At 66.7% G+C, this 57,671-nt stretch carries 53 protein-coding genes, 1 tRNA gene and 1 pseudogene (1 of these 55 running past the window's edge); 41 read left to right on the top strand and 14 right to left on the bottom strand.

Features of this window, described 5'->3' with window-relative positions; all coding sequences use genetic code 11:
- From ACWEVR_RS31415 to ACWEVR_RS31390, 6 genes are all read left to right on the top strand, one after another.
- On the top strand, window positions 1–3,308 hold the 3' portion of the coding sequence (locus tag ACWEVR_RS31415; protein ID WP_452469861.1) for a murein biosynthesis integral membrane protein MurJ. Its footprint begins 421 nt before the window's first position; the window shows 3,308 of its 3,729 coding nt (coding positions 422–3,729); its start codon lies off the left edge, out of view; the stop codon is at window positions 3,306–3,308.
- 330 nt (window positions 3,309–3,638) lie between these two features.
- The gene (sigM, locus tag ACWEVR_RS31410) at window positions 3,639–4,196 is read left to right on the top strand and encodes an RNA polymerase sigma factor SigM (RefSeq protein WP_452469860.1); all 558 of its coding nucleotides are present in this window, start codon (window positions 3,639–3,641) and stop codon (window positions 4,194–4,196) included.
- Between the two features lie 96 nt (window positions 4,197–4,292).
- Window positions 4,293–5,096 (top strand): hypothetical protein, encoded by an 804-nt coding sequence (locus tag ACWEVR_RS31405; protein WP_452469857.1) that lies wholly within the window; start codon window positions 4,293–4,295, stop codon window positions 5,094–5,096.
- 212 nt (window positions 5,097–5,308) lie between these two features.
- Complete coding sequence (trxB, locus tag ACWEVR_RS31400) at window positions 5,309–6,295, top strand: thioredoxin-disulfide reductase (protein WP_452469856.1); 987 nt, start codon at window positions 5,309–5,311, stop codon at window positions 6,293–6,295.
- A 31-nt stretch (window positions 6,296–6,326) separates the two neighbouring features.
- Window positions 6,327–6,659: a thioredoxin gene (gene trxA, locus ACWEVR_RS31395; RefSeq protein ID WP_067495091.1), complete on the top strand. Its 333-nt coding sequence runs from the start codon at window positions 6,327–6,329 to the stop codon at window positions 6,657–6,659.
- A gap of 134 nt (window positions 6,660–6,793) precedes the next feature.
- A complete protein-coding gene (locus tag ACWEVR_RS31390) occupies window positions 6,794–7,981 on the top strand; it encodes an N-acetylmuramoyl-L-alanine amidase (protein WP_357393260.1) in 1,188 nt (395 codons plus the stop codon).
- Window positions 7,982–8,038: 57 nt separating this feature from the next.
- On the opposite strand, the gene ACWEVR_RS31385 is transcribed toward ACWEVR_RS31390, so the two are convergent.
- The 9 genes from ACWEVR_RS31385 to rpmH form a co-directional block, all read right to left on the bottom strand.
- Window positions 8,039–8,764 carry a hypothetical protein gene (locus ACWEVR_RS31385; RefSeq protein WP_067495097.1) on the bottom strand — a complete coding sequence of 242 codons (726 nt, stop codon included), beginning with the start codon at window positions 8,762–8,764 and terminating at the stop codon, window positions 8,039–8,041.
- A 106-nt stretch (window positions 8,765–8,870) separates the two neighbouring features.
- On the bottom strand, window positions 8,871–9,899 hold the full coding sequence (locus tag ACWEVR_RS31380) for a ParB/RepB/Spo0J family partition protein (RefSeq protein ID WP_452469855.1): 1,029 nt from the start codon (window positions 9,897–9,899) through the stop codon (window positions 8,871–8,873).
- 37 nt (window positions 9,900–9,936) lie between these two features.
- On the bottom strand, window positions 9,937–10,932 hold the full coding sequence (locus ACWEVR_RS31375) for a ParA family protein (protein ID WP_067644030.1): 996 nt from the start codon (window positions 10,930–10,932) through the stop codon (window positions 9,937–9,939).
- 529 nt (window positions 10,933–11,461) lie between these two features.
- On the bottom strand, window positions 11,462–12,208 hold the full coding sequence (gene rsmG, locus ACWEVR_RS31370; protein ID WP_452469854.1) for a 16S rRNA (guanine(527)-N(7))-methyltransferase RsmG: 747 nt from the start codon (window positions 12,206–12,208) through the stop codon (window positions 11,462–11,464).
- A gap of 93 nt (window positions 12,209–12,301) precedes the next feature.
- Entirely contained in the window at window positions 12,302–12,835 is a 534-nt protein-coding gene (locus tag ACWEVR_RS31365) for a Jag family protein (protein ID WP_067495109.1), read from the bottom strand.
- Window positions 12,836–12,861: 26 nt separating this feature from the next.
- The gene (gene yidC / locus ACWEVR_RS31360; RefSeq protein WP_452469853.1) at window positions 12,862–13,938 is read right to left on the bottom strand and encodes a membrane protein insertase YidC; all 1,077 of its coding nucleotides are present in this window, start codon (window positions 13,936–13,938) and stop codon (window positions 12,862–12,864) included.
- Between the two features lie 4 nt (window positions 13,939–13,942).
- Window positions 13,943–14,242 carry a membrane protein insertion efficiency factor YidD gene (gene yidD / locus ACWEVR_RS31355; RefSeq protein WP_067495118.1) on the bottom strand — a complete coding sequence of 100 codons (300 nt, stop codon included), beginning with the start codon at window positions 14,240–14,242 and terminating at the stop codon, window positions 13,943–13,945.
- Window positions 14,242–14,658, bottom strand: coding sequence for a ribonuclease P protein component (gene rnpA, locus ACWEVR_RS31350; RefSeq protein ID WP_452469852.1), 417 nt, complete (start codon window positions 14,656–14,658; stop codon window positions 14,242–14,244). Before rnpA ends, yidD begins: the two co-directional genes overlap by 1 nt.
- A gap of 22 nt (window positions 14,659–14,680) precedes the next feature.
- Window positions 14,681–14,824 carry a 50S ribosomal protein L34 gene (gene rpmH, locus ACWEVR_RS31345; RefSeq protein WP_071932098.1) on the bottom strand — a complete coding sequence of 48 codons (144 nt, stop codon included), beginning with the start codon at window positions 14,822–14,824 and terminating at the stop codon, window positions 14,681–14,683.
- Between the two features lie 684 nt (window positions 14,825–15,508).
- On the opposite strand from rpmH, the gene dnaA reads away from it, so the two are divergent.
- The 10 genes from dnaA to ACWEVR_RS31295 all read left to right on the top strand — a co-directional run bounded on the left by dnaA (window position 15,509) and on the right by ACWEVR_RS31295 (window position 30,239).
- A complete protein-coding gene (dnaA, locus tag ACWEVR_RS31340) occupies window positions 15,509–17,689 on the top strand; it encodes a chromosomal replication initiator protein DnaA (protein WP_452469851.1) in 2,181 nt (726 codons plus the stop codon).
- A gap of 773 nt (window positions 17,690–18,462) precedes the next feature.
- The gene (gene dnaN / locus ACWEVR_RS31335; RefSeq protein ID WP_067978057.1) at window positions 18,463–19,638 is read left to right on the top strand and encodes a DNA polymerase III subunit beta; all 1,176 of its coding nucleotides are present in this window, start codon (window positions 18,463–18,465) and stop codon (window positions 19,636–19,638) included.
- A 17-nt stretch (window positions 19,639–19,655) separates the two neighbouring features.
- Window positions 19,656–20,840 carry a DNA replication/repair protein RecF gene (gene recF / locus ACWEVR_RS31330; protein ID WP_452469850.1) on the top strand — a complete coding sequence of 395 codons (1,185 nt, stop codon included), beginning with the start codon at window positions 19,656–19,658 and terminating at the stop codon, window positions 20,838–20,840.
- A gap of 102 nt (window positions 20,841–20,942) precedes the next feature.
- The gene (locus ACWEVR_RS31325) at window positions 20,943–21,509 is read left to right on the top strand and encodes a DUF721 family protein (RefSeq protein WP_452469849.1); all 567 of its coding nucleotides are present in this window, start codon (window positions 20,943–20,945) and stop codon (window positions 21,507–21,509) included.
- A gap of 375 nt (window positions 21,510–21,884) precedes the next feature.
- Window positions 21,885–23,918: a DNA topoisomerase (ATP-hydrolyzing) subunit B gene (gene gyrB, locus ACWEVR_RS31320; RefSeq protein ID WP_067644051.1), complete on the top strand. Its 2,034-nt coding sequence runs from the start codon at window positions 21,885–21,887 to the stop codon at window positions 23,916–23,918.
- Between the two features lie 54 nt (window positions 23,919–23,972).
- Complete coding sequence (gene gyrA, locus ACWEVR_RS31315; protein WP_439266996.1) at window positions 23,973–26,483, top strand: DNA gyrase subunit A; 2,511 nt, start codon at window positions 23,973–23,975, stop codon at window positions 26,481–26,483.
- Window positions 26,484–26,522: 39 nt separating this feature from the next.
- Window positions 26,523–27,545, top strand: a complete 1,023-nt coding sequence (locus ACWEVR_RS31310; RefSeq protein WP_067495142.1) for a DUF3566 domain-containing protein — start codon at window positions 26,523–26,525, stop codon at window positions 27,543–27,545.
- Window positions 27,546–27,682: 137 nt separating this feature from the next.
- A tRNA-Ile gene (locus ACWEVR_RS31305) sits at window positions 27,683–27,756 on the top strand.
- A 120-nt stretch (window positions 27,757–27,876) separates the two neighbouring features.
- On the top strand, window positions 27,877–29,181 hold the full coding sequence (locus ACWEVR_RS31300; RefSeq protein WP_452469848.1) for a tyrosine-type recombinase/integrase: 1,305 nt from the start codon (window positions 27,877–27,879) through the stop codon (window positions 29,179–29,181).
- A gap of 74 nt (window positions 29,182–29,255) precedes the next feature.
- On the top strand, window positions 29,256–30,239 hold the full coding sequence (locus ACWEVR_RS31295; RefSeq protein ID WP_452469847.1) for a hypothetical protein: 984 nt from the start codon (window positions 29,256–29,258) through the stop codon (window positions 30,237–30,239).
- 327 nt (window positions 30,240–30,566) lie between these two features.
- On the opposite strand, the pseudogene ACWEVR_RS31290 reads toward ACWEVR_RS31295, so the two are convergent.
- Window positions 30,567–30,826 (bottom strand): annotated as a pseudogene (locus ACWEVR_RS31290) (helix-turn-helix domain-containing protein); the annotation flags it as partial.
- The gene (locus ACWEVR_RS31285; protein ID WP_452469846.1) at window positions 30,823–31,275 is read right to left on the bottom strand and encodes a hypothetical protein; all 453 of its coding nucleotides are present in this window, start codon (window positions 31,273–31,275) and stop codon (window positions 30,823–30,825) included. The gene ACWEVR_RS31285 and the pseudogene ACWEVR_RS31290, both read right to left, overlap by 4 nt.
- A 513-nt stretch (window positions 31,276–31,788) precedes the next feature.
- On the opposite strand from ACWEVR_RS31285, the gene ACWEVR_RS31280 reads away from it, so the two are divergent.
- Entirely contained in the window at window positions 31,789–32,148 is a 360-nt protein-coding gene (locus tag ACWEVR_RS31280) for a hypothetical protein (RefSeq protein WP_452469845.1), read from the top strand.
- A 385-nt stretch (window positions 32,149–32,533) separates the two neighbouring features.
- Here the strand turns inward: ACWEVR_RS31280 and ACWEVR_RS31275 are convergent, their stop codons facing one another.
- A complete protein-coding gene (locus ACWEVR_RS31275; protein ID WP_452469844.1) occupies window positions 32,534–32,971 on the bottom strand; it encodes a GNAT family N-acetyltransferase in 438 nt (145 codons plus the stop codon).
- Between the two features lie 131 nt (window positions 32,972–33,102).
- Entirely contained in the window at window positions 33,103–34,011 is a 909-nt protein-coding gene (locus ACWEVR_RS31270; protein WP_452469843.1) for a hypothetical protein, read from the bottom strand.
- 579 nt (window positions 34,012–34,590) lie between these two features.
- Here ACWEVR_RS31270 and ACWEVR_RS31265 point away from each other — a divergent pair.
- The 8 genes from ACWEVR_RS31265 to ACWEVR_RS31230 all read left to right on the top strand — a co-directional run bounded on the left by ACWEVR_RS31265 (window position 34,591) and on the right by ACWEVR_RS31230 (window position 39,620).
- Complete coding sequence (locus ACWEVR_RS31265; protein WP_452469842.1) at window positions 34,591–34,776, top strand: hypothetical protein; 186 nt, start codon at window positions 34,591–34,593, stop codon at window positions 34,774–34,776.
- 317 nt (window positions 34,777–35,093) lie between these two features.
- A complete protein-coding gene (locus ACWEVR_RS31260) occupies window positions 35,094–35,573 on the top strand; it encodes a DNA-directed RNA polymerase subunit beta (RefSeq protein ID WP_452469841.1) in 480 nt (159 codons plus the stop codon).
- A gap of 393 nt (window positions 35,574–35,966) precedes the next feature.
- Window positions 35,967–36,275, top strand: a complete 309-nt coding sequence (locus ACWEVR_RS31255; protein ID WP_410877451.1) for a hypothetical protein — start codon at window positions 35,967–35,969, stop codon at window positions 36,273–36,275.
- Window positions 36,276–36,450: 175 nt separating this feature from the next.
- Complete coding sequence (locus ACWEVR_RS31250; RefSeq protein WP_452469840.1) at window positions 36,451–37,422, top strand: SAM-dependent methyltransferase; 972 nt, start codon at window positions 36,451–36,453, stop codon at window positions 37,420–37,422.
- 97 nt (window positions 37,423–37,519) lie between these two features.
- Window positions 37,520–38,134, top strand: coding sequence for a DUF6907 domain-containing protein (locus ACWEVR_RS31245; RefSeq protein WP_452469859.1), 615 nt, complete (start codon window positions 37,520–37,522; stop codon window positions 38,132–38,134).
- A gap of 241 nt (window positions 38,135–38,375) precedes the next feature.
- Complete coding sequence (locus ACWEVR_RS31240) at window positions 38,376–39,017, top strand: hypothetical protein (RefSeq protein ID WP_452469839.1); 642 nt, start codon at window positions 38,376–38,378, stop codon at window positions 39,015–39,017.
- 104 nt (window positions 39,018–39,121) lie between these two features.
- Complete coding sequence (locus ACWEVR_RS31235; RefSeq protein WP_452469838.1) at window positions 39,122–39,313, top strand: hypothetical protein; 192 nt, start codon at window positions 39,122–39,124, stop codon at window positions 39,311–39,313.
- 154 nt (window positions 39,314–39,467) lie between these two features.
- Window positions 39,468–39,620 (top strand): SDR family oxidoreductase, encoded by a 153-nt coding sequence (locus ACWEVR_RS31230; protein ID WP_452469837.1) that lies wholly within the window; start codon window positions 39,468–39,470, stop codon window positions 39,618–39,620.
- A gap of 862 nt (window positions 39,621–40,482) precedes the next feature.
- On the opposite strand, the gene ACWEVR_RS31225 is transcribed toward ACWEVR_RS31230, so the two are convergent.
- Window positions 40,483–41,286 carry an MmyB family transcriptional regulator gene (locus ACWEVR_RS31225; RefSeq protein ID WP_452469836.1) on the bottom strand — a complete coding sequence of 268 codons (804 nt, stop codon included), beginning with the start codon at window positions 41,284–41,286 and terminating at the stop codon, window positions 40,483–40,485.
- Between the two features lie 760 nt (window positions 41,287–42,046).
- On the opposite strand from ACWEVR_RS31225, the gene ACWEVR_RS31220 reads away from it, so the two are divergent.
- The 16 genes from ACWEVR_RS31220 (at window position 42,047) to ACWEVR_RS31145 (ending at window position 57,596) form a co-directional block, all read left to right on the top strand.
- Window positions 42,047–42,862 (top strand): hypothetical protein, encoded by an 816-nt coding sequence (locus ACWEVR_RS31220; protein ID WP_452469835.1) that lies wholly within the window; start codon window positions 42,047–42,049, stop codon window positions 42,860–42,862.
- Window positions 42,859–44,100, top strand: a complete 1,242-nt coding sequence (locus ACWEVR_RS31215) for a cutinase family protein (protein ID WP_452469834.1) — start codon at window positions 42,859–42,861, stop codon at window positions 44,098–44,100. Before ACWEVR_RS31220 ends, ACWEVR_RS31215 begins: the two co-directional genes overlap by 4 nt.
- A 3-nt stretch (window positions 44,101–44,103) precedes the next feature.
- The gene (locus tag ACWEVR_RS31210; RefSeq protein WP_452469833.1) at window positions 44,104–45,243 is read left to right on the top strand and encodes a lipase family protein; all 1,140 of its coding nucleotides are present in this window, start codon (window positions 44,104–44,106) and stop codon (window positions 45,241–45,243) included.
- 73 nt (window positions 45,244–45,316) lie between these two features.
- Window positions 45,317–46,822, top strand: coding sequence for a cutinase family protein (locus tag ACWEVR_RS31205; protein ID WP_452469832.1), 1,506 nt, complete (start codon window positions 45,317–45,319; stop codon window positions 46,820–46,822).
- A 135-nt stretch (window positions 46,823–46,957) separates the two neighbouring features.
- Entirely contained in the window at window positions 46,958–47,671 is a 714-nt protein-coding gene (locus tag ACWEVR_RS31200; protein ID WP_452469831.1) for a hypothetical protein, read from the top strand.
- Between the two features lies 1 nt (window position 47,672).
- A complete protein-coding gene (locus ACWEVR_RS31195) occupies window positions 47,673–48,326 on the top strand; it encodes a DUF6668 family protein (protein WP_452469830.1) in 654 nt (217 codons plus the stop codon).
- On the top strand, window positions 48,323–48,622 hold the full coding sequence (locus ACWEVR_RS31190) for a hypothetical protein (protein ID WP_452469829.1): 300 nt from the start codon (window positions 48,323–48,325) through the stop codon (window positions 48,620–48,622). The genes ACWEVR_RS31195 and ACWEVR_RS31190 overlap by 4 nt, the downstream gene beginning before the upstream one ends.
- 1 nt (window position 48,623) lies before the next feature.
- The gene (locus ACWEVR_RS31185; RefSeq protein WP_378870327.1) at window positions 48,624–48,917 is read left to right on the top strand and encodes a hypothetical protein; all 294 of its coding nucleotides are present in this window, start codon (window positions 48,624–48,626) and stop codon (window positions 48,915–48,917) included.
- Window positions 48,918–48,945: 28 nt separating this feature from the next.
- On the top strand, window positions 48,946–49,584 hold the full coding sequence (locus ACWEVR_RS31180; protein WP_452469828.1) for a hypothetical protein: 639 nt from the start codon (window positions 48,946–48,948) through the stop codon (window positions 49,582–49,584).
- A gap of 15 nt (window positions 49,585–49,599) precedes the next feature.
- A complete protein-coding gene (locus ACWEVR_RS31175; RefSeq protein ID WP_410874683.1) occupies window positions 49,600–50,391 on the top strand; it encodes a hypothetical protein in 792 nt (263 codons plus the stop codon).
- Window positions 50,388–51,863 carry a hypothetical protein gene (locus ACWEVR_RS31170; protein WP_452469827.1) on the top strand — a complete coding sequence of 492 codons (1,476 nt, stop codon included), beginning with the start codon at window positions 50,388–50,390 and terminating at the stop codon, window positions 51,861–51,863. The genes ACWEVR_RS31175 and ACWEVR_RS31170 overlap by 4 nt, the downstream gene beginning before the upstream one ends.
- A complete protein-coding gene (locus ACWEVR_RS31165) occupies window positions 51,860–53,332 on the top strand; it encodes an SCO6880 family protein (protein ID WP_452469826.1) in 1,473 nt (490 codons plus the stop codon). Before ACWEVR_RS31170 ends, ACWEVR_RS31165 begins: the two co-directional genes overlap by 4 nt.
- Window positions 53,329–55,044, top strand: coding sequence for a hypothetical protein (locus tag ACWEVR_RS31160; protein WP_452469825.1), 1,716 nt, complete (start codon window positions 53,329–53,331; stop codon window positions 55,042–55,044). The genes ACWEVR_RS31165 and ACWEVR_RS31160 overlap by 4 nt, the downstream gene beginning before the upstream one ends.
- Window positions 55,045–55,126: 82 nt before the next feature.
- Window positions 55,127–56,773 carry a peptidoglycan DD-metalloendopeptidase family protein gene (locus ACWEVR_RS31155; protein WP_452469824.1) on the top strand — a complete coding sequence of 549 codons (1,647 nt, stop codon included), beginning with the start codon at window positions 55,127–55,129 and terminating at the stop codon, window positions 56,771–56,773.
- A gap of 12 nt (window positions 56,774–56,785) precedes the next feature.
- A complete protein-coding gene (locus ACWEVR_RS31150) occupies window positions 56,786–57,340 on the top strand; it encodes a hypothetical protein (RefSeq protein WP_452469823.1) in 555 nt (184 codons plus the stop codon).
- The gene (locus ACWEVR_RS31145) at window positions 57,333–57,596 is read left to right on the top strand and encodes a hypothetical protein (protein ID WP_452469822.1); all 264 of its coding nucleotides are present in this window, start codon (window positions 57,333–57,335) and stop codon (window positions 57,594–57,596) included. The genes ACWEVR_RS31150 and ACWEVR_RS31145 overlap by 8 nt, the downstream gene beginning before the upstream one ends.
- Window positions 57,597–57,671 lie beyond the last annotated feature (75 nt).

The following is a 57,671-nucleotide window of genomic DNA, read 5'->3' as shown; positions in this document are numbered from 1 at the left end:
GCCACGTGCTCGTCGACTCCGACGGCAAGGTCGACACGTCGCTGACCACCGCGCTCACCTACCTGCTCGCACCGGCGATCCTGTTCTACGGCATGTCGGCGCTGTTCACGGCCATTCTCAACACCAGGCAGGCGTTCAAACCGGGCGCGTGGGCACCGGTGATGAACAACATCGTCGCGCTCGTGGTGCTGGCGGTGTACGCGCTCACGCCCGGTGAGATCACCCTCGACCCGGTGCGGATGAGCGACCCGAAACTGCTGGTCCTCGGCCTCGGCATCACCGCCGGTGTGGCCACCCAGGCGCTGAGCCTGCTGCCCGCCATCCGCAGGCACGGGATCAATCTGCGCCCGCTGTGGGGCATCGACGCTCGCCTCAAGCAGTTCGGCAGGATGGCCGCCGCGATCATCCTGTACGTGCTGATCAGCCAGGTCGGCCTGGTGGTGGCGAACAACATCGCCTCCGCGGCCGACGAGGCGGGCCCCGCGATCTTCGCCAACGCCTGGGCGCTGCTGCAGCTGCCCTACGGCGTCATCGGCGTCACGCTGCTCACCGCGATCATGCCGAGGCTCAGCCGCAACGCCGCCGCCGACGACACGCCCGCCGTGGTCGACGATCTGTCCGCGGCCACCCGGCTCACCATGATCGCGCTGATCCCGATCGTGGCCTTCATGACTCTGGCCGGCCCGGCGATCGGCGAGGCCCTCTACGGCTACGCCCGGTTCTCCGGTGACGCCGCCCGCCTCGGCAGCGCGGTGAGCTGGTCGGCCTTCACGCTGATCCCGTATTCGCTGGTGCTGATCCATCTGCGCGTCTTCTACGCCCGTGAACAGGCGTGGACGCCGACCTGGATCATCCTCGGCATCACCACCGTGAAGATCGCCTGCTCGGCGCTCGCCCCGGTGATCGCTCGCGACAGCGACGACGTGGTCATCATCCTCGGCGTCGCCACCGGCCTCAGCTTCACCGCGGGCGCGGTGATCGGCGGGATCCTGCTGCACCGCAGCCTCGGTGATCTGCGCATGTCCAATGTCGGCCGCACCATCACCCGGGTGGTGCTCGCCTCGATCGCGGGCGGCGCGGTGATGCTCATCGTCGACACCGTGACCGGCCTCGCGAACGTCACCGGCGGCCCGGCCTCGCTGCTGCGGGTCACCGTCGACGCGCTCGTCCTGTTCTCGGTGGCGTTCGGGCTGATGCGTCTGGTCGGCATCCCCGAGGTGGTGGCGATCACCGTCGCCGTCTCGCGCAAGCTCGGCATCACCCCGCCCGCGCCGGAACTCGCGCTCGACGAGGACGCCTCGGCCGAGGACATCTACGCGACCACCGTGTTGCGCAGGCCCGACACCTACGCCTTCCCGGCGTACGGGCAGTCGATGGATACCCAGACCATGGTGTTGCCGGTGATCCGGCCCGGTGCTGTTGACATCACCGGTCAAGCACAGTTCCCGTACGCTGTTCGGCAGACCGATACGGGAGATCAGGCCGAAGGAGGACCGAGGGTGAGCGATGACGCGGTGGGCGGCGTCCCAGCCGCTGATTCTGCGGCGCGCGCCGCAGGAGGAAGGTCCACCGATGTCCGGCCCGACGGGGCAGACACCGCGGGATCCGAACACGCCGACGCGCCCGACGACAGCAAGAATCCGCAGGCAGACGGGTCGCCGGAGAAGAACGAACCGACCGAGGACCGTCGCGGTGCCGCGCCGCCGCACGATCCGACCCACGACACCGGCATGCTGCCGATCCCCGTACCGCCGCAGGATGTGCAACGCCCGCAGCGTGGACCGAAGCTGATCCCCGGCGCGTCCGTCGCGGGCGGCCGGTATCGCCTGCTCGCCAGCCACGGTGGCGCGCGCGGGCTCAAGTTCTGGCAGGCCCTCGACATCAAACTCGACCGCGAGGTCGCGCTGACCTTCGTCGATGCCGATCAGAAGTCGGGTGAGAACGCGGGCCACGACGGCCCGCAGGCGATCCTGTCGCGCACGCTGCGCCTCGGCCGCATCAACTCGCCCGGTCTGGCAAGGGTCCTGGACGTGGTGCGCGGTAGTTCCGGCGGCATCGTGGTCGCGGAGTGGACACCCGGCCGGTCGCTGCGGGAGATGGCCGAGACGGTGCCGTCGCCGATCGGTGCGGCCCGGGCCATCCGGGTGCTCGCCTCGGCGGCCGAATTGGCCCATCGCGGCGGTGGCTCGCTCTCGATCGACCATCCCGACCGCATCCGGATCAGCGCCTCGGGCGACGCCGTGCTCGCCTTCCCCGGCACGCTCGGCGATTCCGACGCCCAGTCCGATGTGCGTGGCCTCGGTGCCATGCTCTACGCGCTCATCACCGCGCGCTGGCCGATTCGTGTCGGCGGTGTGACCGGTACGGCCGCGACGATCGGTGGGCTGCGCCTGGCCGACTTCGGGCCCGACGGGACCCCGGTCGAGCCGCGGCAGATCCGGCCCGAGGTGCCGTTCGAGATCTCGGCCGTCGCCGTGCGGTCGCTGGAGTCGAACAAGGGTGTGCGCACCGCCGCCACCGTGCAGCACGTGCTCGAGCAGGCCTCGGTCGTCGATCAGAAGACCGATTTCATCCCCGTGCTTCGGCTGGGTCAGCGGGCGGTCGCGGCCGGTCCCGATTCGCTCGCCGACCCGGAACTGCTCGCGGCCGAACGTGAACGCTCCAAGCGGATGATGTGGATCATGGTCGGGCTCGGCGTGCTCGCCGCGCTGGTGGTCGGCATCTTGATCTGGTGGATGGTGAGTATCTTCGCGCCCGGCGCGTCGGACAAGCCGCTGGATCAGCAGGTCAACATCGGGCTCACGTCGAGTGTGGCGCCGCCGAGCGCGGCCGCCGCGCCGACGGCCGACCAGCCCGCGCAGCCGTCGAGTGTGCCGGTGGCCGTCACCGGTGCCAGGGTGTTCTCCCCGGAGGGCACCCCCGACGGCGCCGCGACGTCGAGTGCGGTGCTCGACCAGAACCCGGAAACGGTGTGGCGCACCGACCAGTACTTCCAGCAGTTCCCCGCCCTCAAGAAGGGCGTGGGGCTGCTGGCCACGCTGCCCGCGCCCGCCAAGCTCACCAATGTCTCGATCACCTCGCCCAGCGCGGGCAGCACCGTCGAGATCCGGACCTCGCCCACCGAGACGCCCACGCTCGACCAGACCCAGCTGATCGGCTCGGCCCGCCTCGGCGACGGCGTCACCGAGGTCCCTGTGCAGACTGATCAGGCTGCTCGCTTTGTGCTCGTATGGATCACCGGACTGGCGAATTCGGGCGGACAGTTCCAGACCGCCGTCGCCGACGTCCGCTTCGACGCCGCGCCGTAAAACCCGCGCCGCAGTCCTTCCCACCTGCTATCTGCGCAGGTGGATGCCTATTTCGCGCTAGAACATCAGTGTTCATCGAACCGCGGTCCGGTTGGTGCGCAATTGTTATCGGCGATATGATCACCCCGCGCTCTCGGCAGGGAGCTACCCAGGATCTGTCGACGTCGGTCCTGGACGCCGCGTTGTAGTCAGGTGATGGATCGGCCTCGTTCGCCGACGTGAAGTCGCCGTAATGAGCGCTGTCCAAGGGGTCAGGTGTTGTCGCCGGAAGTCAACGAGCAAGTACGCGGGGGGACAACGCGCCAGGCGGCGTTCCGCGATCGCTCGTTCCTGGAGAACGGCAGCGACAAGGAACTCCTCGCCGCGCATGTCCGCGGCGAACCGCACGCCTTCTCCGAACTGCTGCGCAGGCACAAGGATCACCTCTGGCAGACCGCGCTGCGCACGTCCTACAGCCGTGAGGACGCCGCCGACTGCCTGCAGGACGCCTTGTTCTCCGCCCATCGCACCGCCGAGTCGTTCCGCGCCGAGTCCGAGGTGCGCAGCTGGTTGCACGCCATCGTCGTGAACGCCTGCCTCGACCGGATCCGGCGCAACAAGACCCGCCGCGCCATCTCCGTCACCCCCGACACCATGCCCGAGGCGGTCGAGCCACGCGATGCCTACGCCGACTACGAGCTGAACCTCGTGGTGAGCGAGGCGCTGTTCACCCTCCCTGACGAACAGCGGCTCGCCCTGGTGATGACCGAGATGGAGGGCCGAAGTGTGGCCGAAACCGCCTTGGCACTCGGCGTGGCGGAAGGCACGATCAAGAGCAGATGCGCCCGAGCGCGCGTACGTTTGCAAGAACGTTTGGAATTTTTCCGGGATCCAGGGAACCGGAGCTAGCCCGGATGCGTCATTAACAGTGACGAACAAGTCAGCGATGTACATGCTGCGATCCGAAAATCGACAGAACAGGGGAGGTGCGAGGTGGCTCGATCCGTGCCGCAGCCTCCGTTCCCGTCGGAACTGCTGGCCGATCTGCACGCCGACAATCTCGCACCGGAACTCCGCGAGCAACTGTGGCCCAAGGTCCGCACCGACCCGGACGCGCTGCGCTACCTGAACGATCTCGACGAGGTGAACACCCGCCTCCGCACGCTGGCCGACGAAGACCTGGTCGTGCACCGCATGCCCGACGACGTGGCCGACCGCATGTTCCGATTCGTCGCCGAACTCGACGCGGGCGAGGGTCCGACCGAACGAATCACCTCCGTACCTGCCGTCGCCGAACCCGACGCGGTCGACGGCCCGACCGAACGAATCACGTCTGTCCCCGGCATCGCCACCCCCGCCGCGGAAGCGTCCACGCCGATCTCGTTGGCGCAGTACAAGTCCCGGCGCCGAATGGGCTTCTTGGCAGCGGCAGCGGCCACGATCGCCGTCCTCGCGGGTGCGGGCGCCGTCGTCGGCACCCTCGACAACACCGACGGCACACCGACGGCCGCCCCACCCACCGAACCGGCCTCCCCGGGCGACGACCTCACCGTGGCCGCCGCCCTCACCGCCCTCGGCAAACGCGACGTGCACGGCCCACTCGCCGACGAGGCCGCCCTCACCCGCTGCGTGCAGGCCAACGGCATCGACCGTGCCGTCCTCGGTGCGTCGAGCATCACCTTCCGCGGCGACGACGCCGTCCTCGTCCTCGTCAAAGGCCCCCAAACCCCGACCATCACCGCCTTGGTCGTCGGCACCGGATGCACCACGGGCGCCCCGAGCCGATTAGCCGTCCGCGACATCGGCTGACCTGCCCTTCTAGGCGACACTGAACTGTTCTCGGCGCGTCCCCCGCCTCTGGACTGACCGGAGGGTGCGACGAAGGAGTGCCCGCAGGGAGGGAAGAGGCGGGGGTTCAGCGCCGAGAACCGCGGCGCCAGCCGCCGAATAAACACAGGGAACAACACCGTTTAGGCTGTTGTTGACTCACACGTCCCAGCATTGCTTTTCGGAAGGGCCCCATGAGCACGCCAGTTCGCGACCTGATCATCGTCGGCTCAGGACCCGCCGGCTACACGGCGGCCGTCTATGCCGCCCGCGCCGAGTTGGCGCCCCTGGTCTTCGAGGGCACCCAGTTCGGTGGTGCCCTGATGACCACCACCGAGGTGGAGAACTTCCCCGGTTTCCGCGAGGGCATCATGGGCCCCGACCTGATGGAGCAGATGCGCGAGCAGGCCAAGCGTTTCGGCGCCGACCTGCGCACCGAGGACGTCGACGCGATCGACCTGTCCGGCCCGGTGAAGAAGGTCACTGTCGGTGACGAGACCTTCGAGGCCTACGCCGTCATCCTCGCCATGGGTTCGGCCGCCCGCTACCTGCACGTCCCCGGAGAGCAGGAACTGCTCGGCCGCGGCGTGAGCGCGTGCGCCACCTGCGACGGCTTCTTCTTCAAGGGCCAGGACATCGTGGTCGTCGGCGGCGGCGACTCGGCGATGGAGGAAGCGACGTTCCTCACCAAGTTCGCCGCGAGCGTCACCATCGTGCACCGCCGCGAGGAGTTCCGTGCCTCACGCATCATGCTCGAGCGCGCCAAGGCCAACGAGAAGATCAACTTCCGGCTCAACGCGGAGGTCGTGAAGGTCAACGGCGACAAGAGCGTCACCAGCCTCACCCTGCGCGACACCAGGACCGGTGAGGAATCCGAGCTGGCCGCGACCGGCCTGTTCGTCGCCATCGGCCACGATCCGCGCAGCGAGCTGGTGAAGGGCCAGGTCGCGCTCGACGGCGAAGGCTATGTGCAGGTGACCGATCCGGGCACCGCCACCGATGTGGCAGGCGTCTTCGCCGCGGGCGATCTCGTCGACCACACCTACCGCCAGGCGATCACCGCCGCGGGCACCGGTTGCCGCGCCGCCATCGATGCCGAGCGCTGGCTCGCCGAGCAGGGCGACATCACCGCCAACACACTCGACAACGCCGACGGCCCGGCCGCGGTGTCCGCCAACTGATTTCGCGTTCCACCCAGGCAGGAGAACACCCATGGCCGACAGTGCCAACACCATCACCGTGACCGACCAGTCCTTCGCCGACGACGTGCTGCTCAGCGAGAAGCCCGTGCTCGTCGACTTCTGGGCCGACTGGTGCGGCCCGTGCAAGATGGTCGCCCCCGTGCTGGAGGAGATCGCGGGCACCCATGCCGACAAGCTCACCATCGCCAAGCTCGACACCGAGGCCAACCCCGGCGCAGCCCGCGACTACCAGATCCTGTCGCTGCCGACCATGATTCTGTTCCAGGGCGGCAAGCCGGTGAAGCAGATCGTCGGCGCCAAGGGCAAGGCGGCGCTGCTGCGCGAGCTCGAAGGGCTCATCTGAGCCGCGATCGATCCGACAAAGACACCTCCCACCGGCCGACGCGCCGTAGGATGCCTGGACCCGGGATTCCCGCAATACCGCCCGGGTCTGAGACAATCGACGGACGCTCCGGCCGAAGGAAAGGGCTCTTACGCATGCACCGACTTCGTCACGGCGATTCAGGACCGGCCGTCGCAGAGGTTCGGAGCACCCTCGCAAGCCTCGGTTTCCTGCATCGCCAGCACGATTGGCAAGACACCGATGTGGTCTTCGACCGCTCGCTCGACTCGGCGGTTCGCGCGTTCCAGCAGCAGCGTGGTCTGCTCGTCGACGGCATCGTCGGCCCGGCCACGTATCGCGCGCTGAAGGAAGCCTCCTATCGCCTGGGTGCCCGCACACTGATCTACCAGCTGTCCGCCCCGCTGTACGGCGACGACGTGGCCACCTTGCAGCGCAAGCTGCAAGACCTCGGCTTCTACGTGCACCGGGTCGACGGCTACTTCGGTCCACACACCCACGAGGGACTCAGCGCCTTCCAGCGCGAGATCGGTCTCTCGGCCGACGGCATCTGTGGCCCCGACACACTGCGCTCGCTGGATCTGCTCGGCGCGCGCGTCACCGGCGGCAACCCGCATCGCATCGCCGAGGAAGAGGTGGTGCACCGGGCCGGGCCGCAGCTCACCGGCAAGCGCATCGTCATCGACCCCGGATTCGGCGGTCCCGACAAGGGATTCGCCGTGCCGACGGAGTTCGGTGACGTGTACGAGTCGGAGATCCTGTGGGATCTGGCCTCGCGGCTCGAGGGCCGGATGGCCGCCACCGGCATGGAGACGTTCCTGTCGCGGCCGTGGGGCGCCAACCCGACCGATGCCGAACGCGCCGAAACCTCCAACGCTTTCGACGCCGACCTGATGATCTCGTTGCGCTGTGCGATGAGTGACAATCCGTCGGCGCAGGGCGTCGCCGGGTTCTACTTCGGTAATTCGCACGGTTCGGTGTCGATGATCGGGCAGGTGCTCGCCGGATTCATCCAGCGCGAAGTGGTTGCCCGCACGTCCCTGCAGGACTGCCGCACCCATCAGCGCACCTGGGACCTGCTGCGCCTCACCAAGATGCCGACGGTCCAGGTGGACCTGGGCTACCTCACCAACGAATACGACGCCTCCGTTCTCACGAACCCGCGCATGCGGGACGTGATCGCCGAGGCCATCCTCATCTCGGTGAAGCGGCTGTACCTGCTCGGCCAGGACGACCAGCCCACTGGCACCTACACCTTCGCCGAACTGCTCGCCGAGGAACTCGCGGCGCAAGACCGGCTGCCGGAGAATTCCGGTCTGGTGTAACCATCGCAACGAAAGCGGCCCCGCAGATAATCTGCGGGGCCGCTTTCGTCTCTGTCGTCAGCGCACGCCGATGCGGGCGGGGGGCGCCATTTCCGCGGCGGCCAGAAGCTGGTCGAGGGCGCGCTCGACGTCTTCCTTCCAGCCGTGATCGGAGTCGAGCTCGAGACGCAGGCGTGGGAAGCGGTGATGCTGCGCCACCACTTCGAAGCCGACGTCCTCGAGGAAATCCGCGTCGATCATGCAGGTTTCCGGGGTGCACTGGGTAGCCGAGGCCGGGTCGCGCAGGGGAGCGGCGATCCGCTCCATCAGCCGCATCGACGAGCCGAGTCCGCGATCGGCCACCGAACTGGACGGCGGCCCGTTGCGGATACCGAATGCCTCGAGCGCCCGCACACCGCGACGCACCAGATCGGCCACCACGGCCTGCACCAGCCGGTGGGCTACATCGGATTCGTCATAGGGGAATTCGGCCTGCAGCGTGGTCAGCAGGATGGCATCCGGGCTCACCGGGGAGGTGGGGAACAGGGTCGAGCGCGGCACCGAACTCGGTGGCGAATACAGCGCGCACCCGGCGATGTTGTTGTCGACCTGTGCCACCTGCCCGCACGATCCCCATTCGAGCATGACCGTCGAGAGCCATGCCTCCTTCTCGAAAACCGGATCGCTGAAGGACTGGGAGTCGGCGGCCACGGCCGGATCGAGCTCCCAGAAAACACACCGCCGGGTATGCGCCGGAAGCCGATCGAGTCCGTCGAGGGTCAATGCTGTGACGCTGGTCGACACTGCTCTGTTCAGCCTCCAGCTATCCGATTCGTCCACGCTCACGCCACATCACTATCCACAGTAATGCCGCCTCTTTCCGAGATGTAGAAAGGCTGGGAAGTCCCTGTCACAGTGACGTTTCAGGGCCGGCTTGCTCCATCAGCGCCACAATGCGCTCTAGATCTTCGACGGAACCGAACTCGACAACGATCTTGCCCTTGCGCTTGCCGAGGCTCACCGTCACCCGGGTGTCGTAGGAACCCGATAGGCGTTCGGCGACTTCCTGTAGACCCGGCATGTGGATCGGCTTGCGCTTCGGCGCCGGGGGAGCGACCTCCGACGGATTGCGGTTGGCCAACGTCACCGCTTCCTCGGTGGAGCGCACCGACAAACCTTCGGCGACAATCCGTTCCGCCAGCGCCTCCTGCGCCTCGGCGCCCGCGTCCAAACCGAGCAGCGCGCGGGCATGGCCTGCCGACAGCACACCGGCGGCCACCCGACGCTGCACCGGAATCGGGAGCTTCAGCAACCGGATCATGTTCGTCACCACCGGACGCGAACGGCCGATACGCGAGGCCAGTTCCTCGTGGGTGACATCGAACTCTTCGAGCAGTTGCTGATACGCCGCCGCCTCTTCGAGGGGGTTCAGCTGCACGCGATGGATGTTCTCCAGCAGCGCGTCGCGCAGCATCGAGCTGTCGGCGGTATCGCGGATGATGGCCGGGATGGTGGCCAGGCCCGCTTCTTGGCACGCGCGCCACCGGCGCTCGCCCATGACCAACTGGAACTTGTCGACACCCGGCTCGAGCCGCCGCACCACGATCGGCTGCATCAACCCGAATTCGCGGATCGAGTGCACCAGCTCGGCCAGTGCCTCTTCCTCGAACACCGAGCGCGGCTGCTTCGGGTTCGGTTCGATCTGATCCGCGGGGATCTCGCGGTACACCGCGTCGCCGGGGGAGACCAGATCTTCCTCAGGTGCCGCGGGTTCGGCATCGGGAACGCGGTGCAGGAACGCCTCGGCCGGTTGCGGGCCGATCGGGTTGATACCGATCACGCTCGCCGCGGAACTACTGAGCCCCGGCGCCACGGCGGGCCCCGTCGGGATCAACGCCGCCAACCCGCGACCGAGACCGCCCTTTTTCGCCTGACTCATCGGCTACCGATCCCTTCCTCGTTCCAACACACCAGCACTACGACGCGCCCTGGACAACCTGGGCGCGCCCGGCGAGCTCACGCCCGGCGTCCATGTAGCTCATCGCGCCACGGGAGCCTGGATCATAATCGAGCACGGTCATCCCGTAGCCCGGCGCCTCCGAGACCTTCACGCTGCGCGGAATCATCGACTTGAGCACCACGTCGCCGAAGTGATTGCGCACTTCCTCCGCGACCTGGTCGGCCAGCTTCGTGCGGCCGTCGTACATGGTGAGCAGAACCGTCGACACGTGCAGCTCCGGGTTGAGATGCGACTGCACCAGGCCGATATTGCGCAGCAACTGGCCGACACCCTCCAGTGCGTAGTACTCGCACTGAATCGGGATCAGCACCTCTTTGGCCGCGACGAGCGCGTTGACGGTGAGCAGACCGAGTGAGGGCGGGCAGTCGATCAGCACATAGTCGATGTCGTATCCGGCGACGGCGGCATCGCGAATCGCGGTCTTCAGCCGCCCCTCGCGCGCAACCATCGAGACCAACTCGATCTCCGCGCCGGCCAGGTCGATCGTGGCGGGAACGCACAACAGACGTTCGCTGTGCGGGCTCTGCTGGATAGCGTCGGTCACCGACACCTCACCGATCAGCAGCTCGTAACTGGACGGCACACCGGAGTGGTGGGCGACGCCCAGCGCCGTACTCGCGTTGCCCTGCGGGTCTAGATCGACGACGAGGACGGTCATCCCCTGATGCGCCAGTGCGGCGGCAAGATTCACCGTCGTTGTCGTTTTGCCTACGCCACCCTTCTGGTTGGCGATGGTGATGATCCGTTGCTCGCGGGGTTTCGGCACAGTGACCTTTCCTGGATGCAGAATCTGGCTGGCGCGTTGCGCTTCCGCCGCGATCGGGGTCTCGGCGGGGGAGATGTGCCCGAAAGGAGTATTCCCGAACGTCTCCGCGTCGAAGCTGCTGGAGTCCAGCATCCCCGGGACCCGCGACGTTGTTTCCCGTGAAACATTCGCCGGACCGCTCGACATAGATTGCTCCTAACCCGAGAACTTCAGATCACGTATCCCCGACGAACGTCGGCGCCGTGTCATCACAAACAAACTGCGTCGGTGGAGAACTCGAAATTCGAGGAGATGGACTCACTCGCGCCGACTCTCAATAGCTTGCCAGCACCGGGACCGTTAGGAAAGCTGAATCGCGGCACGCCGCACGGGACACGCACAACGCGGCACAGAATTCACTTCATCGACGCTTGTTTCACGGGAAACAACGTGCGATCACGTTCCACGTGAAACACCGGACAAGCCAGTCGCCGTCGCCCCCACCGGATTCCGCATTCAGAAGTCCTCGACAGATCGTCGTTCGCGAACCGGCTCAGTCGACGATCATCCACCGCGGTCGTTAAGGCACGATGCGGTCGCACTCCTGCGCCCACCTCTTGCCATCCCAGTCGATACGGCGAAATTCAAGCCGAATCAGGTGCACCCAACCACCCTCGGCCCATTTCGTCACGGTACGAAACTCGCTGAGCCGCATCCGAAAGCGAGCGAGGGCAATTCAGGAGTTGTTGCGCTTTTTCGTCTTCTTTTCCGCGCCAGCCGCTTTACGTCCGCCGCGACGGTTCGGGCGTTCGGCACGGGGGAGGAGTTCGGCGCTGATGACAAGGGTCGGGATCTCGACGATGCCCGCGCCGCAGCCGACGACGCGAAGATCGGTCGCGCCGTCGCGGATCAGCTCGGCACCATCGCGTTCGAGTTCCTCGGCGGCGCTGGTTCCTTTGAGCGCGAGCATGCGTCCGTGGTCGCGGAGGAGGGGGAGCGACCAGTGCGCGAGTTTGGCGAGCGGGGCGACCGCGCGAGAGGTGACGACATCCGCGCCGCCCGCTTCCTTGATGACGCCCGACTGTTCGGCGCGCCCGCGCACGACGGTGACATCGAGTCCGGCGTCCTCGATGAACTCGCTCAGGAACACCGTCCGACGCAGCAGCGGTTCCACGAGCGTGATGCGAAGGTCCGGCCGCGCGATGGCCAACGGGATGCCCGGTAGTCCGGCGCCGCTGCCGACATCGACCACGGACGCGCCTTCATCGATCAGTTCACCGACCACCGCGCAGTTGAGGATGTGCCGCTCCCAGAGCCGGGGGACTTCGCGCGGACCGATGAGCCCGCGCTCCACGCCTGCGGTGGCGAGCGCCGCGCAGTAGCGGCGGGCGAGGTCCAGGCGGTCACCGAACAGCCGGGCTGCGGCAGCGGGCGGTTCCAATTCGGCGGACAGCGCACCCAGTTCTCGTTCCACGTGAAACATCCTTCTCCAGTGGTGGTGATCGGGGCATGAATAAGGCCCCCGGTCCGGGACCGGAGGCCTTATTACTTCCTGCGTGGTCGCGGCGGTGTGAGCCTACTCCGGCACAACCACCACATGACGATTCGGCTCGACACCTTCGCTCTCGCTCGCCACGCCGTCGATCTCGGCAACGGCGTCGTGCACGATCTTGCGTTCGAACGGCGTCATCGCCGACAGCGCCTCGGGCTTGCCCGACTCGAGCACCCGCTTGGCGGCGGCCACACCCAGCTCGCTCAGATCGGCACGGCGCTGGGCGCGCCAGCCGGCCACGTCGAGCATCAGGCGGCTACGAACGCCGGTTGCCTGCTGCACGGCCAGGCGGGTGAGTTCCTGGAGCGCGTCGAGCACTTCACCGTTGCGGCCGACGAGCTTGGTCAGGTCGCGGCCGCCGTCGATGCTCACGACCGCGCGGTCGCCCTCCACGTCGAGGTCGATATCGCCGTCGAAGTCGAGCACGTCCAGCAGCTGCTCGAGGTAGTCGCCCGCGATCTCGCCCTCTTCGATCAACGCCTCCTCGGCGTCGTTCACGACGTCCACAGTCGTCGACACGGTGGCGTCCCCTCCGTCGGTCTGGGTCTCAACAGTCATTGGATTTCCCTCTATCCGATCGCGTCTCAGCGCTTACGCTTCTGGTTCGCGCGGCCACGGTTACCCGGCCGCTGCTGCCCGCCGGGCTTGCGCTTTCCGCCGCCCTGCTTGGCCGACTGTTTCGGGGTGCCGTTGCTCGCCGCGGTCCCGTTCGTCGAGGACGACTCGTCGGCGGGTGCGTCCTGCTTCTTGCGGACGTCCACCGGCTTGGCACCGGGCTTGGGCGCGTTCTGCGCCCGCAGCTCGAGCTTCTTCTGCTTCTTGGCCTCTTCTTCCTTCTCCATCCGGCCGAACACCAGGTGCTGCTGTCCGTAGGTCCAGATGTTGTTGGCCACCCAGTAGAGCAGGATGCCGATCATCAGGAAGGGGCCACCGACCATCACGCCGAGCGGGAAGACCCACAGCGACAGCTTGTTCATGATGGCGGCCTGCGGGTTGGCCGCGGCCTCGGGGGTCTGGCGGGCGACGGAAGCGCGAGCGTTGAAGTGGGTCGCCACACCGGCGATCACCATCAGTGGGATCGCGACGAGGGCGATGCTTGTCCGGCTCGGCGTGCCACCCCAGTCGGCGAACGCCTGCAGCTCGCTCACCGGCGCGGTGATGAACGCCGCGATCGGGGCGCCGAAGATCCGCGCGCTCAGGAACGACTGGACGTCGGTGGCGCTGAAGATGTAGTTGCCGATGTTGGCGTTTTCCTCGGCGGACAAACCGAGCTGACCCCACCCGTGACCGGTCCGGTTGAACGAGCGGAGCACATGGAACAGACCGAGGAACACCGGCACCTGCACCAGCACCGGCAGACAGCCCATGAGCGGGTTGAAGCCGTGCTCCTTCTGCAGCTTCTGCATCTCCCGCGCCATGGTCTCGCGGTCGTTCTTGTACTTCTTCTGCAGCTCCTTGATCTGGGGCTGCAGCTCCTGCATCTGCCGTGTGGTGCGGACCTGCTTCACGAACGGCTTGTACAGCACCAGCCGCAGGGTGAAGACCAGGAACACCACGGCGAGGCTCCAGGTGAGCCCGCTGTCGGGGCCGAACACGAAGCCGAAGGCTTTGTGCCAGAACCATAGGATGGCGGATACCGGCCAGTAGATGATGTCGAGCACGGCTCTAGGTACTCCCGTCGTTCGTATCGCCGATCAGCGCGGGCGATGACTTGGTGAAAGCATTCGACCCGCGCTCCGGCACGGGATCCCACCCCCCAGGGTGCCAGGGCGCGCATTTGGCCAGGCGAACGACCGTCAGTACCGATCCGACGACCAGCCCGCGGGTCCGCAGGGCGGTCACCGCGTACTCGCTGCACGTGGGGGTGAAGCGGCAGATCGGCATCCGGGTGGGGGAGACATAAGTGCGGTAGAGCTCGATCAGGAAGATCAGCGCGTTCGCGGGTAACCGAGCGAGCGTGCGCATCACCGTTCACCGGCCGGGGTGCGACCGAGCGCGGCCGCCGGGAGCCGCTGCAAGCCGAGCTTGCGGAGGCCGGCGCGCAGCTGGCGCAGCAACTCGACGGAGTCGGCGGTAGCCGCACCGGGCAGGGCCCGGATCACGACATCGGTATCGGCGGGCAGTTCATCGATCACCTGGGCGCACATATGACGCAGGCGGCGGGCCACCCGGTGGCGAACCACCGCGTTACCCACCGCCTTGCTGACAATCAGCCCGAACCGAGGACCGCCTACGCGGACCAGGGAATCGCCGTCGGCGACATCGTCGTACGTGTGCGTGAACGCGTGTACGACGAGATCTCGCCTCCCGATTCGCTGACCGCGGCGCACCGTGCGGGAGAAATCAGCACGGTGGTGCAACCGATACGGCTCAGGCAACACCCGAGCGTCCGACTACGCGCGATCAGGCAGTCAGTTCGGAGCGGCCCTTACGGCGACGCGCCGAAACGATGGCGCGGCCCGCACGGGTCCGCATCCGGAGGCGGAAGCCGTGCACGCGCGCCCGACGACGGTTGTTCGGCTGGAACGTCCGCTTGCCCTTGGCCACGGTCAACACTCCTCGAGTTGGTGGGCACCGGTGAGGTACCCGAAGTTTTCGGTGATTCGGATTCTGCGCTGCGGACCGCGGTCTACGCGCAGAGTGCCTTGGCGATCAGCGTGCAGCGCACAGCCGCCACCGCGCCAAGGGGTGACTGTATGAGGGTACTGATCGCCTCATACAGGGTCAAATTCGGCCCACATTGGGCGAAACGGTCGGCGAACGTCCGGCCCGGATGGGTCGGGACGAGTACCGAGGTCCAGAATACCTGTCGGCCGTGTTCGGCCGTCGGCGAGCCGACCTGCGGCGACACGCCCGGGCGTCACTGACGCGGACAGTAACTTTTCGTGAGTTCCTCCACACCTCTGGCGTCGCGAGCGCCTTGCGGCTAGCCTCTGTAGCCGGGGGATTGCTGAAGAACCGCAGGTCCAGCTTCTTTCACTGCCACACGCTGGCAGAATTCCTCTATCCCCAGGTTTGTCCACATCTGTGGATAATTGTGTGGAAAGACGGCCGGAGTGGCATATTCGTAGGGCCGACGGTGCCCTCGCCAAGTCCGATCCCGGGACCGCACGGCGTTCGAACCGGCTTCGGTTGTTCGCTTCGATCACGCCGATCGCACCTGGTCACAGGTGCTGCGCTGGCGTGCTCGGCGGCCGTTGGCCCAACAAACCGGTCCGGGGAGGACGCTGCATGGACGACGAGCAGAACGTGCTGGCCACAGTGTGGCCGGAGGTGGTCGCCGAACTCACCACCGGCTCGGCCGACGGCGCCATTCCCGCGGTGAGCCGAGCTCAGCAGGCGTGGTTGAAGCTGGTGAAACCGCTCACCGTCGCCCAGGGTTTCGCGTTGCTGTCCGTTCCGTCGTCGCTGGCACAGGAGGCGATCGAGCGCGATCTGCGCGAGCCGATCCTGCGTTCGCTCGGCCGCAGACTCGGGCCGCAGGTGGAAGGACTCGGTGTGCGCATCGCCGCGCCGAGCCCGGCCGCGGGGGAGCGCACGGGCAGTTCGCCCCGGCATGCCAGGATGACGAGCCGTCCGGAGCGTCCGCGCGAGCAGGTCCGCCCGCCCGCCGGCTACCCCGGCCCCGATTTCAGCGCGCCCGACTATCCCCAGCGCGGTGACTACGGCAGGCCGCGCTACGGCGCCGACGATTACAACGGCAACTCCGGCGAGTACGGCAACGACTACCAGCAGGCTCCCGAGTATCAGCAGGCCCCCGACTACCAGCGCGACGGCGAGTACGGCGGCAGCTTCGGTGGCCGCGAGTTCCCGGCGCAGACCGGTGAGTACGGCGAGCGCGCCGAATACGCGGGACCGCGCGAGTACCCGGCCGAGCCGGAGTACCAGCAGCAGGGCGACTACCAGCAGCAACCGGAGTACCAGCAGGCTCCCGAGTACGCCAAGCCGCAGGAGTACAAGGCCGGCGAGTACAGCGGTGAGGATTTCCCCGGCGCCGATTTCGAGCCGACGGCTGTCTACCCCGTTCCCGATTTCAACGGCGAGTTCGCCGGCCGCCCGGACTTCCGCGGTGCCCGTCCCGAACAGCGCGCCCCCGAACCGACCCAGGGCAGGCGCGAGCAGGGATCCTCGCGGCGAGATCATTCCGGGCAGGAAACCCTGTTCGGCACCGATCCGCCCGCACGTGCACCGCGACGGCCGCAACCGCAGGAGGAGCCGGCCGCCGCGCGTGTCGAAGAGACACCGGCCGAGACCGCGCCCGAGCCGCCGCGCCCGGGGACGCCGGGCGCCCAGCCCGTCGACGACGAGCCGGTGGTCGACGCGCGCAACAACTGGCCGACGTATTTCAGCAAGTCGCCCGAGGCGCCGCCGCAGTCGTCGTCCTCGGCCAGCTTGAACGCGAAGTACACCTTCGAGACGTTCGTGATCGGCGCGTCGAACCGGTTCGCGCATGCCGCCGCGGTGGCCATCGCGGAGGCACCTGCCCGGGCCTACAACCCGCTGTTCGTCTGGGGCGCTTCGGGTTTGGGCAAGACGCACCTGTTGCACGCGGCCGGTCACTACGCGCAGCGGCTGTTCCCCGGCATGCGGGTGAAGTACGTGTCGACCGAGGAATTCACCAACGACTTCATCAACAGCCTGCGCGACGACCGCAAGGTGGCGTTCAAGCGCCGCTACCGCGAGACCGACATCCTGCTGGTCGACGACATCCAGTTCATCGAGGGTAAGGAAGGCATCCAGGAGGAGTTCTTCCACACCTTCAACACCCTGCACAACGCGAACAAGCAGATCGTGGTGTCCTCGGATCGTCCGCCCAAGCAGCTGGCCACCCTCGAGGAGCGGCTGCGGACCAGGTTCGAGTGGGGCCTGATCACCGATGTGCAGCCGCCCGAACTCGAGACCCGCATCGCGATCCTGCGCAAGAAGGCCAGGATGGACCGGCTCGACGTGCCCCACGACGTGCTGGAACTCATCGCGAGCCGGGTGGAACGCAATATCCGCGAACTGGAGGGCGCGCTGATCCGGGTGACGGCCTTCGCCTCGCTCAACGGGCAGCCGCTCGACCTGTCGCTGGCCGAGGTGGTGCTGCGAGACCTGATGCCCGACACCGCCGCGCTCGAGATCAACGCGGCCACGATCATGGCGGTCACCGCCGAGTACTTCAACACGACGTTGGAGGAGCTCACCGGGCCGGGTAAGGCGCGTCCGCTGGCGCAGGCGCGCCAGATCGCCATGTACCTGTGCCGCGAGCTGACCGACCTGTCGCTGCCCAAGATCGGGCAGGCGTTCGGCCGCGACCACACGACGGTCATGTACGCGGAGAAGAAGGTGCGCAAGGAGATGACCGAGCGCCGCCGCGTCTACGACCAGGTCCAAGAACTCACAGCCCGAATCAAACAGCGCTCTCGCTGATTTCATCCACACCCTCGAACACCGCCCTGAGCTGGGGCGGTGTTCCTTTTTGCCCTGTGGAATCCCTGTGGAGTCCTCGAGGAATCCACCGGTTGTGCACCGGTTCACACACAGGCCTGGGGAGGGATCTGGGGAGCATCTACCCACAGGCAGTTGTGCACATCGTCCACAGGTTCCTCCACCAACAGCCTGTGAGTGCCACTGACCTGCGGCGGCGCCGGATCCGGCCTGTGGATTCCTCGAGGACTTCTTGTGGACTCCTCGAGGAATCCACCGGTTCGTCACCACCCTTGGTCAGGGTGTGAACAAGTGGGTGAAATCGGTGGAACAACTCGAGGACTACTCGAGGATGGATCTGGGACAACTTCGGGTGTCCACAGACACCGCCGATTCATCCTCGAGTCACTCCACGGCCATCCCCATGCCACCAAGCCCTCTGAGCTGGGAAAACGACGGAAGTCCACAGATTCCACAGTGCCTACTACTACTTCAGTTCTCATTCATAGAGAGATCTCTTTAAAACAGGGTGTGTGGAAACTCGGTCGGGAAGGCTCGGCTCGGTCGGTGGTTCACTCACAGGCAGGCAAGGACAGGAGGGGATGGTTCAGGACGCGCGGAACTCCTAGAGGGTCGATGCGGAGATCGCGCGTTGTCCGGGTACCGTTTGGTTGTCGGCAGGTTGTGCGAGACTCAGTGCGCGGCCGACGCAGCACCTCAACTCCGCTGAACACACCCGCATACGGATTCGAAACTCGGAGAGGACAAATCGGGCGATGGAGCTTGCGAGCATGAAGTTTCGGGTCGCCCGAGAGGATTTCGCCGAGTCGGTGGCCTGGGTGGCCCGCAGCCTCCCGTCCCGGCCTCCTGTGCCGGTTCTCGGTGGCGTCCTGCTGGTGGCCGACGAGAACGGCCTGACGGTCTCCGGATTCGACTACGAGGTCTCCGCGCAGATGCGTGTCGCGGCCGAGGTCGCCGGTCCGGGTCAGGTCCTGGTCTCGGGTCGTCTGCTGGCCGACATCACCAAGGCACTGTCGAACAAGCCGGTCGACGTGTCCGTCGACGGCACCCGTGTCCTCATCGCCTGTGGCAGCGCCAAGTTCTCCCTGCCGACCATGCCGGTCGAGGACTATCCCCAGCTGCCCGAGGTGCCCCAGCAGACCGGTGAACTCACCGTCGACGTGTTCGCCGAGGCCGTCGGTCAGGTCGCCGTCGCCGCCGGCCGTGACGACACGCTGCCCATGCTCACCGGTATCCGCGTGGAGATCGAGGGCAACGACGTGGTGCTCGCCGCCACCGACCGCTTCCGCCTCGCTGTGCGCCACCTGCAGTGGCAGCCCACGCGCCCCGACATCGAGACCGCGGTGCTCATTCCCGCGCGCACGCTGTCCGAGGCCGCCAAGACGCTCGGTGCCGCCTCCGCGCCCGTGCAGCTCTCACTCGGCAACGGCAGCGGTGCCGACGGCCTGCTCGGCATCGTCAACGCGGGCAGGCGGACCACCACCCGGCTGCTCGACGCGGAATTCCCCAAGTTCCGCCAGTTGCTCCCCAAGGAGCACACCTCCATCGCCACGCTGCCGGTGTCGGCGCTGTCGGAGGCGATCAAGCGTGTGGCGCTGGTTGCCGAGCGCGGCGCACAGGTGCGCCTCGAGTTCTCCACAGACGGTGTGCTGCTGTCGGCCGGTGGGGACGACGCGGGCCGCGCCGAGGAATGGCTCGAGGCCGATTTCCGTGGTGAGCCGCTGACCATCGCGTTCAACCCCGGATACCTCACCGAGGGTCTGTCGGCGCTGCACGCCGATCGGGTCACCTTCGGCTTCACCACGCCGAGCCGTCCCGCCGTGCTGCTGCCCGCCTCCGACGAGGAGCCCAAGGTGCTCGAGTCCGGTGCGTTCGCGGCGCTGGAGAGCCAGTACATCTACCTGTTGATGCCGGTCCGGCTGCCCGGCTGAGGGGGGCCGCGCCGCACATGTTCATCCGTGCGCTGTCGGTTCGTGATTTCCGCTCGTGGGAACACGCCGAGCTGGAGTTGTCCCCAGGGCGCACCGTCCTGCTGGGGGCGAACGGCAACGGGAAGACCAATCTGCTCGAGGCGGTCGGCTATCTGGCGACGCTCGGCTCGCACCGGGTGTCCGCCGACGCGCCGCTGATCCGGATGGGCGCCACCCAGGCTGCCATCGGGGCGACCGTGGTGAACGCGGGCCGCGAGCTGCGGGTGGATGTGGAACTCAAGCAGGGTGCCGCCAACCGCGCGCAGATCAACCGTTCGCCGGTGCGCCGGTCGCGCGAGATCCTCGGCATCCTGCAGACCGTGTTGTTCGCGCCGGAAGATCTGGCGCTGGTCCGTGGCGACCCGGGGGAGCGGCGCCGGTTCCTCGACGAGTTGTGCACAGCCCGCCTGCCCAGGCTGGCCGGTGTGCGCGCCGACTACGACAAGGTGTTGCGCCAGCGGTCGGCGCTGTTGAAAACCGCTGGGCGCCAGGTGCGTTCGCGTTCGGACCTGAGCACCCTCGACGTGTGGGACGGGCACCTCGCCGAGCACGCCTCGGTGTTGCTCACCCAGCGGCTGCGCCTGGTGCACGACCTGTATCCCTATCTCGCAGAGGCATATCGGTCGATCGCGCCCGAATCACGCCCTGCCGCAATCGCTTACCGCTCCGGGTACCTTCCGCCCGACCTGCTCGATCCCGCGCGGGCACCCGAACCCGACGACGTGGACCAGGTGCGCGAGATCGTGCTGCGCGAACTGGCCGCCGCGCGCGGGCGCGAACTCGACCGCGGTGTCTGCCTGGTCGGCCCACATCGTGACGATCTCGAGCTGCTGCTCGGCAGCGCGCCTGCGAAGGGGTTCGCCAGTCACGGCGAGTCGTGGTCGTTCGCGCTGGCGCTGCGGCTGGCCTCGTTCGAGCTGTTGCGCAACACCGGCGCCGAACCGGTGCTGCTGCTCGATGATGTGTTCGCCGAACTGGACCGGCGCCGCCGGACCGCGCTCGCGGAGGTGGCGGCCGGTGCCGAACAGGTACTCATCACCGCCGCGGTCGCCGAGGACGTGCCCGCCGAACTGGCCGCCGCGCCGCTGCGGGTGCAGACCGAGGGCGACGCGGACCGGCGCACCTCGCGGATCGTGGCCGAAGATATGCACAGCCGACCATAGTTATCAACAGGCCCTGTGGAAAACCGTGGACATGCTGGACATATGCCGCATCGGTGCGCGACGGTGCTGTCGGGCACCCGGCGTAGACTCCCGAACCGACCGATGAGCCTCGAGACCGGAAGGTGGGACCGCGTGCAGGACGAGCCGGAAGCGGAACTGCGCGGGATCGATCTGGCCCGCCGCGCCCTCGAGGAAGCACGGGCCGCGGCCAAGGCCAGCGGTAAGTCGGTCGGGCAGGGCCGGGCCTCGCCGGTGCGCAAGCTGCGCGCGGGCGGACGTCGCCGCAGCGGCTGGTCCGGTGCGGGCCCCGACGCCCGCGATCCCCAGCTGTTGTCCGCGCTCGCGGGCTCGATCGCGAAGAATCGTGGCTGGTCAGGCAAGGTTGCCGAGGGAATGGTCTTCGGCCGCTGGCCGAGCGTGGTCGGTGAGGACATCGCCGCACACGCCACCCCCGTGACCCTCGAGAACGGCGTGCTCAAGATCGCCGCCGAGTCCACGGCCTGGGCCACCCAGCTGCGGATGCTGCAGAGCCAGATCCTCGCCAAGATCAACGCGGCGGTCGGCCACGGCGTGGTCACCTCCCTGCGGATCACCGGTCCGGCGGCGCCGAGCTGGCGCAAGGGCGAACGCCACATCAAGGGCCGCGGCCCGCGCGACACCTACGGGTAGCCGGGCGGTCACCGGTGCGAGTTCCGTTGCGGCACCGCCGCTTCGATCCCCAGATTCGCGGCCTGTGGACAAAACCTGTGGATAACTTCGGGACACGGTGTGCACACGCCGGGAACACACCCGAGCTCGCGGCCCGACCGAAGATGAAGCCAGCGGCCCCTAAGACCGGCAAAACTCCCGCCGAGGCGGAAGCCACTCGCGCTCCTTCGAGTTCTCGCATTCACGGCGAAGCCAGGGGTGTCGTAGGTGCACTGTAAGTTGGGCTTACCAGTAGGATGGTGACGTAACCAGCGGCGAACCCTCGACGCGCGTGTTGTGCAGCCGCTTGCGAGCTGTCCGCGCCAGGGATCAGCAAGTAAGGAGAGCTACCGACAAGTGGCTGCCAACGACTCCAACGCATCGGGCAACAATTCGGGCTACGGTGCCTCGTCCATCACGGTCCTCGAAGGCCTCGAGGCGGTGCGCAAGCGCCCTGGCATGTACATCGGTTCCACCGGTGAACGCGGTCTGCACCACCTGATCTGGGAGGTTGTGGACAACTCGGTCGACGAGGCGATGGCGGGCCACGCGACCAGGGTGGACGTGACGCTGCTGGCCGACGGTGGTGTCGAGGTCGTCGACGACGGCCGAGGTATCCCCACCGCCATGCACGCGCAGGGCATTCCGACCGTCGAGGTCGTCATGACCCAGCTGCACGCCGGCGGCAAGTTCGACTCCGACGCCTACGCCGTGTCCGGCGGTCTGCACGGTGTCGGTATCTCCGTGGTGAACGCCCTGTCGAGCAAGCTGGAAGCCGAGATCGACAACGACGGCTACCACTGGACCCAGGTCTACAAGGATTCCAAGCCCGGCAAGCTGGTCAAGGGCGAGCCGACCGATCGCACCGGCACCACCATCCGGTTCTGGGCCGATCCGGAGATCTTCGAGACCACCACCTACAACTTCGAGACGGTCGCGCGCCGCCTGCAGGAGATGGCGTTCCTCAACAAGGGCTTGACCATCACCCTGACCGACGAGCGGGTGAGCGATTCCGAGGTCACCGACGAGGTGGTCAGCGAGACGGCCGAGGCGCCCAAGCACGCCGACGAGGTCGCCGCCCAGGCGGTCGAGCACAAGGTGAAGACCCGCACCTACCACTACCCGGGCGGTCTGGTGGATTTCGTCCGCCACATCAACCGCACCAAGTCGGCCATCCACAACTCGGTCGTCGGCTTCACCGGCAAGGGCACCGGGCACGAGCTCGAGGTCGCGATGCAGTGGAACTCGGGTTACTCCGAGTCGGTCCACACCTTCGCCAACACGATCAACACCCATGAGGGCGGTACCCACGAAGAGGGTTTCCGCGCGGCGCTCACCACGGTGGTCAACAAGTACGCCAAGGAGAAGAAGCTCCTCAAGGAGAAGGACGGCAACCTCACCGGCGACGACATCCGCGAGGGCCTGGCCGCCATCGTGAGCGTGAAGGTCGGCGAGCCGCAGTTCGAGGGCCAGACCAAGACCAAGCTCGGCAACACCGAGGTGAAGTCGTTCGTGCAGCGCGCCTGCAACGAGCACCTCACGCATTGGTTCGAGGCCAACCCGGCCGACGCGAAGACCATCGTGCAGAAGGCCGTGTCCTCGGCGCAGGCCCGGATGGCCGCCCGTAAGGCGCGTGAGCTGGTACGCCGCAAGTCGGCGACCGACCTGGGCGGGCTGCCCGGCAAGCTGGCCGACTGCCGCTCCAAGGATCCGGGCAAGTGCGAGATCTACATCGTCGAGGGTGACTCCGCCGGTGGCTCGGCCAAGTCGGGCCGCGACTCGATGTACCAGGCAATTCTTCCGCTGCGCGGCAAGATCATCAATGTCGAGAAGGCCCGCATCGACCGCGTCCTCAAGAACAACGAGGTCCAGTCGATCATCACCGCGTTCGGCACCGGTATCCACGACGAGTTCGATATCGCGAAGCTGCGCTACAACAAGATCATCCTGATGGCCGACGCCGACGTCGACGGTCAGCACATCGCCACGCTGCTGCTCACGCTGCTGTTCCGCTTCATGCGTCCGCTGGTGGAGCAGGGCCACGTGTTCCTGGCCCAGCCGCCGCTGTACAAGCTCAAGTGGATGCGCGCGGACCCCGAGTTCGCCTACTCCGACCGCGAGCGCGACGCGCTGGTCGAGGCCGGTCTGGCCGCGGGCAAGAAGATCAACAAGGACGACGGCATCCAGCGCTACAAGGGTCTGGGTGAGATGAACGCCAAGGAGCTGTGGGAAACCACCATGGATCCGTCGGTGCGGGTGCTTCGTCAGGTGACGCTCGACGACGCCGCCGCGGCCGACGAGTTGTTCTCCGTGCTGATGGGCGAGGACGTGGAAGCACGTCGCAGCTTCATCACCCGTAACGCCAAGGACGTTCGCTTCCTCGATGTGTGAGCGGTGCTGCGCCATCGCGCGCCCGCGAACACATCAGCCCTCTAAGGAGATTCGATGACTGAGACCACGCTGCCACCGTCCGGCGGTGCGGGCGACCGGATCGAACCGGTCGACATCCAGAACGAAATGCAGAGCAGCTACATCGATTACGCGATGAGCGTGATCGTGGGCCGCGCGCTGCCCGATGTGCGCGACGGCCTCAAGCCGGTGCACCGGCGCGTGCTCTACGCCATGTACGACAACGGCTACCGCCCCGATCGCGGTTACGTGAAGTCGGCGCGTCCGGTCGCCGAGACCATGGGTAACTACCACCCGCACGGCGACTCGTCGATCTACGACACCCTCGTGCGCATGGCCCAGCCGTGGTCGCTGCGGTACCCGCTGGTCGACGGCCAGGGCAACTTCGGTTCCCGCGGCAACGACGGCGCGGCCGCCATGCGTTACACCGAGTGCCGTCTCACGCCGCTGGCGATGGAGATGCTGCGCGATATCGACAGCGAGACCGTCGATTTCGTGCCGAACTACGACGGTCGCTCGATGGAGCCGACCGTGCTGCCCGCGCGCGTGCCCGCGCTGTTGATGAACGGCAGCAACGGCATCGCCGTCGGTATGGCGACCAACATCCCGCCGCACAACCTGAACGAGCTGGCCGAGGCCATCTACTGGTCGCTGGAGAACTACGACGCCGACGAGGAATCCACCCTCGCCGCGTGCATGGAACGCGTCAAGGGCCCCGACTTCCCGACGCACGGCCTGATCGTCGGCAGCCAGGGCATCCACGACGCCTACACCACCGGTCGCGGTTCCATCCGCATGCGCGGTGTGGTGGAGATCGAGGAAGACGCGCGTGGCCGCACCACGATCGTCATCACCGAGCTTCCGTACCAGGTGAACACCGACAACTTCGTCAACTCGATCGCCGAGCAGGTCAAGGACGGCAAGATCGCGGGTATCTCCGATATCCACGACGAGTCCTCCGACCGTGTCGGCATGCGCATCGTGGTGACGGTCAAGCGCGACGCGGTCGCCAAGGTCGTGCTGAACAACCTGTACAAGCACACCCAGCTGCAGACCAGCTTCGGCGCGAACATGCTCTCGATCGTCGACGGTGTGCCGCGCACGCTCCGCCTGGATCAGATGATCCGGCACTACGTGAACCACCAGCTCGAGGTCATCGTCCGGCGCACCCGTTACCTGCTGCGCAAGGCCGAGGAGCGGGCCCACATCCTGCGCGGCCTGGTCAAGGCGCTCGACCTGCTCGACGAGGTCATCGCGCTGATCCGTGGGTCGGCCAACACCGACACCGCGCGCACCGGCCTGATGCAGCTGCTCGACATCGACGAGATCCAGTCGACCGCGATCCTCGACATGCAGCTGCGTCGCCTCTCGGCGCTGGAGCGTCAGAAGATCATCGACGATCTGGCCAAGATCGAGCTCGAGATCGCCGACTACAAGGACATTCTCGAGAAGCCGGAACGCCAGCGCGCGATCGTGCGTGACGAGCTGGCCGAGATCGTCGAGAAGTACGGCGACGACCGCCGGACCAGGATCATCGCCGCCGACGGCGACGTGGCCGACGAGGACCTGATCGCCCGCGAGGACGTGGTCGTCACGATCACCGAGACCGGTTACGCCAAGCGGACCAAGACCGACCTGTACCGCTCGCAGAAGCGCGGCGGCAAGGGCGTGATGGGTGCCGGCCTCAAGCAGGACGACATCGTCAAGCACTTCTTCATCTCCTCCACCCACGACTGGCTGCTGTTCTTCACGAACAAGGGCCGGGTGTACCGGGCCAAGGCCTACGAGCTGCCCGAGGCCAACCGCACCGCCCGTGGTCAGCACGTGGCCAACCTGCTGGCGTTCCAGCCGGACGAGAAGATCGCCCAGATCATCCAGCTCAAGACCTACGAGGACGCCCCGTACCTGGTGCTGGCGACCCGCGCGGGCCTGGTGAAGAAGTCCAAGCTCACCGATTTCGACTCCAACCGGTCCGGCGGCATCGTCGCGGTGAACCTGCGCGACGACGACGAACTGGTCGGTGCGGTGCTGTGCTCGGCCGACGACGACCTGCTGCTCGTCTCTGCGCACGGCCAGTCGATCCGCTTCGCGGCGACCGACGAGGCGCTGCGTCCGATGGGCCGTGCCACCAGCGGCGTACAGGGCATGCGGTTCAACACCGACGACGAATTGCTCTCGCTCAATGTGGTCCGTCCGGACACCTATTTGTTGGTCGCGACCGCCGGTGGGTATGCCAAACGTACGGCGATCGAGGAGTACACCGCGCAGGGTCGCGGCGGAAAAGGCGTATTGACAATCCAATACGATCCGAAGCGTGGCAGCCTGGTGGGTGCGCTCATCGTCGACGACGAGGACGAGTTGTACGCGATCACTTCCAGTGGTGGCGTCATCCGCACCGCGGCCAAGCAGGTCCGCAAAGCCGGACGCCAGACCAAGGGCGTGCGATTGATGAACCTCGCGGATGGCGATACCTTGCTAGCGATCGCGCGCAACGCCGACGAGCCCGATCCCGATCAGCTCATCGGCGACGCGGCCTCGGAGCAATAACCCAACCAGCGGCGGCAACGAACGGATCTGAGGATTCCATTGACCACACCGAATCAGTCGAACGACGATCGGAACCAGACCAACGGCGTCACCGAGCGGGTCGCCTCGTCTCCGATCCAGCCGCGGCCGATCCCACGTCAGGGTGCGGCCGAGGGCGCCAAGGCACCGGAATCCGGTGGCGCCGGGGACGAATCGTTCGACCAGGCCACCGTGCGGATGGGTACCGAGCCGAACGGGCCTGCCAACGGCTCGGGTAACGGCAAGGGTAAATCGCCCTACCAGGACGGCTGGGCACAGTTGCCGCAGCGGGAACCGCAGTCCAACCTGTACCGCCCGGGTGAGGCGCCGAGCCAGGGCCGCCCGTCCTCGGGTGGTCAGGGTGGCGGTGGCCTCAAGGGCAGCGGTCCGTCCAACGCGCGCACCACCGCCGACCTGGCGGCCAAGGCGGCGCGCAAGGAAGCCGCGATGGTGAAGTCCGTCGGTATCGACGGGCCGACCCGAAGCATCGCGCGTCCCGAGCTGGTCAAGGACATGCCCGATCTATCGGATGTGCGTCATCCGGGGTCGGACCTGCCGATGGCCAACACCGGGCTGCCGATGGCGCCACAGCAGCCGCAGAGCGGACCGTCGGCGCGAGCCGCGGCCGCCTCGGGCCCGGTGTCGCCCGCCGTTCCGGTGGCCATCGCGGCCGCCGCGTCGGGTGAACCGCTGCGCGCGACGGTGCAGATCCGCCGCATCGATCCGTGGTCGACGCTGAAGATCACACTGGTCATCAGTGTCGCGCTGTTCTTCGTGTGGATGGTCGCCGTCGGCCTGCTCTACATCGTGCTCGCGGGCATGGGTGTGTGGGACAACCTGGACAACTCGCTGGGCGAGATGTTCAACCAGGAGGGCAGCTCGGGCGGCCTGATCGACGCGGGCACGATCTTCGGGTACGCGGGCGTCATCGGGCTCATCAACGTGGTGCTGTTCACCGCGCTGGCGACGGTCGGTGTGTTCATCTACAACCAGTGCTGCGATCTGGTCGGTGGCATCCAGGTGACCCTGGCCGATCCGGACTAGGAACACGCGTTTTCCGGCACGGCCGGTCGGACCAGGAAACTGGCTCTGACCGGCCGTTTTGGTTATCGGCGGGAGGGTAAGGTAACCTCGTGTCTCGTTGCGGTTCACTGCTCCGGCAGGGGATCGGAATCGAGTTCGGGCCTATAGCTCAGGCGGTTAGAGCGCTTCGCTGATAACGAAGAGGTCGGAGGTTCAAGTCCTCCTAGGCCCACTTTCTTTTCCCTGATCAGACGTACTTTCTGTACACTGGATCTCGCTGCCGGTCACCTTTTGTGGCCGGAGCCGCTTTTCAGACGTCTCGCGTCGACACATCGACGACTGGAGATCTCTGATGCTCACTCCCCGCCCACGTCCGCGCAAAGACGGCACGGTCAACTGGCAGGTGCCCTACCACTACTACGACACCGATGGCGTGCGTCGCAGCACCGCCGAGAGTTTCGGTGAGGACTACGCCGAAGCGGAACGGTGGTGTGAGTACGAGGCCCGCTACGGCCTGGATCACGCCCTGACGATCCTCGACGCCAAGCGTGGCAGCGGCACAAGCCCCGTGCGCCTGGCCGACTGGCTCACCGACCACGCCGACCGGCTGCTGAAGATCCGCAGCATCTCCCCGCCGGTACACCGCAGCTACCTGCGCTACGTCCGCAACGACATCATCGCGTTCTACGGCGAGGACGCCGCGATCGACGTCGTGACCCAGGACACCGACGCCGCCTGGATCGTGTTCCTGGAGCAGGACAAAGGCAACGCGCCCAAGACGATCAAGAATAAGCACGGATTCCTGTCCAGCGGCCTGCGAGCGGCTGTCGAACAGCGTCCCGGTCCTCTACTGCCGTTCAATCCGTGTGCCGGTGTCCGACTGCCGACCGACCACGGCGGCGAAAAGGACATCTTCGACAGCCACGAGTGGGAGCTGTTCGAGGAACTGATCATCGCGCGCTGGCGTCCACAGGCCGAGTTCGGACTCGTCTCGATGGCGCGACCGTCGGAGGTCGGCGCACTGCTCGTACGCGACGTGCACCCCGTCACAGGCGCGGTACGCATCACCAAAGCGTGGAAGGACGCTGGCTCCCGGCTGACCCTGGGTAAACCGAAGACCGAGCGCAGCACCCGCACCGTCAACATCCCCGTGGAGACCCTGGCTCGGTTGGACCTGGCCCGCGACGGTGACGAATATCTCTTCCACACCAAGGACATGGGTCCGATCAGGGCGTCGTACTTCCACGAGAAGGCATGGCAACCGGCCATGCGTCGCCTGGACGCTCTTGCTCGCGCCGCCGCCGCGTTCGACCGCGGCGAGGACATTCTCGCCCGCGGACACCTGAGTCCGTTCACCCGCAAAGCGCAATGGCGGGGTTCGGACCCCGAGGCGTTGATCGCCCAATTCGGCACCGCGCTGAAAACGCTGCGCATCAAGCACCTGACCCCGTACACGCTGCGCCACACCGCCATCAGCTGGAAGCTGCAGGACGGGGTGCCCATCTTCGTGGTCAGCCGCGATGCCGGACACGAATCGGTCACCGTGACCGACCGCGTCTACGGCCACAACGACCGCCGCGCCAGCGAATCCGCCGCGCAGGTCATCGCCCACCGGCTGCCCCGGGTTCGCGCGAACATGCTCGCCCTCGACGCCTGACCAGCGCCCCGCCGATCACCATCTGCCCGATCGAGATCCAATCCATTGCATTCCGCTCGAAGGTACGGAATGCAATGGAATGGATTGGAACGGAATCCGCGATGCTCCAAGCCGTCCCCCACCACACCGATACCGGAGCCGGTCGCTGCCAGTTCCCCGGCTGCACCGCTGCGGTCCCCGCCCGACCCAAGGGACAACGCGGCGCGCCGCGCAGCTACTGCGACAACGCCGATCACACCGCGCGGAAAGCTCTACGACTCCGACTCAAAGCCGCCGACCGCGCGGCTCGGCCGACATCGCCGCCGACCGCGCCGAAACCGGTCACCGACGGCATCGCAACGCTGGCGGCGCTGGTGGACCGGTACGAGCAACTACGCACCGAGTTGGCTGCCGTTGCTGACGACGCCGCCGATGTTCTCGCCGATCTCACAGATCCCGCCGCCATCGAACGCGAGGTGAACGAAGTTCGCCGCGAAGCCGAAGTGCGAATAGCTGCCGCCGAACAGGCTCGTGACGACGCCGAGAGGGCGTGCGCGGCGATGAAGCTACGCCAGGACCGCGCCGTCGAACTCGAAGCCCTGGCCATCGACGCGGCGGAGGAATCCCGCGCACAGGCCGAAGCAGCGCAAGCACGGCTCGGTGAGGTGGAGCAGAAAGCAAATGAGCGCATCGCCGAAGCCGAAGCTGACCGCGACCGGATCTACGAAGAAGCCGAGACGGTACTCACGGAGATGCGCGGCCACGTCGACACCGCCCGTGCACAACAAACACGAGCCGAAGCCGAACGCGACACCGCACGCGAACAGCACCAAGCGATCGCCACGGAGAACCGCCACCTGCGCGCAGACCTCGACCGCGATCGCACCGACCATCGCGCACAGATCGAACGGCGGGACATCGAGCACGCCAAAGCACTGACCGCAGCGCACGCCAAGGCTGACCGGGCTGCCCGCGAACACCGAGACCAACTGACCGAAGTGCTGAACCGCCACCTCGCCGTACTCGGAACGAACGCCGAACAGCACAGCGAACCTGTTCGCGACGGCACAACGGAATAGAGACCTAACAACCACTGCGGCGCTCGAGACCGGGCGACAGATCAGAAATCCCACGTGAGCGCGACATCCCGCGCTGGCCGCTCGACACCGCCGCTGCGCGCGTCGTCGAGCGGCCAGCGGGGCCCTCCGTCCTTCGGCGGTGATTGACCGCATAGGAGGCGATCTGGGGGGCCAGGCGACCGTCCCGGATTCGCTCGTCCTACCCCTCCGCGCCTCGCGGGGCGGCTATGGCGGTCCAGATCGCGGGCCGCGCGGCGGCGATGTCGATGCGGACGGTGATCTCGTGGCGAAAAGGCGGATCGCGGATCGCATGCGCGAACGCCGCCTAATACTGGTTCTCGAAGATCTGTGCTCGCGTCGCCAGGACTCGATGACCCAGGCTGGTGCCGCGCTCGGACTTCGGTGCGTGCTCGAGGAGTGGTCACACAGCCCGGCCTCGCCGTGACGGCGCCACCGGTTGACCCACCTCGACGCACAGGCGCGGGAGATACCCATCTCGGCGGCCACGTGCGCGATGGGGCGCGTCTTGCAGCGCTCGACCAGCGACGGCGTCCCTCGATGCTCAATGGCGCGTTGGCGTGGCTCATGCGTCCATCGCGTAGGAGCGGTCCATCAGATCGGTCATCGTCCGCTGGAAATCCCCTCGCTTCTTGTCGCTCCAGCCTGTGGTCAGCTGAGCGAAGATGCCCTCCTGCCAACGATGTGCCTGGTCCAGCATGGACCGGCCCGCGGAAGTGAGTGCTGCTTCGCGTAGTCGACCATCGGCCGCAGACGTCGCCATAGCCAGATAGCCGACTGCTGTGGCGCTCTTGGTCAACCGTGAGGTGACGGCGAACGCCATACCCACCGACAAGCCCACAACGACAGCGCCCTGCTCGCCAACATCAGCGCCGGCACCCAGTCCCTCGACGATTTCGTGCCGATTAAGCTCGACATGCCGACTCTGACCGTGGACACCACCGACGGCTACCGACCTGAACTCGAGTCGATCGCTCAGTTCGTTGTGGAGCCGCTCGCTGGCGACGCCCGCGAGCACGCCATAGGCGGGTGATTCGTTTCGACCAATCGGACAGCTAGATATCAGGTTTTCGGCTGACGTAGTCCCATGCGAGGCTGCCGTCGATGGTTTGCGGGTGGCGCGATCTCGTCCAATGCCCGGCGAAGGCGCGTACCGGTCGGACGTCGAGGAAAGCTCTGTTGGAAGTCGTCCGAAATGCCGGGAGCCCAAACCGGTCCGCACACGTCTAACCAGGCATGACGCCCGAATTGCACGACGCGCTTGTCGACGCCGGCCACGACCCCGCCGATCCCGCCGTGCTGCAACGCCTCGCAGACGTCGACCGCGGTCTGGCTATCCTCCGTCAACGCTGGCATGACGACGACCCCTCCGCCCTGCCCGTCCCGTAGAATCACGGGGCCAACCAAACAGCTACGAAAAGCCAATGCGCGGTCGATTACCCAATGACGAATGCCCCGAACTCGTTCGAGTTCGGGGCATTCTGATTCGATGATGAAATAGACCAGACAGCGTATCCAGGAGGCGGATGACGTGGCTGACCCCACCATCGAACAGCTGTCCGAATCGGTCATCACCGCTGGGGCCGACTGGGGACTGGAGATATCCAGCGGTTACGACGGCCGTTTGCGGATCGTCCGCCGTGGCGGCGAACTCCTCGATCCTGCGGTGGACTTCGCCGTCGCTGACAGCGAGTTGCGGGCCTACTATCGCCGCATCGCCGAAGAAGCCGAGCGTGGTGCCGCTCCGAAACCGGCGTCGGACTGGTGGATGACGTTGATGTCGACTCACCTCGCTGAAGCGCTGTACGACCTCGACCGTGCAGCGAGGCCCTGCGTCGTAATCGTCGGCGACACCGGATTCAAGGTCACCCCGATCGACTCCGCGCAGTGAGGTTCGCGTTGGGATCGATGTCGGCGACCGGTACACGTCGCGCCGATTGGTACCGACCCCAAACGCTGGGCAGTCGCGGTCGCGCTTTGAGGCGCAGTCCTGTGCCGCGCTGAGCGACGTTTCTCGCGGTTCGATTTGATGCTGCTGCGGCCGAGTCGAGGATGCCCACCGAAATTACCCACATGTAAGTCAGCGGATATATCTCGCTTCGACCAGGTCTTATGTGAGGTTGTGGATGGTTTCCGTGAAGTTGTCCACCACTTGTGCACAAGCGGAATACCTTTTATCCCCACACTATGCACAGGTCTATCCACAGGATGGTTTGGTGCTCTGTCTGTTTCATCAGGCCCAGAGCCCGGCACTCAACCACGCTGGTGTGAGGGTCCTACCGGGCGAGTGGGTATGTGAGTACGTCGAACGTCGGTGCGTCGGGCCAATCGGGCGTCAACGTTCCGACTCGCGTCCAACCCCATTTGCGGTACGCGGTGTACGCGTCGCGGTTCTCGGGGTCGACGAGCAGGGTCGCGCGTTCCTCGGTGCGGGTGGAGAGGAGTTCGTCGTGGAGGGAGTGCGCTATTCCGCGGCCGGTGTGAGTGATGGCGACCATGATCTCGCTGAGTGCGAAGGTCCGATGGTTGGACTCGTCTACGAATGCGGCATGGTCGGCGTCGGGGTCGTCTAGGTGAAGTCCGTGCCACCACCCCGAGTTCGGTGCAAGTGGCCAGCCCCAGGTCTGACCGATGACAGTGTCATCGATCGTGACGGTGACCAGCTCGAATCCGCCCGCCCTGTGGGGAGCGGTGTAGGCGTCGAATCTGGCCATAAAGGCTTCCGGCGCTTCAAACGGGTCTCCATCGGCGATCGCAGCACTGTAGGAACGGCGGAAGATATCTTCGACGAGATCGCGGTGCGCGCGGGCGCCAGCTGCGTCGTAGCGGTGGAAGTTCAAGCCGGTCACGCGGTCAGGGCCTTCTTGTCGAGCTTGTCGTAGCGGTCGATGAATGCGTCTCCCGCACCCGCGATCTGACGGATCGGTGCCAGAACCCGCAGCGATCGGGTTGATGCGACTGCAGGCCGGCCCAGGATGGAGCCTTCCATCGCAGCCAGGACCGGCTCTGCGGTTTCGAGTGCGCCGTGCAGATCGCCGATAGCAGCTCGGGTGGAGGCGTGCCACGCGGCGGCGTTGGTCTCGTTGCGGCGGCCTTGGCCTTGTAGAGCGGTTTCGTAGAGATTCAGCGCAGCACGGTGATCACCGAGGTCGCTGTAGGCACGGGCTTCGTGGCCGGCGAGCTCACCGGGATCGACGAACCTGAGCCAGCGCGGGCAATGGGTGATCAGCTCGGTGTTGAGTGCGGTGTCGAGTGATCGGTGTGCGTTGTCCATCGCGCTGCGGAATCCGTCGTGGTCTCCGATTCTCGCGCGAGCCTGGGCTTCTCGCACGCTGATGAGCGCGTGGATGCGGCCGGGCCGCCAGTCCCGGGCGAGGTGATCGGCGCGGGCGATGTTCTGGAGGGCGAGATGAGGGTTGCCGCGGCCGTACCGTGACAGCGCGATTTCCTGGTTGGCCTTGTTACACAAGGTGTGAATAGTGAGTTCGTCGTCTCCGGATCGACTCGCCAGTTCCATGGCCACTGAATAGCAATCGCGCGCCAGCTCGTTTTTGTCGGCGTCGTATGCGAGAAAGCCTGTGATGACGGCGAGATTTCCGACCGCGCTCGCCGCTGCGGTACCGGTGATCGGATCGCAGATCGCGACATCGAGCTGCTGGCGTGCCACTGCCAGCGCGGTGCGTGCTTCGTCTACGAGGTTGGCGCCACCTTCGCGTTGATCGCGTTGTTCGATCGCCTCGGTGTAGTCGACCAACGCACGGACATCGTCGAATCCGATTCGCTGCCCTGACACCACAGCCTGTGCTGTGGCGGGAGCGACTACCAGCGTCGCGCCGACGATCGCCGTGCCGAAGCCGAATTGCCTGCGGTTCACCTCATCATCCTCGATTCCGGGTGCCAGACACATGCGTGCCAACTGGTTGGGGGTCAGCATTTCGAGAGCTGTGTCGAGCGCTCGGGCACTTTCGCCCCGTACCGGTTTTTCCCAGGTGGCGCTGCGCTCCCACTTGACGATGGCGTCGACGGTGAATCCCAGCCGCTCGGCGAACTCGACGCGGTCTTCGCGCAGCGCGTAGTCGCGCAGTGCGTACACGTGTGCTGCTGTCCATTTGCTGACGATCATTCTCGCCCCTTGTCTGCAGCTGCAACCCCGGTGTGGGAAACCGTACGGGTCCCGTACAGGTTCCGTACGGGATCCGTACGTCGTTTCGGCTGGGATCATCCGCGCGCATCGGACACGCTGAGAAATACGTTCTCGCCCAACGCGACCCATCAGATTTACCTTGAGAGTACGCGGCCTCGGGCGAGGGAGAAACCCAGTTCAGGAGCCGACATGGTGCACATCGATCCGGCCGTACAGCCGCCGACGAGGAACACAGGGGACTGCCGCGATGACCCCGGCGAGTTCGACTGTCCCGCCGATGTTGACGCGGTGGCCAATGCGCACGGAGAGCACGGTCCGCACTGCCTGCCATCGATCGCCGCCTACGCGCACGCGAGCGCCGACACCGAATACTGAGAGGGCCCGTGATGCTTACCGAGACCACGCCCGTCACCACCGTGATTCCGGCGGCACCCGGACGATCTCGCCTTCCCTGCAGAAACGATGGACGGCGATCTGACTCCGATAGAGATACGGCGCCTGATGGCGCATGAGACCGGCCGACCCTGCAGCGGCCCACACAGAACGGGTGGATCGCTCGCCCACTTGGTCGAGCTGCTGGCTGCGATGAAGGAAGCCGGTTGGGTCAAGGACGCCCCGTTTGTCCCCGGATCGCCACTGGCCGACTTCGCCGAGATGTCCACGCCCGCGACTAACACTGGCGGAGATTGCCAATGACCCAGGCCAGTTCAACCGCCTCGGCTTACGCCGAAACACCGCGATCACGCTGCGAGTTCTACCGCCGCATATGCTCGCTACCCACGGTGATCGACCCGGCAACCGGTCGGATCACGATGAAGGCAGGGATGGTCGGCGCGGTGATGATGCCCACCGACCTCGCCCGACGAGTCAAAAACAACCTCGAATTTCGGGGGATCACGCCGCTGCCGATCATCGGCCACCCCCGAGCCGACATGTGGACCTTCTTAATTCGCTCCGATATCAAGCCGATCCGTGAGCCCGAAAGCGTGGCGAGGCTATGGGAAGCGCGAGTGGTGGTGATCCGTGATGGCGATATCGCGTTGCCATCCCCGGTACCAGACCCGCTGATGGTCCGCACATGGGTATCCCCGGCGATCAGCGCGTTCCGGCCATCCGGGTCGGTAGTCGTCCATTGCGCCCTCGGGCTCTTGCCGGGGCGGCACCCACGATGAACCACAGCGGTCGCTCGCCCTGCCCCGACGAACCCGACATCCACCTCACCGTCCAATTTCCCAGTGTACGAATGGATTTCGTCGCCTGCTTGACGGCCGCGCTCGTATTCGTCTGCGAGGTAACCGCCCGCCACCCCGGCACCGTCACCGTCGATCCCAGCCACTGCGCGGGCCTGTCGAGGCTCCCCAACGAACGGCTATACCTCCAACCCTGACCGCATGAACACCGCATGTTCCCCGACCAACCGAATGCCCTCGATGCGATGCGCCCCGGTCGGCCTCCCAGTGCCCCCGGCCCGCTGCGCGAGGGCGGCCCCGGAATCGTTTCCCGACGATTTCCGGGGCCACCCAACCTTCCTTCTCGACCAACCGGAGAAACGGAGACAGCCACACGTGAGCACCCATGCCCGCCAACCCTGGACCGCCAACCAGCGAGCCGTCCTCACGGCGATGAAAGACGGCGAACCCCAATGGGCCGAACGCCTCTACCAACAGCTCGGAATGCCCCGCCGCAACAGCGCCTCGGCCGCATTCTTCTGGTTCCACAAACACGGCTACCTCACCCTGGTCGGCGGCGAGGACGGCTACGTCGTCATCGGTACCGACCGCACCGACCGCAAGTTCGTGATCACCGACAAGGGTCGCGAAGCCGCCAACAATCTCGACGCCGGGTACGACCGCCTCAAGGATCTCGAGGACTGACCCTGTTGCATCACAAAGCTTTACGCTGCCCACCAGGAGTGCGGCCGCGACGCCACAAGACCACCTGAATACCTCGAACCCGCACCGGCGACCCCCCGAGCCGCGTCGGTTCGAGGGTGGGGAAACGCTCCCGGAGGCCGCCCAACCGGCCTCCGGGAGCACCCACACCACCCACATGACTGGTACCACTGGAAGGCCCCGACCAACTCCCACACAGTGCGCCCCTCGCCACCGGCACCGGAGTTGGTCGGGGGCCTTCCGTCGCAGACGCGGCAGGAGCCCCCACTATGACACCCGCCCACCGAACCTGATCGACCCTTACCAGCCCACCCCCGCCCGCCTGCACAGCGTGTTCCTGCGAGGGAAAGACCACTACGAACCCGACCAGGCGCTAGCCGACGCCCTGGCGAGCAGCACGATCAGACCCGCGATCACCGAATCCCGGCGGTTCACCCGACGCGCGGTCGAATACCTCTCCGACCATCACGGGGTATCCCAGTTCGTCGAACTCGGGTGCGGTCTGCCCCACACCCCCGACATCCACGACATCGCCGAACAACACAACAGCACCGCCCGGACGCTGTACGTCGACTCCGACATCCTCGCGGCCACTCATGGTCGCGCGATGCTGCACGAACCGCCTACCCGGTTCTTCACCGATACCGACATCACCGACACCGACGCGATCCTGAGCGACATCACCACGGTGATGGACATGACGACACCGTTGGCGGTGTGCGTGTCAGGCACCGCGGAATGGATTCCCGACGCCCCCGCCGTACTCGCGGCGTTGACCGAACGATTCCCGGTCGGGACATGGCTCGTGCTCACACATCTCACCGACGAGTTCTACCCCCACCACATCCAGGCCGCCGCCGAAACCCTGCGCCGCGCGGGCGTCCCGTTCCACCCACGCGGACGAGACGAGATCACGGCCATGCTCGCCGGGTACCAGCTCGTCGTACCCGGTCTGATCGCCCCGCACCGGTGGGCACCCACCCTCAACCGCGACGACGACGACAACAGCGACAGCGGCGACGGCGACGGCGACGGCGACGGTATTCGGCGGGTGTCTGCGACCGCGCCCCGCCATCGCGCGGCGTGGGGCCTGAGCGCCTACGCCGCCATCGGACAACGACAGCAGTAGAGGACGGACCGAACCGGAACCGGCGTTAATCGGATCCTCAGTGTGATGGGTCGGCGATACAGTGAAAGTTGCCGGCCCGAAAATTAGTGGTCTATTGATGTGGGGAGTGGCTGTGCCCTTTGATCTTTCGTGCCCTCCATGGTGTGTCGAGCATTTGGCGCGAGATGCGGACGCCGGGCGCCGGACGCACAGGGGTCCGGAGCTGGTTATAGAGGTCGCCGAGGTCGTATTCATCGGCGTAGTTCGTAAAGTGATTGTTCGGCTCTGCGCCCGCGATCGCGCGGAAAGCCGACAGTGTTTCATCGAACTGGTCGACCCTCATGGAGCCGTCGTGGAGCTGACGGTGGCCGATGCTCGCACGGCGGCAAATATGTTTCTCCGTAGCGCGGATTTGCGACTGGAACCGGCCGAGGGGCCTTGCCCCTCGTGGTGTGAGGAACACCGCGCACCCGACCCGGATGATCCCGAGGACGGCCTCGAACATCGTGGGCCCTACCTGGCGATGGTGGTCCCCGGGCACAGCGGCTTCGGTGTCAGCATCGGCACGCGGGTGAGTGCGTTCGACGAGAACGGCTCACGTCGAGTCTCGCTGTGCATGGTCGTGCAATCGATCGCGACGGAACTGGAAGGTGATGAGGCGTGCAAGCTCATCGCTCACTTGCTGGACTGCTCAGACCTCGGGGCACAAAGTATCCATATGGATACTTTGTGAATGTTGCGTGGTCATCGGCACCGAAGGCGACCTGCGTGCCGCGATTGCCGACGGTCTGTTGGAAGTTGGGGGTGTCTCGCGGGCATCGTCTCGGGATCACCAGGCGGATGTAGAGCGCGGCGATGCCGATCAGCGGATGGACCTGGACCCGTTGTCGGCAACGAGACCACTGTTGTTGTGTGATAACGCAATTCACATTTCATTTGCTGCACGGTCAGAGCTTCGGCCGTAGTGTCGGGTCATGACGGAAGCGAGACCGGAGCTGCCCATCTCCTCACCGCAGCAGCAGCGTGAGAATGCGCGCGAGGATCTGACCGGAGAGATCAAGGATTTTCTCCAAGCCGACTACCGCCTCATGAGCGGCGTGCATTTTGCGATCGAGAGAGGGGTGACACCCGAGGAGATCCGCGCAGAGTTGGCGGACTTCGGCCTGGCCGAGGAGGCCGACCGGGCGTTGGCCGCGCCGTCGTTGCTGGCGAGGATCGACCGGGTGTTGACCGAGGCTGGTATCGCTATGCGCGCTCCCGCCGATGGCGAGGAGCTGTGGCTGGATGTGAGCAGCCCGCGACGGCGCGGGGTGATGGTGCAACACGGCGATGGCGGCGCCGGTCCTTCCCAGCCGCCGGACCTCGAGTTCATGCGCCAGGTCGCCGAGGTGGCCGTCCCCGCGCTCTACGATGCCGGATACCAGTTGGCCTCACTCGATGCTCGCCGGATCATCCCGCTCGACCGGGACCAGGCATTGGCCAAGTTCTCTTGCTCAACTGACGATTTCGCCGTCCTCGTCGGCGATCATTCAGACCAGAGTGTGCCCAGCCCTGCAATACCCGACAGCTCCAGGCCATCGACCGCCACGCGGCGACCCCGATTGCGACATCGCTGAATCACCCGCCCGTGACAAACAACTGCGGCGGCCCTTTCGGTTCGGCAACGTCGCTGGTTTCGCCGCAGGCTCCTGCCCGCGATTCGGCACATATGGTCAGCGGGATGGCACGCAATGTCAGCGCCCCGGTGACGTTCTGTGCAGAACGCAGCCGCGCGGGCGGGGACGTCCTGGTCAACAGCGCGGGCATGGCCATCATGAAAGGCGTCGACATCATGGCGCCCGCGGCATTCGACACTCTCTTCGCCACCAATGTCGGCGCCCTGTTTTCTGGTGCAAGGCGACCGGCTCCGTGACGGCGGCCCGCGTCGTGAATTTGTCCTCCGCCGTCACCCGGTTGGCGATCCCCGACACCATGACCAAAGGCGCCGTCGACAGCTTCACCCGCGTCCTCGCCCGGGCCCTCGGCCCGCGCGGCATCACCGTCGCCCCGGTTAGGTACTCACGGATATGAACGCCTGGCTCATCGGCAACCCCGACGGTCAGCGCGAAGCCTCGTCCAACGGCGCCCTCGGCCGCGTAGGTCGCCCCGCTGACATCGCCGACATCGTCTTCTACCTCGTCAGCGACGACGCCCGGTGGAGCACAGGCCAAACCCTCTAAGCCAGAAGTGGTTCCGCCCGTGAGCGGATGAGACCTGCTGTGCCGCAGTCGATTACGTTCACAATAACGCGTCGAAATCAGGGTCGGCTTGAGCTCGCTGATCTGGAGGCCAGGCAGTGTGAGACTGCCCCTGTTCGGTGCAGCGCCCGGGCGGCTCAGGCTGGAGCATTCAGTGGTCACCAAGAGTTCGTGCGAGCGCATGCAGAGGTGTGGGTTTGTGTGTCATCGATTCTGGCGGGGAATCGGCCGGCGGTGTCGGGTGCGTCGGGCTGGCCGCGTTGAGGTTGGTCGGATCTGATTGGCTGACTGAGGCTTTCGACGGCCGGGCGATGGTCGGCGAGTTTCCTCGATGGCGGCGGTGATGTCGGCGGCGGTGAGGTACCAGCTACGGCCTGCCTTGTGGCCGGGAAAGCGACCAGCACGCAACTGTTGGAGATACCAGCGCTCAGACTTGCGCACGGCCAGCGCCCCGACGGAGACAGGATAAGTCTGCTCGTATGTCTCGGGCGCGCGAGGTTCGAACTCGGGCACAGTGCCGCTGGCGTCGTTCATAGTCAGCTCCAGTTGGTAGACCGATTATCGAAGAATTTCGTTCCCTACTAATAGCGCGGCTGCGGTTGCATTTTGCCATTACATGTATTGCTGCACCAGCAAACTCTTCGGAGGAATGGCCTACGCGGGTCGCGGGATTCGCCGAGTTTCCGCTGCGGCAAGGTACTCCGCCTGGTAGCCGACCGGGGTAGTCGGCTGATCGATGGCGAGGCTGTGCCGTCAGGTCGAGGTGGCGAACAAGATCAATAAGACCGCGGGGTCTGGTGGGTTGAGTGACTCTACTTTGGCGTGTCGGGCGGCGTGTCGGGAATTATTTGTTCTCAGTCGGATCCGGATTTCTCCTGGGGTGCTCGGACAGAATGAGGAGGATGACGTTCTCGCTCTGGGCTGTGAGGGTGAGGCTGTAGGACGCGGTCCGTCCGGTGTCTAGGTGATGGACTTCCGTGAGATCGCTGGGGTCGCGGCCGTAGGCGGTGTGCACGCCATCGTTCCAGCGGTTCTGGAACTCGGTGACGGGACGAAGGTGGTGGAAGAGGGTTTGGACTTGTTCGGATTCACGGTAACGACCGGCGATGCCGCGGACGATCGCGGCGGTGCGGTCGGCTTCGTGGGGCCAATCGGGGAAGATCTTCTTGGCGTTTTCGGAGAAGACCCACACGGGGATCGACCTTCCGGGCCAAAGGCCGACTGCGGCGGCCTGGAACGCGTCATTGCAGGCCAAGAGGGTCCAAGCGGAGTCGATGTAGGCGGCGAGGTCGCTGCGCTGCTGCAGGTGAGCCATTAGAGCTGCATTAGCGGTCACGGACTTACGCAGGACTGCGGTGGGTTCGAGATCGACTGCTGCTGCACGTAATTCGCGCAGGTGACGTGCCGTTATGGGGTCGAGCTCATAGCCGATGATGATGTGGTCGAGGAAAGCTTCGGTAGGTGTGCGGCGGTTTCGTTCGATGTCGGCGAGATAGCTGCGGCTGACACTGAGGTGTGCGGCGGCGGTGTCGCGGGTGAAACCGCGCTCCTCACGGATCAATCGGCAGGTCTGTCCCAGGGTCGGGACAGTCAGCGGTAGTGAGTGTTGAGAATCGGATTGTGCGCCAGACGTGGGATCGCGACTCAACGGAGCCCCCTCCTTCAAGGTCTTCCATGACAGAACGAAAAAAGTTATGTTGAACGGTTAGCCCCCAGGTGATGGTTCGTTCTTACCAGAATGGGTAGACACCGGCAACCGCTTGGGCGGCGTTGTCATCGAATCCGGTTGCCGGGGAGGCAGCCCCAAGGCGCACGCCCGACGTAGTGAACACACTTGTCCCCCAAGCATTTTGGCAGGTTGGCCGCTGCGGCATCCTTCGGCACATTGTCAGCAAATCCGCTGATGCGGCGGTAGATCGCAAATACCGCAGTTGTCGGTACCGCAGACTGCATACCCGAAAAGGCTGGATTTGCAGGGTGTTACAGCGTTTGGATGGAGTTGCGAGTTCGCCTTGAACTTGCAAATCCGAAGCTGGTGAAAGGAACTGGACCGTGGATCCCTTCGTATTCCTGGGCTATATCAACGCAGGTCTGTCGGTGCTGTCGAACGGCCTGTTCGTCGCGTCGCAGGTGCTGAGTCTGATCGTGCCCTTCATCTGACCGAGACGGTCTGAAAAGCGCTCTCCCGCAGCGTGATCCGCTGTGGGAGTAGGGCAGTCCGACTCGCGCCTCTCGCGCAAGAATCCCCTCTCAAACCCTGATCCCCCCGTGGGAAGGCTTATTTCGTCATGCCCAAATCCTTTTCCTCATCGTCGGTAGACCATGCAACGACGGCATTCTGCGACGACAGCGCACGATTTCGGACTCCCTCGGCCACCAGTCGCGCGGGTCGTATTGCGGTGGCCGCGTTGGTTCCGGTCGCAGTGATGGTCGCAGCGGCGGGCGGTGCCCATGCCGCCGACTCCTTGGCTGGGATCGCCGATCAGCCCGGCGTGACGGCCCCGGCGCAGCCGGGCACCACAGCGCCCCCGCCGCCCGCACCGGATCCCACCCCCGAACCTGAACCGGAACAACCGGAGCCTGCCCCGGCACCACCGGTGTATTACACGCAGCCTCCTGAGGTGCGTAATGCCCCTTCGCGTCCGGCTCCCGCGCCGGAGGCACCGGTCGAACCGATCCGGATCGAGGAGCTGCATCTACCGGAGCCGGTCGAGCCTGTCGCGCCGATCGAGCCGCCGGAGAACACAATTCGAGTCGGGCAGTGGCAGACTCCACGCCCGGATTGGGTACCGCCGGAATACGCCGACGCGATCAACGACACCGCGGCCGGAGCGGAGGCGCAGGTCGCGACCGCGCTGGACTCGATCGGTATCCCCGCCGGACGCTCGGACCGAGTCTCCGGTGCGACGCTGGCCGGTGCCGGGATCGGCGGCGCCGTCGGCGCGGTTGCCCTCGGAGCCCCCGCGGCTGTCGCCGGAGCCGTGGTCGGCGGTCTGGTGGGCGGCACCGTCGGCGGAATCGCCGGAGCTGCCCTGGGCACCCTTGTACCGGTTCCGGTGGTCGGGACGGTGACCTCCGGTGTCGCCGGGACAGCTCTGGGTGCCGCCGCTGGTGCTGCCGCTGGTGCGGCGGTGGCCGGTGTCCCGGTCGGGGTTGTCGGTGCCGTGGCGGCGGGGACTGTCGGTGCCGGCTTCGGTGCCGGTGTCGGGGTGGGGCAACCATGATGGCCCTCACCCGGTCCACCCGTAGCGTGGCACGGACGGTGGCGGCACTCGCGGTCGCGGGAACCGTCGGGTCCGGCGTCGCGACCTTCACCGATTCTCCCGCCGCGGCAGTGCCGATCGGCCCAGGGTGTCCTGCCCTGTACGTGCTGGGGGTGCAGGGCACCGGCCAGTCCTCGCCGACCGCGGACCCGCTCGCCGACACCGGAGTGGTCGGGGCACTCATCGCCCCGGTCCTGCGCGCAGCTCCCGGGCTCGTGCAACGGTCCTACATTGCCTACGGCGCGGGTTTCGGCGGTGCTGTCCCCGGTGGTGGCCCCGACCCCTACGCGGTGTCGGTTACCGACGCCCGCAATCAGCTCGACGCCGCCGCTGCCGAGATCGCCGACGCCTGCCCGGAGACGATGATCGCCGGTGTCGGGTATTCGCAAGGGGCGCAAGCGATGGCGAACTTCGCCGCCGACATCGGGGCGGGGTCGGGGCCGATCGGCGCGGACCGAATCGCCGGGATCGCGCTGTACGCCAACCCCGACCGCGCTCCCGGCTCGCCGGTGATCGCGGGGCGGCCCGGCCAGATCGTGCCGGATCCCGCCCCCGGTACCAGTGGAGCGGCGGTATCGCAGGTAGCGATCAGCAACCCGCCTGCCGGGGGAGCAGGTATTGCCGGGTCGAGCAGCTTCGGCGCCCTCGCGGGCCGTGTCGCCGACATTTGCACCGACGGGGATCTGGCCTGTTCTGCCCCCGACCGTGCCGCGTTCCTGCGAGTCGGGGCCGAGATCGCAGCACAGACCGATTTACGTAACCCGATCGCGGCGCTGGGAACCGTCAACGAGCTGTTGCACTCTGCACTCGGAGACGCCTGGTCGACGGCGATCCTCGAGGACTTCCTCGTCGGCGCCGACACGGTCGACTACCGCCCGCAGCAGGGCCTCGCGGCCCGCTTGGTCCAGGCGGCTGACCCGCGCACCACCGCCCCCGACAGCGCAGCCGCCGCGGCCAGGTGGGCAGAGATCGTTGCCACCGCCACCGCGAACCCGGTCGCGGTACTGCCCCAGCTCGCCGGTCAACTCGCGGCGGCCGGGGGCCAGGTGCTGGCCGACAACGCCGATCTGATCAACCCGGTGGTGCTGGCGCGCTACGGCGACACCGTCGGCCGCCACAACAACTACGCGACCACCGGCCAACTCGCCACCGGCGTGGCGTGGATGGTCGCTCTCGCCCACGACATCGCAGGACGGTAGCCCATGAGCACCCAGGCGAACGCCGAATCCACTGGCGATGACCTGTTCTATCGGCCTGTGGCCGAGGACTTCACCCAGCGCGCGGGAGAGCTGCTGCGCGCTCGCGAGGTTCAGGTCAAGGCGCTGGCGGGCGCTGCCAAGGCGTGGCAGGTGGTGTATTCCACCCGCACCAGCGCCCACGCCCCCATACCGGCCTCGGCGCTCGTGCTCACCCCGAAGGGCTCGACAGCCACCTCTACTCTGCTGTACTGCCCGAGTTTTCGTGGCCTGGGCGGAGCCGTCGCGCCGTCGCAGGTCTTGCCAGAGGCTGTCGCCGACCCCGTGCTGGCCGACGTCGCCGCGGCGTTGGAACGCGGGTGGGCCGTGGCGATCCCGGACGGACAGTGCCTGGGTATGACCGGACTGGGCACGTACCCGTTCCTGGCCGGGGTCGCGGGGGCGCACACGGTGCTCGATCTGGCCCGCGCCCTGCCCGCCATCGGTGACCTCGACGTCTCCGGCGGGTTCGTGATCTGGGGCTACGCGGATGGCGGTCGTACGGCGATCTTCGCCGCCGAGCACCACCCGATCTATGCCCCGGAGGTGGATCTGCGCGGGGTCGCCGCCGGTGCTGTGCCGGCCAACCCGCGTGCTCTGGTCGCCGAGCTCAATGGCGGCCCCTGGTCCGGGCTGGTCATGGCGGCCATGGTCGGACTGAGCGGCGCCTTTGCCCGCCTGCCCGTCACCCATGTATTGACCGAGGACGGACGCCGCAGCTTGGCCCACGCGCAGACCTTGACCGCCGAGCAACTGCTCGACTCCTACCGCCACATCCCGATCGGGACATGGTGTGAGCGCCGCGAACCGTGGAACGACCCGCTGTGGCGCTACGTCTTGGCCGCAGAAGCCGCGGCCCACCATGCCCCGCAGGTGCCGGTCCACCTCTATCACGGCACCGAGGACGCTCTCATCCCGATCGCCATGAGCCGGGGATTGTTCGCCGAATACCGCGTCCTCAACGTCGATCTGAGTTGGCGCGAATACGCCACCGATCATGCCCGCGCGGCTGTCGAAGGCGCCCCGGAGGCCCTGACTCGATTGGGCGCCGCACTGCTGCGACGGCCCACCAGACCCAGCCGATCGGCTGAGTCCCAGACCACCTGAATGCCGTGTCTGCCCGCCTCGCGCACCCCTCGCCACGCGAGGCGGGCAGGCACAACCGATCGAGGTGATACCCATGCATTTTCCTCACATCCGCACTCGACTCCGCAGCGCCGCGATCCTGCTCATGCTGGTCGGCACCGTTACCGGAACAACTACGGCGACAGCTGAACCCGACGTCACCGACACCTGCCCTGCCCTGTATGCGCTGGGCGTGCAGGGCAGCGAAGAAGGCTCGGTCGACACCGGCAGCGACACCGGCGCGCTCGGACAACTCTTCGGCCCGGTCACGGCCTCGGCGGGCGAGCTCGTCCAGCGCGCCTACGTGCCTTACGGGCATAGCGACGACGGCACCACCTTGACCTATGACAACGCCGTCGATGACGCCGCGCGACGCCTGGAAGACATGGCCGGTGAAATCCTCACCCGTTGCCCCAGCACGCGGTTGGCCGTGGCCGGATACGCCCATGGAGCAGCCTCGGCCGCCCAGTTTGCCGAAAAGGTCGGGGCGGGGAACACCCGCATTAATCCCGACCAGGTCGCCGCAGTCGCGCTCCTAGCCAATCCCTCGCGAACCGCCGCCACCGCGGTCCTGCCCGGCCTGCCGCAGTCGACGACACCGTCAGCGGCACCAGGAACCGCCGGAACGCAGGTGTCGAAGATCACCCTGCTCAATCCGACGCTGACCGGAGCGGGGATCGCCGCGGCCGGTGACGGTGTCGTCGACTTCGGGAAGCTGATCGGTAGGGTCGCGGACCTGTGTGTGGCCGGTGACGCCACCTGCGACACCCCGTCGGGAAGTCCTTTGGCCACCGCGGCGGCCAATATCGCTGCCCGCACCGAGACCGGTGATCCGATCGCGGCGATCTCCACCATCGCCACCGCGCTGGCGGCAACGGTGTTCACCACCGCGGTCGGCGTGGTGAACGAGGACCTGTCCGGTACCAGCCTGGACCAACTGTCCTACCAGCCGAGCAAAACCCTCGGCCAACGCGTGGCCGAAGCCTCCGACCCCGCGACGACACCACCGAGCCAGACCGACGCGTTGGGGGCGCTGTTCAAACTCGGCACGATCGGGCTCAACGCCGCGATCACAGTGGCGCGCACGGTGATCACCCCGGCCACCGTGGCCGAGCTGGCCACCGTCGGCATGGCCGATCCACTCGCCGCGGTCGCGGTCCTCGGCGCGAAACTCGCCGGCGCGGTCGTCGAACTCATCCCACCGCAGACCGCCAGTCGGTGGATCGAGGACGCATACACCGCGATCACCAGCACCGTCACCGAACCCGATCAGCTCTACACCCTGGCAGGGACCGCCCAATACAGCGCCACCACCGGGCGCCACGGCTCCTACGACACGGTCTCCGCCGCTGCCAGCGGCAGTTCGACGCTGCGCACGGTAGCGAACTGGTTCATCGCCGTCGCCCGTGACGTACCCACGGCAACGACCTCACAGTCTGGCGGGCCGACGACCTCGCCTCCACGATCGAGCACCTCTACCGCTCCGCCGACGCCGCGCTCCTCACCCACGACACCGGCGGCACCCTCGACCGGTCAGTCCCCGGCCACCACCGGACGCTGACCCCCAGGCCCCTTCGGGCGGGCAGGACCAGCCGACGTACCCGAAACACAGTCCGCTGCTCCTGATCCTTGGAGACCCGCCCGGAGGGGCCACCCAACAACCGAGTCCACATCCACGAGGAGGTGACGACCAGCCATGCGAGACAACACCCCCATCGACCACGACCACGGCGCGAACTGGTTGGACGCCGAACCTACGGTCCTGCAATCGATTCCAGGCATCGATGCTCAGCGGAGACCTGAGGGCGGCGACAAGTGGGAGTGGATCGACGACCACAGCGAGAAGTCCGACGTTCCCGTCCCGGACAGGCGAACGCATCGTCCACGTCGTCGGCCGGTGTGGCTCGCACTCGCGTTCGCGGTGACTGTGGCCGTCGCCTGCGTGCTGATCGGCGCGGGGATCGCCACGGTGAGCGACCGATCCGACACCGCCATTCCCACGCTGACCGCCGCGCCACCCACGACGACGACGAGAGCCGTGATCGCGGACGCGTGCGTGGGACTGTCCGGTCCCACGGTGACCGACGGTGTCGGCGACATCCGATCGGTGCCCGGCGTGATCGCGGCGTTCGAACACGCCTACTACCAGCGCCGCGACGCCGAGGCCGCGCTACGCCTGGTTGCCCCAGAGGCAGGACTCAGCGCGGCTGCCCTGACCGACGGGATCGCCTCGATCCCCCCGGGGACGACGCACTGCGTCGCGATCACCCCGATCGCCGACACCGCCGCCGAGGTGCACCTTGTTGAACGCCATCCCGATGGTCGACGCATCGACTACCTACAACTGATTAACACCCAGACCACTCCCCACGGGGATGTGTTGATCATCAACATCCAGAAGCGAGCCTGAGATGACCTCAGCCGCTGAGCATCTGGACAACACAACACCGTCCACGACGGGCGCCCGACTGGATCCCCACACACTGTCAGCGCCGGAATTCTCAGCACCGATCCGAACCGATCCGCTGCCGATTACCGCCGCTCATCCACCGCTGTGGACAGTCCTGGGCGCACACGGAGGGGCCGCCACGTCCACCTTGGCCCGCTGGTGGGCACCTGCGGCCGATACCGGACTGGCTTGGCCTGCCTCACCGGCTACCACCCAGTTGGTACTCATCGCCGCGCGGCTGTGCATGCCCGGCCTCACCGCCGCCGCGGATCGGCTCCGGCAATGGCACGCCGGACTCGCCCCCGCCGGTGTGGAAGTCATCGGCCTTGTCCTGACCGCCCCACGCCCCGGCGCGGTCCCCGCAGTGGTGCGCCGCTACCGATCGGTGGTCACCGATTTGGTCGAGTCGGTCTACGACATCGGCTGGCACGACGAGCTCGTCACCACCGAACTGACCGAACTGGCCGAGTTTCACCCGTTCGACCCGCCACCGCCGCGCCGCACCCGACTGCGTACCGCGGTACCCGCCGACGTCCACCGCGCCGGATCGCAGATCCTCACCCGCCTAGCCGCCACCCATTCCCCAACGGCAACAACAGATCCGGAGAGGACATGATGAGTTTCGCCGCAGCCATCGGTGACGTCGTCACCGTGCTGGCACAAGAAATCAAGATCACCCCCACAGCCCCTCCCGGGGCGAGCCAGGTGATCAACCTGGTCAACTACCTAGCCTGGTTCGTCACGCTCGCCGGGATCACCGCGATCATCTACGCGGGCGGGAAATTCGGGTGGGAGCGCTGGCACGGCGGCGCGGTCGAATCCCCGAAGATCCTGCTTGGCGCGCTCTTCGGCGGAATTCTGGCCACCACCGCCGGGCAGCTCATGAACGCAGTCGTCAGCGGAGGCTCCTGAGATGAGCCGCGCCGCTACGGGTCTGGCGTCGATGCCGCCCACCCCGACACTCACCACGACGGTCCACGCCGAACCGCTGCCCGCGAACGTGTTGTCGCCTTTGACCCAACTGCTGGGATATCTGGCCTGGTGCGTGCTGGTGCTGTGCATCGCCCGCACGATCTGGGTCGGCGGGCTGTTGGGGATCCGCCTCTACCGCGAGGAAAGCCTCGAAGGACTCGCCGGCGCGTTACTCGGCGCGGCACTGCTCGGTATGGCCAGCTCCCTGGCACTGGCCGTCCTCCCACCCACCTGAGCGCCCCAAAACGAGGAGACCGATCTTCATGCTTACCAACCGAATTCACCTTCACCGCCTGCTGGTGGTCGCTGTCGTGGGGGTAACCGCCGCACTCGGGGCATGCAGCGCCGACAACCCCGACGACACCGATCCCACCGCCACGGCCTCCGAGACCCAGACCACCCCGACCGGACTGCGGTGGCAACCCTTCCAAGGCATCGCGCTACCGGTCACCGATCAAGGCCCACACCGCATCGACGCGGCCGTGGCCAGCGGGTTCGACAGATCGCCGGTGGGAGCTGCCCTGGCGGCGACGCAGGCCAGCGTGCGGATTTCGGTCGCTAACGACGGCCAATGGCCGCGGATCGGTGCGGCCATGCTCGCCGCCGGTCCCAGGCGCGACGCCTGGGCGGTCGCCCGCGCCCGGATCTCGATCACCGCACCGATCACCGACGGTGGACCGAAACTACTCGGCTACCACATCACCCGCTACAACCCCGATGCCACCGACGTCGACCTGTACGCCCTACATCCGGACAACTCGGTTACTCGCCACCACACCGCCGTGCTGTGGCAGCACGAGGACTGGCGTTTGGTGCTACCTGACACGAACCCCGCCGCCGTGCCCGCTGTGGCAGCCGTCGCCCTCACCCCACCCGAGCTCGTCGCGTTCGAACCACGCTGAAAGCGATTCCACCCCATGCGATCTCACCGACTACTGCTGATCCTGCTCGCGGCCATCACCACCGTCGTCATTGCGGTGTTCGTCGTCACGATCACCCGCGACCCCCAGCAATCCGGGCCCTCCGTGCCGTCGAGCACGTCTACCGAGACGACCAGCCCGCCGTCTTCGACCGCGAGGCGGGAATCGGCCTCGGACCTGTTCGGCAATCGCCTCGACATCCCCGACAGTGACGCTGGGACCATCGTGGTGCCCGATCCCGGCGCGCGGCCGGATCCGACCCGGCCGGACTACCTGTCCACCGCACCCGCGCAGCTGCGCTGGCAGCGCGGATGGGGCGGCGCGGCGCTGCCGGTCTCGGCCAGCGACGGCCCGTCCGCGATCGCAGACGGCATCGCCTCGGGCTTCGCCCGCACGCCGCAAGGTGCCGCGCTGGCCGCGGCCGACGCGTTGGGTCGCGCGCTCGCCGCCCCGGATCGCACCTGGCAACGCGTCGTTTCCGAGCGCTACTACGGCGGCGGACAGGGTTTGGCGGACCGTTTCGCGCGCTCGCGTGCTCGGACCCCCGATGCCGCACGTTATGTCACCGTCCCCGATGGAGTGCGCATCGCGTCGGGCTACAGCAGCGACTACGCGGTCATCGAATTCGCCATCCGTGATGGCCTGGGTTACCGCATCGCGCGGTGGCCGATGATCTGGATCGACGGTGACTGGCGTGTGTCGGTGCCCTCCGACATCGAAACACTTTGGGGTCCAGGAACATACGCCGCCTCGCTTACCGGATTCGGCACGTGGAGGACCGCCTCGTGAGCCCGACCGTGCACTCGGCCAGGGCATTCGGGGGTGTCCGCGAGCAAGTACCTGATCTGTGTGACATCCCGTTGGGTCCGCAGCAGGCATGCGAGCAGGTCGCCCAGGTCGCCGAGGACGCTGCGACATCGGTCCTCGACGACCTCGTCGAGGTCCTGATCGACGGCTACGCGCGCATGATCCGGATCGCGATGGCGTGGTGGACGAACTTCCCCTCACCACAGCTGACCGGTGCCTCCGGCGAGCCCGGTTCGGCATTGAGCGCGGTGCGCGACTACAGCAGCGGATTGCAAGTGCTGTTCCTGATCGCCGGGATCATGTTCGCCGCAGCGCGACTGGCACTGGCCAAACGCGGCGGTGTCGCAGGCGAAGCGCAGGAGAGCTTCATGATGCTCGCACGGGCGAGCTTCATGTCGATGGCTTTCGCGGTGCTGGTCACTACCGGAACACGGGCCGGAGACAACTTTTCCAACTGGGTGATCTTCACCGTCACCGACGGCGACTTGATCACAGCGGTCGACCGACTGACCGCAATCGACCAGAAGAGCGGCCAAGCCAGTCTCGGCGCCGGTGTCCTGCTGATCATCGGCCTACTCGGCTTGATCGGCACGCTGATCCAACTGGTAATGCTGGTCATGCGGCAAGCGCTGCTGATCCTGGCGGTCGCGGTGATTCCGCTCGCCGCCGCGGCATCGGGAACCGGACCGGGCTCGCAGTCCTACAAGAAATTGCTCTCGTGGTCGTTGGCGTTCGTGCTGTTCAAACCGGCCGGTGCGCTGGTCTATGCGATCGCGTTCACGGTTATCGGCGACGAAGAACAGACCGACCCGCAGCAAATCATGCTGGGCTTGATCCTGCTGATGATGAGCGTGGTCGTGTTGCCCGCGCTGGTACGCATGATCGCACCCGCGGTCTCCACGCTCGGCGGTGGCGGTGGGGCAAGCGCAGTGCTGGCCGGCGGCGCGGCAGGCGTGGCTATGGGAGCGGCGGGGGATCGAGGCAGCGCCCGCACAGTCAGCGAAGGGGAAGACGCTGCCGATGGATCGGGACCCCCTGGGGGACCGAGCCAGGGCGGCGGTGGCGGTGGCGGCGGACCCAGCGAGGGTGGCGGCGGTGGCGGGGGCCGTCCGCTCGGCGGCGGTGATGACGGTTCCGCACCTGCACCTGCACCTGCACCTGCGTCGAGCACCGGCGGCGTCGCAACCGGCAGTTCCACCAGCTCCGGCGGCAGCGGCGGAGCTCGTCCGGCAGCGCCTGCGGGCAGGTCATCGGTGTCGAGTTCGCAAGGGTCGGGCGCGGAGGCGGGTGGTGCTCCGGCGGCCGGGGGCGCGGCCGGTGGCATCGTGATGGCCGCTCAGGCAATCAAAAGCGTTGGTGACCAAGCAGTTTCGGCGATCGAGTCGCAGACCCGTGACGCCGCTGATGGGGGATGGAACCCCGATTCGCTGAGTCCGGGGGAGGTGCGGCGATGAGCACACGCATGTACGGAAGGTGGGAACGTCCCCGCAGCGCCGGATTCTTCGGGTTGACCTGGGGTGTGTCGATGGTCGGACTCGGCCTGGTCGTCATGATCATGGCCGCGTTCCTGATCACCCGATCGGTGAGCATCTCGGCTGGACTCGTGGTCGGGGCGCTCGCGGTGTTCGCGCCGCTGGCACTCACCATCGACGGTCGCACCGGGTGGGAATGGGCGCTACTGCGTGTCCAGTTCGCCGCCGCTCGCAACAGAGGCGAATTGCTGTACCGGTCGGGGCGGTTCGCCCGGATCCCCGGTATCGCGAAACTTCCAGGGCTGCTGGCTGATTCGCGGCTGTCGGAGTACGAGACCGCCGGTGGCAGGCGTTTCGGGATGCTGCACATTCGTCGCTCCGATCACTACACGGTCGTGTTGCGGGTGATCCCGCGCGGCAAGGAGTTGGTGGATCAGCCACAGATCGACGCGTGGGTCGAAGGCTATGGGCAATTCCTGGCGGCACAGAGCCGAGGCGGGGAAGTGGTCGCGGTGACCGCGGTGCTGGACAACGTCGTCGAAACCCGCCTCAAACAGGGCAGGGAAGTCACCCGCCTGGTCCGCCCGCAGGCACCGGAGTTCGCGCGCGCGGTGATGGCGGAGGCCGCCGCCGACACCGGCGGGGTCGGGGTGCGGATCGAGGCCCGGATCGCGTTGACCTACCGCGCGATCGGCAAAGGCAGGGTGCGTCGCAACGAAGCCGAACAGGCCCGCGAGATCGGGCAACGTCTGCAAGGCGCGTTGTCCCAGCTCGCGCGTGCCGGGCTGCCCGCGACACCTCTTCAGGCATGGGAAGTCCTGGCCCTGGTACGTACCCGCTACGACCTCGCCTCTCAGCGTGACGTCGAGGCCGCGGGCGCGCAGCTGGTCGAGACCCAGTCCTGGGATTCGGTCGGGCCGATCTCGCATGTGGATCGGTGGGACCAGTACATGCACGACGGGGCGCGCTCGGTCACCTGGGAGATGGACGCGGCTCCACGCGGTGCGGTGATGGAAACCGTCCTCGAGGAATTGCTGCGCCCGCGCGCGGATGTGCCGCGCAAGCGAGTGGCGATCGTGTACCGGCTGCATTCGGCGGCCGAAGCGACCAACCTGGTGGATTCGGACTTCCGTGATGCGGTCGCGGCCGAGCAAACCGAACGCGGCATCGCCAGCGCCTCGGCCCGCATCCGGGTCGGCAACACCCAGGCATCGCGCGAGGAGCAGGCACGCGGGGCCGGATTGACCCGTTTCGGGGTCTTGGTCACCGTCACCGACCACCTCGACGGGGACCTGCCCGGTATCGAGGCATCGGTCAAGGCGATGAGCGCGGCGTCGCGGCTTTCGGTGCGGCGTTGCTACGGATTCCAAGCGTCGGCGTTCGCCGCCTCGCTGGGGATCGGGCTTGTGCTGCCGGAGCATTCTTCGATTCCCAAAAAGGTGAGCGGATGAGCGATACCGACACCACAGACCGTCGGCGTACGGAATCCGTCGCGGGCATCCGCGTTCTGACACCGTCCGTGCGCGCGGCGACCGAAGCCGCTGCCGCCCGGCCCGGGATCCGTGGCTGGTGGGCGCGACTGGCGATATCGAGCGATGATCATCGCCGGGACTCTGCCGCCCGACGCACCGAAACACACGGCGCCGGCGATGGCTTCGACCGATCGCTGGAATCGCTCACCGACCGCGGCTACCGCGGGCCGGGCGGCGGCCGAGCTGCTGTCGTACCCGCCACCCCGGAGTGGCGTGCCACCACCGTCCAAGTCTCGGGACTGTGGCCGTTCTCGGTCGGTGCGAGCGCCCCCACCGTCGGCACCCCGGTGGGCGCGCACTACATCACCGGTGCCCCTGTGCATTTCGACCCGATGTCGTGGTTCCTGCGCGGATTCATCAGTGCGCCCATCGCGTTCGTGTTGGCGCTCAACGGTTTCGGCAAGTCGTCGCTGATCCGGCGCATGGTCACCGGGGCGGTCGCGGCGGGCGAGACCGTGCTGTGCATGGGCGACACCAAACCCGACTACCGCGACCTCGTCTTACGCCTGGGCGGACAGGTCGTCGATGTCGGCTACGGGCACGGCACCCTCAACCCCCTCGATGTCGGCGCTCTCGGATCGATCGTCGATCGCCTGCCCGATCCCGATCAGCGCCGCCAAGTCACCGCCCGCGTCGAAGCCGGCCAAGTCAACATCGTGGCCGGACTGATCGAACTCGTGCGCGGCTCCCGGGTCGCCGACTACGAGGAAACCCTCATCGCCGCCGGGCTACGCGAGCTCTACAGCCCCTCGGGCGGATTCAGCTACGAGAACGCACCGCTACTGGAAGACCTGCTTGAGGTCATCTCCACCGGCGGTGACCGACTGCGCCGCTTCGCCGAAGACGACGACGAGCCCACCTACCGAGCCAGCACCAAAACACTGCGCCGATCGCTGCGGGCACTGGTGGAAGGCCCATTCGGGGCCATCTTCAACGGACCCACCACCACCCGCCTGGACCTGGACAGCCCCGCGGTCTGTGTCGACGTCTCCCGTATCCCCGAAGGCGACACCAAACTCCTTGCCGCAGTGCTGATGGTCTGCTGGAGCGAAGGATTCGGTGCAGTCGCCGCCGCACACGCCCTCGCCGACGCAGGACTACAACCTCCTCGGACCTTCGAGGTCGTCATGGACGAGATCTGGAGAGTCCTGGGCGTCGGTGAATTCATGGTCGACCGGGTCGACGCGCTCACCCGACTGAACCGCAAATTCGGCACCGGGCTGATTATGTGCAGCCACACCATCAAAGACCTCGCGGCCTTCGATTCCGCTGCGGCACAAGCCAAAGCGCTCGGCTTCTTCGAACGCGCCCGCGCCAAGATCATCGGCCCGGTCGGCCCGGAGGAAGTCGATCGCATCCGGGCCGTGGTCGGGATCACCGACACCGAGAAACTGTTGATCACCTCCTGGGCCGCGCCACGCCCACCGACCGACGACGACCTCGACCCCAACCGGCGCGAAACACCGCCCGGCACAGGCTGCTTCCTGCTGAAAACCGGCGAAGCCGCCGAACCCGGCGTGGCCTTCCGGATGAACTTCACACCTACTGAGCGGACTACACAGGTCCACAACACCAATCGACGATTCGACAACCTCCCCCAAAACCCCACCACACGGGTTGGTGGCCGATGATGACCGCCCTTCGGCCTTGTTCACGGCGCATCCGAGAGCTGTGTTCGCGTGGCCGCGCGATCCCCAGATGGCAGGTGGCGCGATGAACGGCGTCGCTCGCGGGAGCGTCGCGATTGTGGGCGTGGTCCTGCTCTTACTGCTGGTCCTGCTGCTCGCCGTCGGCACCGAGGAACGCGGATGTGCACCGACGGCCGGGCCGGTTGGCACGAGTCCGGAGACCAACGGCGCGAGAGCGATGCCGATGACGCACGGCACCTACACCCTGACCTCAGGGTTCGGAATGCGCTGGGGCACCCAACATCAAGGCCAAGACTTCGCCGCAGCGTCCAAGACGCCCATCTACGCTGTCGCCGACGGCGTCGTAAGCCGGGCCGGGGCGGCGAGTGGGTTCGGGATCTGGGTGGTTATCGACCACAACATCGACGGGGCGACCGTGTCCTCGGTCTACGGCCACATGTTCGCCGACGACGTCCGCGTCGAACAAGGCCAAAGCGTGCACATCGGGCAGCTGATCGCGGCCGTCGGCTACAACGGCGAAACCGTCCCCGCGGGCCCCGACGGAGCGCACCTGCATCTCGAAATCTGGACCGGCGGAGGCCGATTCGGCGGTGGCATCGCCATCGATCCCATGCCGTGGCTGCAGAGTGGCCCGGACTCGACCGACACGGTCGGCTCGACGGGTGCCGCGCCGTCGACGCAGCAGTCGCGTCGCGAGAGTGCCGTGGTCGACGCTGGCACGGCGGCAAGCGTGGAGCTTGCCCCGATGCCGACCTCTGTAGGCACCGAGAGCGGGTTGCAGGTCGACGCGATCCGGCTGGCGCGCACCATCGTTCAACAGTTTCCACAGGTGCGTGACATCGACGGGTGGCGTGCCGATGATCTACCCGACCACCCCAGCGGTCGCGCGATCGACATCATGATTCCCGATCCGACCTCTGGTAACGGCAAAGCCCTCGGTGATCAGATCGTCGAGTTCGTGCTGACCAACGCGGTCGCGCTGCGGATCGACTACCTGATCTGGCGTCAGACCTTCCACGGCACTAACGGCGAGTTCAACCTCATGGAAGACCGGGGCGGGGCCACTGCCAACCATATGGACCACGTGCACGTCACCACGCTGGGCGGGGGATACCCCGATGGCTCACCGATCGGCTCGGCCGGGACAGACCCCGGTACCAACACGACGTCGAAGTGTGGACCCAACGCCGGTGAAGCCGATCTCGCGCCCGGCGCCGTCCCCTCGGAGCTGGAGCCGTGGTATCGCCGCGGCGGCACCGTGTGCCCGCAGGTCAGCGCGTCGCTGCTGGCTGCCCAGGGCAAACAAGAGTCCGGGTATCAGCGCGGGCTGACGTCCTCGGCTGGTGCGCAGGGGCTGGCGCAGTTTCTGCCGGGCACCGCCGCCGCGTTGGCTTCTGACGGGCGCCCGTATGTGATCGACGCCGACAACAACGGTGTCGCCAGTGTGTGGGACGACGGGGACGCGATCATCGGCCAAGCCCGCTACATGTGCGACATCGCCGACCACGTCGACACCTGGATCGCGCAGGGCAAAGTCGCTGCACCCAACGGTGGCGTCGAGCTCTACCTCGCCGGTTACAACGCTGGCGAGGGCGCGGTCCTGCGCTCGGGTGGATTCCCCAGCGGTTCAGCGGATTACGAAGTCCAGACTCGCCCGTATGTGGCCAGCATCCTCGCGATGGCCGCCCAGATGTCGACCACGATGAGCTGAGGACAACCGATGATGAAGCGACTACCCCTCGGGCTCGCGGCGACCGCCCTGGCAGCCGTGCTGATCGGACTCACTGCCGCGCTATGGGCCGATCACGACCACGACGCATCCACAGCCTCGTCCCCGACACCATCGCACTCTCATATCGAGGGTCCGACCCTCGCCGACGCCGACCCATCGGCCGCGGTCGAGATGGGACTGGCCGCGATGTTCTCCTGGCAGCCCCGCACTGACACCAGTCCGGGCGCGGCACTTTCCCGCGCCGCGCCGTGGCTGACGGGGGATCTTGCCGCCGCCGCGACCGGTGCATCCGCAACCGGGCAGGCGCCACTCGAGTGGGCGGGATGGCGTGACAGCAACGACATCGTCACCGCCCTGGTCGAGACCGAGCCGACAAGGCTTGACGAGAAGACCACGGTCGCGGCGACGGTGGCCCAACAGGTACTCCACCGTGACGGTTCCACCACCCTCTACCGGCGTATGCAGGTCACCGTCACGGTGACGGAAACGACGCAGGGGTGGCGGATGTCGAGCTATCGCATCGACTCGGTGACCGGCCATGGCTGAAACCACGCAACCGAGCGGCCACGCGACCACGATTCCGGTCGCGGCGGCGCAAAACTGTTCCGGCAGTGCAGGTTCGAGGATCGCTCGTCACCGGATGGTGACCGCGATCCAGAACGTCACCGCCGATTTCACGCAGCTGATCCGTGAACCGTACCGGCGAAATTCCTGTCCTGCCGCGTCCGCCGCTGTTGCCGGATCACTACGTCGAATCCGACCTCTGACCCACCACCGCTTGTTTCGAGGAGATTCTCAATGATGTTGTCAAGCCGCGGCGACCCTGATTTGGGGTTGGTATGCCGTGCCAGTTCGCATCATGGCCCACAACACGTTC

The organism is Nocardia sp. NPDC003979, from assembly GCF_053605015.1.
This window is presented reverse-complemented; position numbering and strand designations above follow the sequence as displayed.

Bases quoted from the DNA above. Each gene is read 5' to 3' on its own strand.
- ACWEVR_RS31365 (WP_067495109.1), bottom strand. From the start codon at position 12,835: ATGACTGTTGAGACCCAGACCGACGGAGGGGACGCCACCGTGTCGACG.
- ACWEVR_RS31200 (WP_452469831.1), top strand. From the start codon at position 46,958: ATGCGAGACAACACCCCCATCGACCACGACCACGGCGCGAACTGGTTG.
- ACWEVR_RS31380 (WP_452469855.1), bottom strand. From the start codon at position 9,899: ATGAGTCAGGCGAAAAAGGGCGGTCTCGGTCGCGGGTTGGCGGCGTTG.
- ACWEVR_RS31180 (WP_452469828.1), top strand. From the start codon at position 48,946: ATGCTTACCAACCGAATTCACCTTCACCGCCTGCTGGTGGTCGCTGTC.
- trxB (WP_452469856.1), top strand. From the start codon at position 5,309: ATGAGCACGCCAGTTCGCGACCTGATCATCGTCGGCTCAGGACCCGCC.
- ACWEVR_RS31275 (WP_452469844.1), bottom strand. From the start codon at position 32,971: ATGGCCAGATTCGACGCCTACACCGCTCCCCACAGGGCGGGCGGATTC.
- ACWEVR_RS31245 (WP_452469859.1), top strand. From the start codon at position 37,520: ATGTGGGGAGTGGCTGTGCCCTTTGATCTTTCGTGCCCTCCATGGTGT.
- ACWEVR_RS31235 (WP_452469838.1), top strand. From the start codon at position 39,122: ATGGCACGCAATGTCAGCGCCCCGGTGACGTTCTGTGCAGAACGCAGC.
- ACWEVR_RS31160 (WP_452469825.1), top strand. From the start codon at position 53,329: ATGAGCGATACCGACACCACAGACCGTCGGCGTACGGAATCCGTCGCG.
- ACWEVR_RS31390 (WP_357393260.1), top strand. From the start codon at position 6,794: ATGCACCGACTTCGTCACGGCGATTCAGGACCGGCCGTCGCAGAGGTT.
- ACWEVR_RS31190 (WP_452469829.1), top strand. From the start codon at position 48,323: ATGATGAGTTTCGCCGCAGCCATCGGTGACGTCGTCACCGTGCTGGCA.
- ACWEVR_RS31300 (WP_452469848.1), top strand. From the start codon at position 27,877: ATGCTCACTCCCCGCCCACGTCCGCGCAAAGACGGCACGGTCAACTGG.
- recF (WP_452469850.1), top strand. From the start codon at position 19,656: ATGTTCATCCGTGCGCTGTCGGTTCGTGATTTCCGCTCGTGGGAACAC.
- ACWEVR_RS31145 (WP_452469822.1), top strand. From the start codon at position 57,333: ATGGCTGAAACCACGCAACCGAGCGGCCACGCGACCACGATTCCGGTC.
- ACWEVR_RS31295 (WP_452469847.1), top strand. From the start codon at position 29,256: ATGGAATGGATTGGAACGGAATCCGCGATGCTCCAAGCCGTCCCCCAC.
- yidD (WP_067495118.1), bottom strand. From the start codon at position 14,242: ATGCGCACGCTCGCTCGGTTACCCGCGAACGCGCTGATCTTCCTGATC.
- trxA (WP_067495091.1), top strand. From the start codon at position 6,327: ATGGCCGACAGTGCCAACACCATCACCGTGACCGACCAGTCCTTCGCC.
- ACWEVR_RS31230 (WP_452469837.1), top strand. From the start codon at position 39,468: ATGAACGCCTGGCTCATCGGCAACCCCGACGGTCAGCGCGAAGCCTCG.
- gyrA (WP_439266996.1), top strand. From the start codon at position 23,973: ATGACTGAGACCACGCTGCCACCGTCCGGCGGTGCGGGCGACCGGATC.
- ACWEVR_RS31185 (WP_378870327.1), top strand. From the start codon at position 48,624: ATGAGCCGCGCCGCTACGGGTCTGGCGTCGATGCCGCCCACCCCGACA.
- ACWEVR_RS31175 (WP_410874683.1), top strand. From the start codon at position 49,600: ATGCGATCTCACCGACTACTGCTGATCCTGCTCGCGGCCATCACCACC.
- dnaA (WP_452469851.1), top strand. From the start codon at position 15,509: ATGGACGACGAGCAGAACGTGCTGGCCACAGTGTGGCCGGAGGTGGTC.
- ACWEVR_RS31215 (WP_452469834.1), top strand. From the start codon at position 42,859: ATGATGGCCCTCACCCGGTCCACCCGTAGCGTGGCACGGACGGTGGCG.
- ACWEVR_RS31165 (WP_452469826.1), top strand. From the start codon at position 51,860: ATGAGCACACGCATGTACGGAAGGTGGGAACGTCCCCGCAGCGCCGGA.
- rsmG (WP_452469854.1), bottom strand. From the start codon at position 12,208: ATGTTTCACGTGGAACGAGAACTGGGTGCGCTGTCCGCCGAATTGGAA.
- ACWEVR_RS31155 (WP_452469824.1), top strand. From the start codon at position 55,127: ATGAACGGCGTCGCTCGCGGGAGCGTCGCGATTGTGGGCGTGGTCCTG.
- ACWEVR_RS31195 (WP_452469830.1), top strand. From the start codon at position 47,673: ATGACCTCAGCCGCTGAGCATCTGGACAACACAACACCGTCCACGACG.
- ACWEVR_RS31260 (WP_452469841.1), top strand. From the start codon at position 35,094: ATGACCCAGGCCAGTTCAACCGCCTCGGCTTACGCCGAAACACCGCGA.
- ACWEVR_RS31205 (WP_452469832.1), top strand. From the start codon at position 45,317: ATGCATTTTCCTCACATCCGCACTCGACTCCGCAGCGCCGCGATCCTG.
- ACWEVR_RS31240 (WP_452469839.1), top strand. From the start codon at position 38,376: ATGACGGAAGCGAGACCGGAGCTGCCCATCTCCTCACCGCAGCAGCAG.
- ACWEVR_RS31250 (WP_452469840.1), top strand. From the start codon at position 36,451: ATGACTGGTACCACTGGAAGGCCCCGACCAACTCCCACACAGTGCGCC.
- ACWEVR_RS31375 (WP_067644030.1), bottom strand. From the start codon at position 10,932: ATGTCGAGCGGTCCGGCGAATGTTTCACGGGAAACAACGTCGCGGGTC.
- ACWEVR_RS31325 (WP_452469849.1), top strand. From the start codon at position 20,943: ATGAGCCTCGAGACCGGAAGGTGGGACCGCGTGCAGGACGAGCCGGAA.
- ACWEVR_RS31265 (WP_452469842.1), top strand. From the start codon at position 34,591: ATGGTGCACATCGATCCGGCCGTACAGCCGCCGACGAGGAACACAGGG.
- ACWEVR_RS31150 (WP_452469823.1), top strand. From the start codon at position 56,786: ATGAAGCGACTACCCCTCGGGCTCGCGGCGACCGCCCTGGCAGCCGTG.
- dnaN (WP_067978057.1), top strand. From the start codon at position 18,463: ATGGAGCTTGCGAGCATGAAGTTTCGGGTCGCCCGAGAGGATTTCGCC.
- ACWEVR_RS31210 (WP_452469833.1), top strand. From the start codon at position 44,104: ATGAGCACCCAGGCGAACGCCGAATCCACTGGCGATGACCTGTTCTAT.